Here is a 57,671-nt window from a genome sequence, read left to right as displayed (position 1 = left end):
TCAGTTAACTTCTTTGTATAATCCTTTCGGGGTATAGCCGTATCGTGGTAATTGAAATGTAACAAGTACCACAGTTCAAATGCCTCATTGGAATAGGCTACCTTAATATTGTTGTTTCTGGCAACCGTTAAGGCAGCATTAAAATTTTCTGCTGGAAATTCATCGCGATCAAAGACGCACCAGACTTGATCGTAATCATCTTTTTCTTTCAACTCTATAGCTTTTTTGACTAGGTTAATTGTATTTTCACCCACTCCATAGATATCAACCACATCTTTGGGAACGCGGAAGCTTTTAAAATAGTTTGGTTCCGTCTTTTCCCCTTCGCAAACAATCAAAAACCGTTCGATTAACTCTCGTGTCTCAACTGTTCTTTCTGAGTAGCCACGATAGGACTTCCGAGACGAGGATTTATCTTGTTTTCTAGAGGAGCCTTTTTTACTCATTAGGCTCACCGATCAAGCGGCGTAAGTCACCGATGAAAGGAATAGCGCCGTACCTACCCTGAATGTAATCAGTCTCGAAGGAGGCATCGTTTCGCACTTTGTACTCTACCAGAGAGTATAGATGAGTCGCACCCTGCCTATCCTTTTCAGTGAACCATATCTGGTCTCGTCTAAAAATTTTGTTGATCAGCAGGTTCGTATCATGTGTCATAAAGATGAGCTGTGCGTTCTGGGAACTCATTTGATCAGAATTGAATAGGCTGATAATCGCGCTGGTAATCAATGGATGAAGCCTCGCATCCAATTCATCAATGATCAAAACCTTTCCATTCCTTAATGCATCGAGTAGTGGTCCCGCAAATGTAAATAGTTTTTTTGTTCCGTCTGATTCGTGTTTGTCAATGTCAAATTCCTCTAGCTCAGTTTGATTACCTTCAGCATTGTATTTACGGTGAAAAGTCTTAATCGCTTTTTGACTAATTTCTTTGGTAAGGAATACTCCTTGTTTCCATAAAATTTCTTCTACTAAGCTTGAATTTTCGATTTGGATATCATCAATTCCTAAATCTAGTGTTTTTATGAATTGAATAATATCATATCTATAATTATCATTTTTAAAATATTCTTCTGTATAACGACGGTAAATACTATTGGGGTATAGACGAGAAATTACATTCAAGCTTTGATTGAACCACAGTAGTATTTTCTGTGATATTTCACCATTAAATTGTGCAACAACTGAAAGAAACAGAGCATTTGTTCTAGTCTTATCTGTGATATCTTTGCCCTCTTTGAACGCCTTTAAAACCTTAAAACTGTCTGATTGACGCTCAAAGAGTTTAGCTTCCCTGGTTTTCGGCACATAGAATAGCCACTCAGAAACAACCCGCTGTGTGTCTACCTCAAATCCGTACCTGTATGTTTTCCCCTCCAATAAGAACACAATTTCAAAGAAGGATGGCTTGCCTACTGTTTCTGTACTGAGTCGGAAGGGTTCAACGTCGATTCCTTCCGTAACTTGGGTTTCTTTAGAAGAATTTAGGACAAACCAGCGCATGAATTCAATCGCAGCAACAAGATTACTCTTGCCACTGGCATTTGCACCATAGACAGCCGCACTTTTGAGCAAGCTGAGTTCATCATCAATCTTAAAGACATTATTCTCGTCGAGGGTTTTGTCCTTTGCTGTTACCTTGGCAGCTACCATACTGAAGGTGACTTTTTCTTTAAAGGATCTGTAATTCCCGACGCTGAATTCTATCAGCATAAAGCGCCTCTGCAACAATGAAGTGGCATAAATTGTGAAAGTTTCACAAATATGCTCAGTATAACCCTGTGATGGCTCATCAAGAACACCCGATGGAACCCGGAAATGGCAAAAAACTCTCAGAGAGAGGATTCATCCTCAAGACTGTGCAACCACAGGCAATAAAACCTGTGAAGAACACCCCTCCCCACAACTCACCGTCACTGTAATAATTTGACCTCGTATTAAGTGTTTCTCACCTGGGTGTACGCCTGTGCCTGCATTCAGCGGATAAGCAGGAAAACAAGCGGCACTCAAACTCAAACGTAAAGCACTTCCCTTGGCAATTCTGATACAAGTGGGTTGTAATGCGATTCGTAGCGGTGTCGTTTCTTGTCCCAAATTTACCCGCACATATCCCTGCGTAAAATTGTAAACGCTACTGTCTGGTCGCACTTTGGAAAGGACGGCACACAGGTCAAAACTGGGTTGATCTGCACGGCAAAAAATGTCTATAGTGACATCCCCTACTATATGCAATGCTTCTACCAGAGGGGCAGAGGTATAAGTTAAAACATCCGTGCGACAATCAATCGCAGAACGCTCAAATGCTCCAGCAGGTATGGCGGCATGACCTCCCAAAGCCGGAACCGGACGCCAAGGGTCATGAACCAATGTATCCTGTTGTAGAGACGTTGTATCTAACACCTCTACTAATTTCCCAGAATCTTCCCGTACACTCGCTAAACCCGAACTTGTCAGATAATAAACTTTTTGAGAATGAGTAGACCAATCTTCAAAATAGCGCCACTGATTACTACCCATTTCAAACAAACAGACAGGCAGTTGGTCGAGTAATCCCGTATCCATACCCTTGAGAAACTGGTTAAACCAACGCACCTGCAACTCATCGACGGGACTAGCCGCATCAGCACCGTAATCTATCGCCCCCACCTTACGCCCCCACGGTAAATGCGCCCAAGCACCCACTAAAAGATGTTGAGGGAAAGCACTGCGGTTTGCCATCTCCTTGTAAAGGCGGAGAGTACCGCGTAGGTAAGGGTCGAACCATCCCCCAATATGCAGCATGGGTAAGTCTACATCTTGCAACTTGGGAGACAATTGCTGCCAGTAATCCCCCGGTTCTGGATGCTCTAGCCACTCATAATAGAATGAATTTGGCGTATACTTTCTAAAACTTTCAATAAAATGGTTTAACGGTTCGTAGAACGGCAGGTTCCGAGATGCGGCATAAAGCACCTGATAAGCAGCAGCATCCCCCTGTAAACGAGCCGTTTCTGCTGCTAGTTGGACTGCCCAACCTAGATTTGCTTGCAAGCAAAACGCCCCCCCTTCATACGCCCAATCTGCATACAAGTCATACCCAATCATCGAGGGGCAAATGGTTCTTAGTGCTGAGGGACGTCCCGATGCTGCATAAAGCTGCGTCATTCCCTGATAAGAAAAACCATACATTCCCATCTGTCCGTTACTGCCGGGGAGTTGTGCCGCCCAGTTAACCGCATCAATACCATCCTCAATTTCATGGGAAAATATCCGGAATTCCCCTGCTGAAGTGCCGCGTCCTCGTACATCCTGAATCACTACGATATAACCATGGGCAGCGTACCAAGTGGGATGGGCATAGACTACCGTAGAGGCGATCGCTTTACCATAGGGTTGCCGCATCAGCAGCACTGGCAACTCAGTAGTAGTATCAGGACGATAGATATCGCTATCAAGTCGCACGCCGTCCCGAGTCAGCATTGATGCGGTTTCTTTGCGAACCTTCAACATAGGGGAATTAATCATCCGTTACATCCGCTATCAAATCCGTTGCCGCCCTAATCGCCTCAACTCCTGCCGCAAATGGGCGATTTGTCGGCTATTCCCTTCTTCTTCGCCCATTTTGCTCAATTGCAACTTCTTCTGAGCTAATTCTGCTGCCACTTGAAATAAAGCCCGACGTTGGTATAGGCTCATGCCCAATGCTGCCAGCGTATCCGAACGATGCTTGCACAGAGCTTCGTAACATTCAGGAGAGATGAAATCTGGCACTTCTTCCCGTAAGTAAGTCCTCAGTCGCTGATGCTCCACATATCCGGCTACAAACCACAAGACGACCATCAACAGCCCTAGGGCGGCGTAGTTGAATAACGCCACGATTAACGTTAATCCTGAAGTTTTTTCGATCAGAGTGATGGCTCCATTGTGAATCAAATGTCCTGATATTGCCGCCATTAACCCGCAGGCGATCGCTAAAACTTTCTTGAGAGGATCACTACTGTAGCGGGCGAACCCGAAACCAATCCCCACCAGCGCCGACCAAAAGCCGTGCATTCCGCCAAACACGATTGCCCGCAAAAAAAACAAGGCTCCCCAATCCTGCCAGGTTTGGGTACTCGTTAGATAGATAATATTTTCCACGTAGGCAAATCCAAAACCAGCCGTCGCTCCGTAAACGATACCGTCTACCCAACCGTCAAATTCTCGGCGATGCCTGAGATAGACAATTGCCACTGCCATGCCTTTGAGAATTTCTTCAGTGACGGGCGCACTAACCGCCGCTTCGATCAGTTGACCCTGCAACGTCTCTTGACCGAAAATCTGATTCACAGGTACAGAGAAAACGAGTTGCAAAACGAGGGCAAAAACCACCGCTGGCACTGCGCCCCACAAAAAGGCAGCAATGAGGTAAAGGACAGGTTCTTTCTCGAACCGATCGATGGTTCTCACCAGCCAGGTGTAGAAGTATGCGGGAATTGCCAGCGCGATCGCTGTGATGATGTATCGCTCCATGCCAGTTAATCGGAAGAAGCCGTAAAATTTACGCCTAGAAGGGATGGGATATCAAGGAGCAAAAGAAAGAAATTTGATTACTTCCTTTTGGTCATTAACTTAACATCTTTGACGACTAATAAGCTATGGAACGAGTATCCCGTTGAAAAAACAGAACCCGAAGTCGCCAAAATCTATTCCCATGGCATCTACGAAGCGATCGCCCCACCCCTGTGTTCCTCCGGATTAACCGGACAAACGGCAACACTCGAACAACTCGAACACGGCTTAACGGATGTAACGGATGTTTAACTAATGACCAATGACCAACTTAGCGCTTTTGCTTCATTGGCAACTCAATAATAAATTCTGCTCCTTTACCTGGTGCGGAAACGCAGGTTAAATGACCTCTGTGTTTTTCAACGATAATTGAGTGGGAAATGGACAACCCTAAACCTGTACCAACACCAACAGGTTTGGTTGTGAAAAAGGGGTCAAAGATGCGTTTCTTGACAGCTTTTGAGATACCGGGTCCGTTGTCAGTAATCCGAATGATAACTTGTTCAGAATTCGGACGAGTGTTTTGATTCTTCACTTCGGTGTGAATGGTGATAGTGGGTGTTACTTCTGAGGGGCTGACTCGCTGAGGATCTGACTCTGATTCTAAGGCGTCAATAGCATTACTGAGGAGGTTGATAAATACCTGATTGAGTTGACTCGGATAACATTCAACTGGCGGGAGTTGCCCATACTCTTTGATCACCTGAATTTCCGGCTGAGATGGACGCTTTTTGAGTCGATGCTGCAAAATGAGTAGGCTGCTATCGATGCCTTCATGAATATTAACTGCCTTCATTTCCGCTTCATCCAAACGGGAGAAGTTCCGCAGAGACAAAACAAGGGAGTGGATGCGCTCTGCCCCTTCTGTCATGGACTTAAACAGTTTGGGGAAATCTGTTTTGATGAAATTCAGGTTAATGGCATCAATCTCGTGCGTGATTTCTGGTACGGGTTCAGGATAGTGCTGGCTATAGAGTTCTACTAAGTGCAACAAGTCAGTCGCATAGGTACAGGCATAGTTAACGTTTCCGTAAATGAAGCTAATCGGGTTGTTAATTTCATGAGCTATACCCGCAACCATCTGACCCAAACTGATCATTTTTTCATTTTGAATCAGTTGGGCTTGGGCTTGTTTGAGTTTACGCAAGGCTTGCTTGAGCTGTTGGTTTTTGGCTTTCAATCGACTCTCGGACTGCTGCAAGGCTTCCAGTGCCTGCTTGCGATCGCTTATAGTCGTACTCGTACCCACCAAGCGATAAATACGCCCTTGTTCATTCCGTAAAGGGGTCAGAGTCGTGAGCCACCAAGTATCTTTTCCGTTTAATAACAAGCATTCCTCGTAGCGAATGGGGGTTTCTGCACGCACACACTGCTCATAGCGATGATGCAAGGCGGCGGCAACAGGTGGAGGTAATACTTCTTCAGGTGTTTTGCCTTGCAATTCGGCTGTTTGGATACCGATTAAGCGCTCGTGAGCTGGGTTTAGACCTCTGTAGCGAAATTCATAGGCAGAAGTTACAATTTCTTCGGTTCTGGCTTCTGATGCCTCAGTTGTGATTTCTGAATTCTCTTTTTCTTGAACGTCTACTACAAAGATTGAGGACTCGATGCCATCGTAGATGCTGCGTAAAAACTCCTCTCTCTCTTGCAGTTGCGCCTCGGCTTGCTTGCGATCGCTAATATCGGTAATCATCCTTAAGACGCCGACAAACTGATTATCGGCATCAAAAATGGGCATGGCTGAAACAATTGCCCACAACTCGGAGCCATCCTTACGGCGAAATCTGAAATCGTGTCGTTCATGGAAACCTTGGCGGCGGCGCTCCACATAGGCATCAGCGAGGGCGCGACTTTCTTCATCCATGAAGTCAAATAGGGAGCGCCCCAGCATTTCTTCTACCTGATAGCCCAGCATTTGAGCCATGGGAGTGTTGGCAAAGGTGGTTTGGCTATCGGCATTGAAAATCCAAACCCCCTCGGATGCAGTCTCTACAATGGAACGATAGTGAGCTTCTGATTCCCGCAATGCTGCCTCAACTCGCTTGCGCTCGGTGATGTCTTCGCAAATCACCAGCAAATATTGGGGCGTATCGGTTTCGTCGAATAGGGGAATTTTCTGGGTATACAGGAACCGTTTCTCTGGATAAGGGGCGAGAGTTGTTTCGTCCAGACTCTCGATTAGTTGTCCGCCCGCTAGCACTTGTCGGTCTTTAGCACGTAAGTACCGAGCCTGTTGTTGTGGTAAAAAATCATAGTCATTCTTGCCTAAGACTGCTGCTTTGGAATAGCCAAATATCCGTTCACTGGCTTTGTTCCAGTACAGAATACGCAGTTTCTCAGCATCTTTTATATACACCCCCACAGGCAAGTTGTCAATCACAGAGTTGAGGAACCCTTGGGTACAGTGTAATTGAGCTTCTATTTGTTTGCGATCGCTAATGTCTAAGATTACCCCATCCAGCCAAAGGATTTCTCCTGTATCACTGAAGATAGCTTGACCTTTGTCATAAACCCACACTAAGGTTCCATCCGCTCGCACAATCCGGTACTCAATGACATAGGAATGTTTGAGTCTGGCATTCTGCCAGACAACTTGATCGACATTCGCCCGATCTTGAGGATGAATGATACTGCCAAAAGACCGCACTCGATTATTAATAAAGTCACTCGGCGGATAGCCAGAAATATCCTCAATCGCTTCGCTGAGAAACGCCATTTTCCGGTCTGAGTCGCAGGCACAGCGGTAAACAGCACCTGGAATATTTGCAACTAGAGTCCTATAGCGTTCTTCGCTTTGCTTAAGTGACTCCTGTACCTTTTGGTCTTTGGGATTGGGGTAAGTCACTTCCGTAAATTCGTTTCATACTTGTTCTAGAGCGCTTGGTGCGTAACCCAACAAAGCTGAGTGTAGGAGCAAGCGATAAGGATTATAATATTATCCTATTATTGACTTAGCTTATAAGATTATACAATTAGAATTTGTTATGATTATAATTATCTGCAATCGATAGAAGATTTTTTATCAAACCAGACGATGGATAGGACAGTGATGCGATAAAGAAGGCTCTCCTTATATTTTCCTTGGAGCCGTATGCCTTGTATTTTTTGAGGGAGTCATTCAATGCTTTAACAAGTCACCAGCGCATCAGTACGACTCAGTACTCGTAAATCGTCCTCATCCAATTCTACAGGTGTTCCACTACGAATGAGTTCCGCAAAATCTTCATTGGGAACCATAAAACACAGCGCATACAAACGACCCATACCTGTATTTCTAATTTCATGAATGCCCGTTGGCGGCACCAATAAACTGTCTCCTGATCGAATCGGAACCGTTTTTCCATCACAAATAGCCTCCCCCTCTCCCTTGAGGATAAAGAACATTTCTACAGCAATTTGATGGCGGTTGGGGGGCGTTTTGCCTCCTTCATCAAAAATTTCCACACAAAAGGTTAAGGACGCATCTGCTATCACTGGATCAAATACAATGGCTAAACGGTTCGTATCCTGAGGACTAATGCGATAAGCTTGATAGTCTTTGGGTGACTTGATTACGGGAATCATGCAGCGAGAGTCCATTCGCAATTTCTCCTAAGAATTCATCATTAAAATGTATTTCCTTCATTTTGCCTTACTGCTTAGGGATGTGTGGCAGATTTTGGTAACGGATGTAGCGGATGAGTTACTGGTAAGTTGCAACAACCCGCCAGTAGTTTAAACCACTACGCTCAACGAGATTTAATCGCTTTGATAATCGACCCAGAATCAGTGACAAAGCCAAAACATTGATTGACGTTGTAAATCGTAGCCTTAAAACAATAGTCGGGGGATGTTGTTGCTGCACAGTCTTTGACAAGGATGCAGTCATAACCCAGGAAGTTGGCATCTTGTAAAGTTGCCATGACACATTGGTCAATATTAACACCCGCAAAAAAGAGTGTAGTTTTGCCCAGATTGCGTAAAATGCTGTCCAAAGGCGTATCCCAAAAACCACTCATGCGATACTTATCAAGGCGGATATCTTCTGATTTTTGTTCTAATTCATCTACAACTGCGGCTGCCCAACTATCCTTGATGAGAACTTTAGCATCTCGTTTGGGTAAGCGATCGCCTAATCCTATCCCTTCACCGGTGGGGTTGTAAACGTGTAGTAGTCCGGGACTGATGTTGAGTAAGTCGGGACGGTTCCCCCAGTTTACCCAGATGATGGGTACTTTTGCAGCTCGCAATTCAGGTAGCAGGGTTTTTAAGGGATTGATCGGATCGCGGGCGGGTGTTACATCTACGCCGATGTGGGCTAACCAACCATCGGGATGACAGAAATCATTTTGCATATCGATGACGAGAATCGCCGATTTAAGAAGATCCAGGCGTAGGGTTTTGGTTTCTGTCGGTAGGGTTATGGGTTGGGGAGTGACGGGGGGACGGGTGAGATCGGCAGTTGCTTCACTGACTGTCCAAGTATTCGGTGCTACACCCAAAGTACGCAGAGGTTGATTCATAGTAGTGATGGAAAGACTTGAAAAATTTGTAATTAAAAGGGGAAAGCTACGGCAATTTTTTTGTGCTCGCCCCAATTCTGCTAGGAATGATGGATTCTAGGCTACTAGTTTTTTACAAAACTTTATCGGAAAGGCTGAATTGCGATCGCCAGGGCAACTCTAGGGGCTAACCCCTTTCGCACTAAACTAGATTTATCACGCTCTCCTTCGTGGAACTACCATGTCTTTCGCCCAAGAGCAAGAAACCTCCGAAGACCTATGGGATGATAAAGTGGGGAAAGTTAGATTTAGATTTTGAGCGATCGCACTCTCTCTCCCCTCAAAGGGTTTCATTTAAGTTGCCAAGAGCTAATGAATGTTAGGTTTCATGCTTCAACCCAACCTACGATGCGAATGCTCGCACTATCGGCGACTAGAATCGGTTATTTTCACATTTTTGAAGTATTCTTTTCGTGTTTCTTCATCTGTTGTAAATGACAACTTATTCCGAACCTTTTGGTTAAAATCTATGCTCATTTTCAAAATAGTTTTCTTTAAATTTTCCCCAGAATCAACTTGGAATTGGCTTTTCACAAATTCTATAGCTGCTTGATTTCTTTGTTCTTCACTATCAAATTTTTTCTCTCCTTTACGGATAGCTAATAATTCGCTTTTAACTGCACTTGCTAAGTTTGATAATTGACCAGACTTGGCTTCAATATCTAGATACAAATCTTGGAATTGTGGTCGCTTTTTAATTTCTAATACAGCATCAAATAATCGGTATAGATATTTCGATGAGCGGTAAAATGTTATGCCTGCTGAACCATTAGGTTTTTGTTCTTGTGGAGTGTAGTGGACAATATCTTTTAAGAAGTCACCCAGCTGTTCGTTATAAGATTGCAAAATGTGTTCAGGAGTAAGTTGAGCTAGTGCTTGGGCAGAATTTGGTCCTTGAAGACCAGCAACGACGTGTTTAACTGCACCTTCACTGTGATAAGCTTCAGAAGCAAAGAAACAAGCTTCACCTAACAGCTTTTTTACTTCTGTTTTCATGGAATTTATTTCACTATCAGAAGCATCTTCAGGCTGATTAATCAGTGTTTGCAGTACACGCACTTGCCGCATTCTTTGTACATATATTTGGTTGCTTTTCTCTAAAACTACGTCTCCCTGTTGGTGACTAATTAAATGTAATTCTTGTTCGCCTAAAAGCTGTGCTTCAATTTCATCACGAAGATTATTGTCTTTGATGTTTTTTAATACTTTTTGTTCTTCTACTCCTAGTTCTTTTCTTGCTTGTTTTTTAAGTTCAGATTGACGTTTTGAGGACAATCCTTGTTTGACTTCAGACAAGAGTTCATAAGCAGCAATTTGATAAATGCCATCGGCTTCTTCATATTGTTTTAAAATAGCCTTTGCTTGCTCTGGATCGCTAATGTTTTGAACCACAGTTTGAGTATATTTATCCCATTCAGTTTGGTTCATAAACCGTCGCTGTTTCACTAAAGCCGCTACATCTTGATCGAGATTGCTAAACTCTTTTAAGCCGTTTTCTGGTTGTAACAAATCTTTGTCTGCTGCCAACTGTTGTTGATTATCAGCTTTAATATTTCCTTCGACTTTGAGAAAATCTTTGGCATAAAGGTTAGTGTCGAACAGAGTCCCTGGTTGGACTCCAAATTCTGATTTGACTATATTGTTAAAATCATTAACTGCTTCAACATCTTCTCCCGTTTCCGGAGTTGATACTGTGATATCATAGTCAGAACTGAGGTCTGTACTGCCTACCGATTTAGCAATGAGGGTAGGATATTTCTTTCTAAGTTCGTTAATTTTGGTATCTACATACCATTTGCGATATTCGGCAAATTTCTTCATTATATCAGGCGTTGTCAGGTAACATTCTTTAACTGCATTCCAGCTTTTTAACTCCTTCAAAATTTGGGGAATTTTTAAATTATGAGCATTTTGAGATTCAACGGTGCTTGCTGTTTGGTCGGCGACGGCGGGCGGGTTTTGGTTTGCTGGTTGCGGTATTGATAGAAGCTCAAGTCCTCTTGCCTTGCGGATGCGATTTGCATGCTTAATTTGATCTGGGGACATTTTTGTTTGTTGACCATCTTTTCGCCTCTGCACCGTCTCATTCTGTCCAGACTCTGCAAGTTGTGCTGCGTTATACCGATTCCTGATCTGTTCAGCTACAGCTAGTGCTGGATTAGTCGGTGGGAGTTGTGTTCCTCCCGATGCAAATGTCGGAATATCCGCCGCATTGTACCCAAACTGTTCTGCCCGTTCCCTTTGTGTTTGGATATCTGCTGGTTCCTGCTGTTGCAGTGATGGCTGGGGCGGAGAACCAAATCCACGAGTTTGCAAAAGATTTGTTGTCGGTAACTGCGCTGAACGTGCTTGAATTCCTTTGCCAAAGCCACGAGTTTGAAACGGATTCTGTGCAGGAGTCGGTGAAAGACTAGAATCTTTTTTGCCGATGTGCTGACGGATACTCTGAGGGTCACTCATCTATTATATTTAATTATCGTTGTCAAAGAATAATCACTAATTATAATATCCGCATTTCTCAAAAAGAACGTGGACACACTCGTCAAGACCTTACCTAGACTAGGTTTCGGGCATTTTGGGTAAGCCAGGAATTGTGACAGAGTGTGGAACGCCTTCTTCTCCCGTCAATCTAGGTTTTATAAGCCCTTGAGAAATCGTGATGAGAAATCTCGAAATCTCGGTCATAGCGCTAACTGTTACTATTCTGTTGTTTGTCGGGAACATTACTGATTGTGTTAAAGTTTTACACTCAGGGGTTTCATCAGGTTCTATCTCGTGAGTTATACAATCGAGCAAGTTTTAATTCCCGTCGAGTCGGGTTATACAACAGCACAGGTGCAAATTGAGGGGGATACAATTGCTGAAATTATCCCTACAACCTCTTTAAATGCCCCCCCTAACTTGGTAAAGGAGGGTGAAGGCACTACGGTTAACGGTGAAAACAAACTACTTCTACCGGGTTTCGTCAACGCCCATACTCACTCCTCAGAGATGTGGCAGCGAGGTATTATTCCACCCTTGCCGTTGGAACTGTGGATTGCTGAACTCTACGACTTTACCCCGCTAGAACCGGAACAGGTTTATTTGAGTGCTTTGGGGACAGCAGTGGAAACGTTACTCTCTGGCGGCACGAGTGTTGTCGATCATTTAGTATTAATTCCAGGTCAAGAAATTGAAACCGTTGCGGCGGCAGTTCGCGCTTATCAAGAAATTGGCATTCGGGCGTTTGTTGGTCCTCTGATTCAAGATGAATCTCTCTCAGAAGGTATCCCCGATGGTAATGCCAAACGGGAACACGAAAACTACATCCGTTCCACCGAGGAAACCTTGGCGCTGATGCGGGAGGTAGTAGAGAAATTCCATAAACCAGAAGCAGGGGTAAATATTTTAGTCGCACCAACGGGGATTCAGTTGTGTTCGGATGCGTTATTTGAGGGATGTATTGAATTAAGCGATCGCTATAATCTTTGTCGTCACGCACACTTACTGGAAACTAAAGCGCAAAAGCTATTAGCTAAGGAAAAATATGGTTATAGTGCGGTTGAATACTTGAAGCGTATCGGGTATCTGAGCGATCGCACCTCTCTAGCTCACTGTGTCTGGTTGGATGATGCCGATATTGCTATTCTCGCAGAAACGCGAGCGACGGTGGTACACAATCCCCTGAGTAACTTGCGTTTGGGAAGTGGTATTGCCCCCATTTTGAAATACCGTCAGGCGGGGGTAAATGTTACATTCGGTTGCGACGGTGCAGCAAGTAACGATTCCCAGGATTTGTTAGAAGCGATTAAGATGGGTTCGCTGCTGCACAATATCACTGATTTAGATTATCGCCACTGGATTACCCCCCGTCAGGCAGTAAAGATGGCATCGTTAGGGGGTGCGAAGGGATTGAATGTGGCGGATGAGTTGGGTTCGCTGACGGTGGGGAAGAAAGCAGATTTAGTACTGTATGACCTGACTAGTTTATCCTTATTGCCCCGCACTGATCCGATTGGGTTGTTAGTTATGGGGCGTCCGACGAATGCGATAGATAGTGTTTGGGTGAATGGGGAACGGGTAGTTGCTGATGGTAAGGTGACGAGAATTGATGGTGATGAATTGAGAAAGGAATTATTTGAACGCAGTCAGTGGACTGTTAACCGTCAGTCGGAGATGGTGCGGAAGCTGGAAGCACATTATCGGCAGGTGATGGAGTTACCGGAGTGATGGAGTTCTTTTTAAGAGGGCATTGAAAAGAAGCGATCGCAAATGGCTTTCTAGCATAGGCGATTGGACATGAGTTAATCAAATTTCTGCTGGATTTCGGTAGCGCGATCGTACTGATGCTTATGTGCAATCAAAATCAATCTATATGATCTCGCCTGATAGCGTGCTCGCCCTTCCGTCTGGTACAGTGCATTGTTAGATCGAATAGTCTTCGTGTAGCCTTAAGATATGCCAACAGTTTTAAGAATTGGCGCTTACCGATTCTACTTTTACAGCCATGAACCAAATGAGCCACCGCACATACATATTGACCGCGATAACTTGTCTGCTAAATTTTGGCTAGAGACAGTCAGTTTGGCAAATAATATCGGTTTTAGTGCCAAAGAACTTCGTAAATTGCAGTCAATGGTGCAAGAAAATCAGGAAAAGTTATTGGAGGCTTGGTATGGGTATTTTGGCGATTCGAGCGGACGAGAGAGTTAAGGATATTCACTTTACCGAAGAGACAATCAGTGTCGATTTGATGGACGGTAGAACGATTACTGTACCTCTGGTTTGGTATCCCAGACTGCTGAACGCTACACCGGAGCAGCGAACCAAGTGGGAAGTATCTGGAGGAGGCTATGGTATTCACTGGGAAGAGATAGATGAAGATCTCAGCACAGAAGGAATGTTACGGGGTGCCCCTGCTCCGAGAACTAATGAAGCGATCGCATGAAAGGGCGAAGCACATACAAAACGGTAGGACACGATCTTATCGTGTCCCTACTCAGCTATTTTAGAACTTTAGTCAAGTTTATTCGTGAGTTGTGCCATCTGGCATGATTGCACCACTGAACTTTGTATTTTTGAGGATAGCTCCACTGAGGTTAGCGTCTTTTAAGTTAGCTTTTTCTAAGTTTGCTCCTTCCAAGTTTGCCCCACGCAAATCTGCTGAAGTAAGGTTTGCTCCGCTCAAATTTACGCTGCCTAGATAAGCTCCACAGAGGTTGGCTTTGTGCAAAGTTGCCCCACTCAAATTTCCTAACAACCTTGCCCCGACTAGATTGACTTCAATCAGATTCGCGCCGCTGAAGTTTGTTTTAGAAATTTGTGCATTTTTCAGATTTGCTTTACTCAGGTTTGCCGCCGTTAGATTAGCGTCCTTTAAGTTGACCTGATTTAGATTGGCTCCACTAAGGTTTGCCGCCGTTAAATTAGCACAAGTTAGGTTAGCCTCGCTTAAGTTAGCTTCACTCAGATTAGCTTGAAGGAGTCTTGCAATTTGCAAATTTGCCTTACTTAAGTTTGCCCTACTTAAGTTAGCTTCTCTCAAGTCTGCCTCATTGAGGTTGATGGAACTCAGATTTGCCCCTTTCAGTGACGCGCTAGGAGCAATCAAATAGACACCAGCTTTAACGGGGTCAAAATCGGCGGGGAAAATAGTTGCCGTATTGCAAAGCGCTTGCTGGAGATTAGCTCCTTCAAGGTTAGCTCCTTCAAGATTTGTCCCGAATAAAATTGCATTACTCAGATTAGCATCATTTAGATTCGCCATTCTCAGATTTGCTTCCCTCAAGCTAGCGTTCTGCAAGTTTGCTCTACTGAGGTTAGTCTTATTCAGGTTAGCTTTAAAGAGGATTGCATGACTCAAGCACGCTTCACTTAAGTTGGCTTCACTTAAGTTTGCCTGTCCCAGATTAGCACTATTAAGGTTTGTCTTTATTAGTTTGGCTTTCTCTAACTTGGCTGACTCCAGTCTTGCCTTGTAAAAGTTGGCATTGTTTAACTTGGCACCACTTAGGTTGGCGCTACAGAGGTTTGTCTCACACAGTTCAGCCCCTTTCAAATTCGCACCACTTAGGTTGAGGATGAAACCATGATTGAAACATTTTCCACTCAACTTTGCTCCGGCTAAGTTAATTCCAGCAAATTCATGTTCTTTATTTTTATACCGCTTCAAAAATTCTTCAGCATCTACAGGTATTTCAAGACTCTCTTCCTCGGCTGCATAAATTCTGTTCAACAGCCACATTATTCGTTCTGTCTTAAATTCTTCATCAGTAAAAGCTCTATCACTTTCATCTAATTCAGTAGCGTTATCAGCCTCTTGAGCTTGCGAAATTTCAGCATCATTAGTATTTACAGAACTATCAGCAGGTTGTATCGGCAATTCGCCAGACGGTTGAGTGACTACCTCTGTCAGTAATTCTTGACCCTGTTGCTGGTCAACCCGTTCAAAAAATTGCCTCACTATTTCAACATCATCAGGATTTGCCGATTCGGTGGATATTTCAAAAGTATTAATATTATCTACGTTATTACTCAACGCAGGTAACTGATTAAACCGCTGTTGCAGTGCCAAAAACTCATCTCTTAGACTTTCTATCTGCTGCAACTCAGGTCGTTGGTTAAATTGTTCGGTTAGTGTCTCTAACTGGCGCTTAATTCCTGCTGCATACTTCGCTACAGTATTGTAGCGCTGTTCGATTTCTTCAATCCTGGAAACTAAAGGCAGTTGTGATTCAGACATATTTGGTGATATTTAGGAAGCTATTTTCATTTTCATATAGATAGCATTCCCAACTCTCAGTCCAATCTCACACCTCATTTCCCAATTCGCTCAAGTTCCTCCCTTAACACTCGCCGTAGCGTTTCCTCCAACGGTTCGCGACGCTGTTGGATGTACTCGCCAAGTGCATCATTCATCAACGTTTGATAGTTTCCTCCACCTGCTAGATGGACTTGCTCACGAAACCATGCCAAAACATCATCATCCAATCGGATGGTAATACGAGTTTTTCCTGGCGATGTTGGCTCGATCGCTCCTCGTTTCCCCTGGCTAAAATCATACTCAGCTTCCATTAGTTACCCCTCCTGATATTGCTTTCGTTCACGACGTGTAGCTTTGCGGGCAGAAATCACTCGAATCTCATCGCCACGCCATGTATAAACAACCACTAAGACTCGACCAAAGGCATCTATCCCCACTGTGATAAACCGTTCTTCATCAAAACGTTCATCCGGGATAGTAATTGCCAGATCGTCTGCAAAGACTGACACTGCATCAGCAAAATCAATACCATGCTTACGAAGATTAGTGGCTGCTTTGTCGCCGTCCCACTGATACGTCATTTAACTATTATATGTACATTTGTGCATATTAGCTGAGTACGAACACCCAAGAAGACTCTATTATCCCGCCTAGATTAGAGACGATAGACACGGATCGGTGAATGCAAAAATTATCCCCTGCTCTTAATCAAGTCACGGTTGGACAAGCATACCAGGCATACGAAGTCTACCGCAAGCTGGAGCCATTCGCTCGTAAACTCTGGCAAGCTTGGAATTGGGCGCAACGGAGCTTATCTCAGCAAGCGATCGCACCCCAACTATGGCTATCAAAAATTGCAGCGTTTCACAACAAATTTAGTTGCCCATCTTCCACCAAAATGACAGGAACAGAACTCATTTCTAGAACAGCTTGTGACACAGAACCGACTCGCACCTGTTCCCAAGGTTGATGTCCCCGTTTCCCCATCACAATATCTGTCACTTGATACTCTTGCGCCACACTAATAATTTCCTCTGGAACTGAACCCTTAACGAGGATAAACTGATAACGAATATCTGAAAGCAATCGTTGAGTGCGATCGCGCAGCTTTTCGACTGCCTCTTTTTCTTCAAGATTCATGACGTGTAACACAATCACTGTACCATCCATCCGCCTTGCCATGCTTGCCGCTTTCGTTAAAACTTCTGTTGCCAGGGGAGACGTATCCACTGCCGCTAACAGCACGGTACGAGTTGCTACAGTGACTTTAGTCAAATCAACTTCTCCCCGTTCCAATAATTTTGGGGCAAAGGTGGGAATTGCCCAAGCGCCAATCGGTGCTGTAGTCAAAATTGAAAGCGCAGCAATAGCTAAGATAATTTCTCCCCCATCAATTCCCCTCGCTAAAGGAATAGCACCAATCGCCGCTTGCACCGTTGCTTTTGCCATATTTCCAGGAAGTAAAAACAGCCGTTCTGTCCACGTCCAATTACTACCTAATGTTGAGAGATACCAACCGACTGGGCGACCCACAAACAACCCAATCCCTAACACTAAAAGTCCCGGTAAAACAGTAGTTCCTAATACCTGGAGTTGAACGCTAGCTCCCAATAAGACAAATAAGACAATCTCTGCAACAACCCAGAGGCTATCAAATCCACCACGCAGGCATCGAGCAAGGGGTGCATCCAACTCAATCAAAAAGAACCCCATCGCCATCGCTGCTAAGTAGCCAGAATAAGGCAAACTTTTCTCAACCATCACCAATAACAGAGCAATTCCAGCCGCAATCAGAACATCGTGAACCGTGTTTTGTGTCCAGCTTTGTTCGGTTAAAAGCGAAACAATTAAACGAGCAGCCGCGTAGCCGATTAAAACCCCAAGTCCGATTTCTACTAGCACTTGAAGCGGTAGCAATTGCACTGAAGAAACAGTAACGCCTCCAGGTAGCGTGATGGTTTCAATTCCTCCCTGACCCAGAAAACTTAGGAGTAAACTAAATAGGAGTAATAACAGCACATCTGATAATGCACTCCCCGTCAGAATGGCATCGGGAATTCCCTTAGTTACACCCCAACCCAAACTTTTCAGTCGCAGCATTCCAGGAACAATTACCGCCGGAGATTCTGCACCAATGATGCAACCTAGGAGTAATCCAGTTGCCAAGTCAAATTGAAAGATCCAGATGGCGGCGAACGCGATCGCAATTGCCTCGAATGCGGCTGGCAGAAATCCTAACCGCAACGCCACACTTCCCTGAGAACGCAGCTTTTCCCGATCCAGTCCTAATCCCGCCTTCATCAAGATAACCATCACGGCAACCATTCGCAGGTTATCGGCTGCCTCTAGTACCTCTGGACTGATAACATTTCCCACTTGCGGACCCAGAACAATCCCCACCCCAATCATGCCAATCAACGGTGGAACACCTAAACGACGGGCAATCTGACTGACAAAAAAGCCCATCAATAAAATCCACAGCGCACTCGCTAACATTAAACCCCTCTCTCTATAAGCTGGTTGCGAACAACGGCTTGCTAGACGTGAGGGGTTCCGTGAAAAATTTCCATAGCCCTACTCTCCGGCAGCAAGCCAGGAAAGTAGGAGCCATCAGCTTTTCAGTCTTTACAATCAACGCTAGGACTGGCAGGCGGTTTTGGCGAGCTCCATCGCCATTTAGTTTTTTATAGAATCTTTTAAATCATATAATAGTGTCTTGAGTGCTAGGGCAACTACTGCTACCAGAAAGATACGTCGCAACCAGATATTACTCAATCTAAGAGCAACCTGTGAGCCAATAATTCCACCCACGAACATGGTAAGGCTCAGAATAATACCAAGTTGGTAATCTACTATCCCACGCACTGCAAATATAATAGTAGCAACCAGCGAAGAGAAAATATTAATAAGTTTCGTACTCGCCACCGCCTCGACAAATGTCATCTGAAAGAGCGTAACATAGGCTACTGTAAGCATCGTGACGTAGCCGCCGCTAAAGAAACCTCCATAGATTCCCAGTACGCAGGTGACTAAATATCCCGCTAGTTCTGCTAATCGTGACGGTTTTCCCTCGACTGGAACGACTCCAGCATTCCGTTTAGCAATTGTAAAACCAGCAACGGCAATCATCAAGATAGAAATTATCCTGGGCATCGCTTTCGACGGCACAACCAGTACCAGTAATGCACCCAAAATTGAACCCACTAGGGTTAGGACAATTAGCAGTGGTAAGCGGTGTCGATCAATTGTGCTTTTGCCAATAAAAGGTAACGTGCCGCCGATACTCATGAAGGTTAAGGCTAGCATATTGGTGGCAATAGCAGTGCGCGGTTCAATGCCAAACTGAAGCATCACAGGTACTGTAAGCAGTGAAGTACTACCCGTCACAGTGCTGATGATGCTAGTTAGAAAGAAAATGGCAATTAGAGGAAGAAGTTGAATTACACTCAAGAGAGACGTTGTTTTAGGTGGCGCTACAAATTCTATCCTTAGAAACGCGATTGGCTTTGCCACTGAACTGAAAGGGTGCGATCGCTCCTTTCTTCGGACTAAGTGAAATTAATGTATGAAAACTATCGTAATTTCAGGACTTACACTAGCGTTAGCGATCGCTTGCAGTTCTTTACCACCCTCTGCGACTGAATCTCCAACCCCTCAAGCTACGGTATCTCCAGTCAATACAGTCAACGGCAGTAGGAAAATTTTAGGGTCAGAGAGTGCTATCCAGCAAGGATCTCAGGCTCCAAGATTCGATGATTATCCAGCCACAGAAAGTTTCTCTGGTAGTCCTGCACCCGTTAATCTAGCCAGCCACCCTCAAGCCAGAAGATTCCGAACTGTTTTGCAACAAGGAGCCAAGCAAGGACCCAATTTTGCGGCTAAATACACGGTTGTGACATGGGGATGTGGTACAAGTTGTCAAGTCGTTAGCATTGTTAATGCTGAAACAGGTTCGGTTTATATGTTAGATAATGCGGCTGAGGCAGACGTAACGTTTCAGCTTGATAGTCGGCTACTTGTTGTTAATCCGCCGGAAAATTTCCCAGCAAATAAACCCGACTGGCTGGAAACTAGCTACTACGCCTGGGATGGGACACAACTAACCCAAGTTTTTACATCAACCTCTGAAACCCCAGCTTCCCCTGAAAACCCCACAGTTGCCACCGTCAAAGATATGGTTAACGGGGATTTGATGTGTTATGTCACCCTTGTTGATGAAAACAACATTGAGCATAATATTGGTGCTACTTTTGAACTCTGCGAAAATTCAAATAAGTTCTTAAATCAGAAAGTACGCCTCTTGTATGAAAGAGTTCCCGTTAATGATTGCGAAAGTATTGAACCCTGTGGTAAGACGCGAATAGAATCCCTCATTACCAGTATGGAAATTGTAGGGGAAGGAAACTCTGAAAATTCAGGTAATTCGCAAACTCTCAGTAATGACGAGTGGACAATCACGATCAGTAATATAAACTCTTGGTCGGGAGTTAATGGTACTGGAAATTTGAGTTATCGGGGATGCGATCCTCAGGGAAATTGTATTGATTTAACAGGGGGGCGCGTTACCTGTAGGGATGGAGTATGCATGATGGGGTGGATAAATGGAGATTATTCCTATGTGATTGAGCAGCCAATTGAGAATCCAGATCGTCCCGATGAAACTAAAAATTCAACAAGTCTGAGAGTTCGGAAAGGCTCTAAAGCAATCTTAGAAGCGACAGGATTTAGAGTTGTGTCTCCTTAGCATTTGCAGGACTCAACGACATGATGCGATCGCGTCGTCTTTCATCCGACTGGGCAAAAGTCTCACTAACCGCCAGTGGTTTAAACCACTGTCTCATAGCTTGCATTCGTCTTGCATACGACTGGATAAGAGTTTTAGTCCACGCTTTGTGGACTTGAGCTATTAGCCCGGAGTTTGAACTCCGGGCTGATTTTCGGGCTTATCGACAAAGGTGCAAGTTATCAGTTTCAATGGACTTAAGCTATTAGCCCAGAGTTAAAATCCGTTCACGTAATAGTTGCTGTTTTTTGCCCAGGGCATTGTGTATAGACGAAAGTGCTTTCCCTAGTCCAAACTAATGGCTATATAGAAGAATCGCTAACCGCTATGGAATATTGGGAATTTCTACTCCAGAAAGAGGGCGATCGCTCGTGGCTGCCCGTCAAGTCCGCCAAGATAGAATTGGAAGCTGGTCGGTATCGGGTTGTAGTTCACTCTAACCGCATCAACACCGATGTGGAAATTTGTCTGACTCATCAGAGTACCGACGAAGTGCCACCAAAGCGACGGTATCAAAAGCGATCGTGCCGCACCAACCCAGAAGGGTTAATGGTGGTTATTCCCTTCACTTACCTCAAGCCAGGTTTGTGGGAACTACGCTGCTGTGGCGACATTATGTCCGATTTTCTGGGGGATTCCTGGCAGGAAGCCGTTCAACTACAAATCGTACCGACTGTTAGGGCAGTTCTGCCTACCGACACACCAACATCAGCGGCAGAAATGAGTGAACCAACGGCAGAACCAGAACAAGTTCCTGCCCATTCTGACTCAGAGCCAGTTGCAGAACTGAAACCACCAGAACCGGAGGCAAGTCTTCTAAAACTTTTAGCAGCTACTGACACGGTTCAAACGAATGGCAGCGAACCCGCCTCTGTGAATTCCGATTTCAACCCCTCGGTTGAACCTCATTTAACCGAAACTGAAACCGAAACTGAAGTCGTTCCCCTAGCCCCCCTCACCACCTCAGACACCACTCAAACTGATGTGACTGAAACGGTTGAGCCCGAACCGTACCAAGAAACTACTCTGACAAATACAGAGGACACTAACGCAGATTTCCCGCCCCCTGTCACCGCCAAAAAAATAGAAATTCCCGAACCCGAAATTCCAGTAACGAACGGGACTAATGGCACGTCTACTGTTCCCAATCCCATCTTGGAACAATCGCTGCAAATGCTCGAAGAAGTCTTGCAGCAAGTCATCGATCCTGTTATCCAAGAATTTGAGCAGCCTGAGCCTCCAGATTCAGAGCCTGCTGTCACGTCCGAGTCAGAATTACCCTTGCTGTCAGAAACCCAGTGGCAAGGATTGATTTTAACCCTCGATGAAGAAGCCGTAGTCGCAAAGGGAAAAGAACCCTTGACTATTACCGGGCAAGTGGATGTACTTGATGTTAATCAGCTTCATGGCTGTGCAACGGTTGATTCGGGTACTACTCTTTTCCAAGGCACCTTACATTACGAACTACGTCATCCCCAAACCTCACAAGTCCTACTAGATATACGAAAGCCCCTGTCTGCACAGACGCTTCCCCTGACGTTCAGTCATACTCTAGATATGCCGCCAGACGGCAAGAGTTGTTTGCTTTTGGGGAAAGTCTCCCTTTACGAGTCAACATCACACGCTTTAGCCAGTCAACCCTTTACCGTGACGGTTGATTTAGATGAATTATTAGAAACAATTCAATCGAACAGTGAAGCTGTATCTGAGGAGAATGGCAATTCAGCAGATATTCTAAACCAAGACTCAGACGCCTCCGTATCCGCTAATCAGAGTTGGTTGGACTTGGTAGACTTTCCTCAAAATCGCCAAACCTTGCTCTCCCAACCCTCATCGAAACAATTCTTACCGCCGCAAATTTACCAACAACCGGAGAGTCAGGGGGTATCAAAACCTCTGGATCTACCCAGTTTTGCCAAGGTAGTTGACTCGGTTGAGGTGAAGTTGGAAACACAAGCAACTGAGCGATCGCATTTCGTTGCCCTAGTGCCAGCCGATCAATCTAAAGAACAAGCCCCCACTTCACCGGCTGATTCAACTGAGGAGCAAGAACAGCAGCATCTTGAGACAAAAAGCGAAGAGTTTACCAGTTCTGAAGGCAGGGATACTGCTGATGAAGGGGTGAAGGAAAAGGTATCCTCGTTACCATCCCCCTCTGATACACAAATTAATGATACTGTCAACAACCAAGACGAGGTACCGTCTTTAGAGAAAGCATCTTCAGTTGCCGATTCCGAGCTAGATACCTCCAAAACCACCGAAATTTCAGATGTTTGGGAATCAACAACAGAGTCTGAGCCAGAGACGTCCCAGAATGCCCTCCCTAAGGCTCTCGTTTCCCAACCCGTTGTTGAAGTGCCGACAGAAGTTGATCGCGCTTTCCAAGCGTTAAATGTCGAAGATCGTTTTTGGTTACGGTTGAATGCGTTAGTCGGAGACAATGAGTTGTCAGAGTGGTTGAAGTCGGAATTACTCTTATGTGACGCTGCGGCTGAGGCACGAGAAGAAGAGGAGATGGCATCAAAAATCGAGCTGGATAGTTTATCTACGGAGATAGAGACTGTATTTCCGGAGGTGGAAGACGCCACACTCCCCCCAGGAGCAGGCTCAGAGATGAGTGATTTTGATGAATCGATTTGGGATGAGGATACGGAAGAATTCGGGAGTGTTTCCTCTGAATCTGCCGAACTCAAAGCCTCTGTCGAACCGGAAAAGCCACGCATTACTGATCCCGCCGAGTGGAATGCTCGGGAAATTGTCGTAGATGACGAACAATTGTCAGAGGAAGAACCTTCAGGAGATGGCAGTAATGGGGCTGCAACGTCTAAGATATCGACTCAACCCAAGCCAGAAAGTTCTTCCCGCTTGGATCGATTGCCGCCCCTGCCCACACCAGAACTCTATATCCCGGCTATGGAACTTGCGGCTGGAGAACCTGTCCTGGTGCGTGTCAAATTGGCATCTCATCCAGCTCGTTTGGGTGTTAAACTGTGGGTTCAGGATCGGCAGAGTCGCTCTCTGTTAGACGGACCGCGCTGGTTAATGGATTTGATTCCCAACGAATCAGGAGAGTTAGAGGCGTTGACTCAGTTGGTAGTGCCTTTTGGTACGGTAGAAATTCGGTTTGAAGCGATCGCTGTGGAACTCGATAGCGACAGGGAGAGTCACAAGGTGTCAGTCGATTGCGGGGTGATTCCCCCTGACTTGCTCAATATTTCTCTTGATGATTTTGGGGCATGATGGGACAACGGCTTATCGATGTTGACTCTAAAAACCGTGAAAACTAAAATAGCATTTTGGTTAATGCCGTCAGCAGAAGATCGGGTATTTTTTCAGGAAACCCTCAATTTTCTTGCCAAAGAGTACGATGCTCCTCTGTTTACTCCCCACGTTACGATCTATACAGGACAGTGTAGTCTCACAGACTCTCCGGCTGCACTGATTGATCAGGCGATTGATGGAGTTCACCCCTTAACCTTAAGGGTAAATAAGCTCGACTATAGTAATGAATTTACTAAAACGTTATTTGTGCAGTTTTATGCTTCGGAAAGTCTAAGCCAGATTTCCGAAACCCTGCGCTGTCACTGTGCCAAACCCTCAGATTACCTTCTCAATCCTCATTTAAGTTTGATTTATAAGCCATTGAGCGAGAAAACTCAACGAAAATTAGTGACGGAGTTAGTTTTTCCTCAGTCAGAGGTGGTGTTTGATGAGATAAGAGCGATTTCTACGCCGCCACAAGTTCGCAGCCGAGAGGATGTAGAAGACTGGCAAGTCATTTGTCAGCTACAACTGGGTTAATCATTAAATTGTCTTAACCAAACACGCGGCTGGGAAAACTAAGCAATTCTACCCAGATAAGCTTTAGGTAAAACTTCTGCCGATATTTTGCGAAGAGTCTGAGTTTATTCCACAGCAAGATTAATCCCAGTTTCAGACGGACGAGTTGTTCCCTGATTGACATTTTACTGACTTTACTGCTTGCTTTGCCGTAAAGGTAGGTAGACATTATTTAAGAAACCACCAGCGTGAGAGAACGCTGGGGAAGCAGAAGAGAAGATACGGTTGACTCTATCAGAGTATCACAAACTGAACACCATTGATTAATAATTGAGTCGGTTGGATTAATTAGACCTAATTTTGTAAACTCTTGTAAAGAAAACGAAAAAAAGTTAAAGTAAACGTAGGATTTATTTCTCTGCTAGTCCTGCCTTTTTTTCTGGCGGTAAACCCCTTCCATTAGCTGGTAGTTGACGGTGTAAGTTCAGGATTCTTTTCCTGTGATATACATCACTAATCCAATTTATTTAAATCACAAATTATTTATCCATATATCATATTTTTCTGTGATGAGAATCACTCTTTTGAAGTTACTAAATTACAGTTTTTTTCTGGAGATAGAGCGATCATTAAAAGGGTAATTCAACTCAACATTTTTAGTTATCCGGGAATTATCTGGAGAATTAACCATGAAAGGACTAGGAAACAGATCATTAGGCAAACAAGATGTGGAAATTCTATTACAAGAGTGGGATGATTCACTCTTCTTTGAAGAATGGGATGGAGAGATTTTGTTGAATGACTTGGATGCCGATGTTTCGTTAGCGCCAAGGGAAGCAGATTTGTTATTTAGTGAGTGGAAAGATTTGGAAGAAACCCTAGACAGACTTCTGACGGTATGCCGCGAATGGGACGTTTAAGTACAGATTGTTTCGTGACAGCCAATTGAGTAATCGGACTGGCTTCGGAGGAATGGTTTTTCTGAGTTCATATCTAGAGCTATTGCCCCAGGGTTGCAAGCAGAAGTTACCCCACAAGGAATTGATGCTGCCGTTGCCCAAAAGCAGACTGTAGCGACGGCATCTGGCACCTTTGTGTCATCAGAAAAGCCCACCACAGGAAGGGTTCGGATTGTCATGAAAAACGGACAGCGCTATTTAAAAAAAGAATCTGCATTAACGAGACGTTCGTTTACCAAACTTCTGACGGAGGCGGGAGACTAGAATATCGACTTCGGGTAACTTGAGTTGTACGACGAAGACGGCAAAGATAGCGAAGGCAACTAGCATAGAAAGACTGATTTGTAAGAGTTGAAGAAGTAGATTGCCACTGCCAAACCATTGCTGCCAGCCCCAGCTAACGCCCCAACTCCCTAATCCAGCAACCAAACTGCTACCGGTTAGCGCCAAAAGTGCTAAACCCCATTCTGCTAAGGGTAAACCATTAAGTCTGCGGTTCAATATCCACAACAGCCACCCCATTGAGGTAATGTTAACTCCAATGGTTGCCAGGACTAAACCGGGTGTGGCAAAGGCATTGACTAATAGATAATCGAGCAGAGCATTCAGAAAAATGTTTGCCATGCTAATGCGAAAGGGCGTTTCACCATCCCCCAAAGCATAAAATACCCGGACTAAAACATCTCGTCCTAGATAAAAGAACATACCTAGACCATATGCCATTAAAACGGGAGCAACAACCAGAGAGGCTTCTTTTTCAAAGGCGTAGCGTTCGTAAATAACTCGCACGATGGGAACGGATAGGGATAGAAAGATGGCAGTCAGGGGTAACATGGTGAGGGCAGTGAGCAGCAATCCCTGACGAATGCGGAGTTTTAGATCTGACCAATTTTCTGGTGCCGCTAGTCGGGAGAATACAGGCAGCATTGGCACTAAGATCATATTGGAAATAATGCCCACCGGCGTTAATACAATAAAGTTGGCATACCGCATGGCTGCTGCTGCATTGGGGATAAAGGATGCAAAAAACAAATCGGTGTAAACGTTAATGTGTAGCATCCCCGACGATAGGGTAGCGGGTGCCATAACTCGCATCACATCCATGACACCCGGAATACGCCAGTTAAACCGCAGGCGCAGCTTACCCATCCCAGAACGCCACTGAGCGATGAGTTGCATCAACCACTGCCAAATTGCACCAGCTAACGTTCCGCCGGCTAAAACCATACCGCCGAGTTGGAGGTATTGAGGATTGTCAATTTGTCCTCCTAATGAGAACGCCAACCAGCCAACACCGAGTACGACTGCCAAACTGGAAAATAGAGGACTGACACTGGGCAACCAATAGTGATCAGAAGCATTGAGGGTGCCGAAACCGATACCAATGAGTCCAGCAAGGACGGCTAACGGTGCCATAATTTGTAGTTGCTGGATGGCGATCGCACGGGTTGTCTCATCCAAACCGGGTGCCAAAATATCAATGAAGGTTCCAGCAAAGAGAATTAGGACAAGGGTGACTAATAGCAGAATGCCGCTAACCAGAGTCGTCACGGTTTCCACCAAGGGGGCAGCGTCCGATTTATCCCGCTTTGCCAAAACGCTAACAAGGGCGCTGTGAAACGGTCCGTTAATCCCACCCAGTAAGATGAGTAAAAATCCGGGAATAACGTAGGCGTAGGCGTAGGCGTTGACAACCGCACCTACACCAAAGGCTGCCGCGATCGCTTGTTCGCGCACCAGTCCAAAGATTTTACTGATCAGGGTAGCAACGGCTACAATTCCGGCAATTCCGGCGAGGGAACGAGAAGGTTTTGAGGGTTCAGACACAAAGGGTTAATACTGACTCTAGAGACTCCTACTATTTAATCCTGAATCGGGTGATTCGCCTCAGGGAAAAGGGAATAGGAAATGGGGAGTAGTAGCAGTTTCAGCGCAATTCTCGCAAGTGAGCTAGCTTTTCAAACTCGCTTAGGGCTACTTGGGTGTCAATTTGTCGGTTTTCGTAGGCTTCTGCTATAGCAGAAGCCTCAATTGTTAGGACATTTCTCTGTTGCCTTTTGCTTGTTCCCTGTTCCCTTTACGGCTAAATATAATGTCCTAACCGATATGTCTGTTGCTATATCTTGTCGGCTTGACTAGGCTATAAAAGAACTGGAGAGCATGGGTTAAGCGCCTGAAAAGCTCCAGAAATTCAGAGTGTAGAGAATTAAACCAACCGATACAGGAGTAATTGCAGCGTGGCAGAAGAAAGCACCATCGGGCTGGCGGAACTGATTGAGCAGGTGAAGCGGGAACTACTTGCTCCCTCCCTGGAAGGCGAGACTGACATTCCCCTGTTGAGTGTGGATGAGGTGGAACTCGAACTCCAAGTAACGGTAAAGAAGGAAGCCAAGGGAGGAATAAAAATCTACGTCGTAGACTTAGGTGGGGGAGGTAGTCGGGATGATGTACAAAAAGTCAAGGTTAAGCTTTCTCCTATTGTTAACAAAGAAACTCTTTTGGGTCTGTACAAAAAACGCCATCCGGAACGCTTGAACGAACTGGTGGAGAAAAGTATTGATGGAATCTTGAAAGGCGATAGCGACGCGAACTTAAACGAAGGCTTCGGAACATAAGCCAGCAGACTCATGGAACTATTTGAGTTATACCTCTCACCCATTGATGCCACTCGGTTTAAAGTTATCGTCACTCAATCGCCAGCGGGTGAGGGGGAAACGGAGTCATCACTGCCGTTCTGTGACGGTTCTCAAGATAGGCGAATCACTCTGATCAAAACGCTGGAAAGTGCCAGCTTCCGTTCGGAGAGCTTTGTGGGAGAGGGTGAACAGGAATGGATGGTTGAGGCTGAGATTTTGGCGGCTGACCGGACAACGTTCCATCCCGATTATCAAGCCAGTATTGGTAAAGAACTTTATCGCGCCCTGTTTCCTCCCGGTTCTAAGGTCGAGAGAGCCTTACATTCCTCACTGCGCCAAGCCGAAGAAAAAAATACCCAACTGCTGGTGCAGTTAAAGTTAGAAGCGGATGCAGTACAGCGATCGCGTCTAGCCGATTACCCTTGGGAACTGCTGCATGATGGGCAGCGTTTTTTACTCCATCACCAGCTCGGTTTCTCTCGATACATTGCCCACGATACTGCACCACCTTCCTTACCGCCAGTCGAACAGGTGAATGTGCTGTTGGTGTCATCGGCAGCGTTTGACTCACAAATGGGACTCAAACGGCTCTCGAAACAGGAACAGCAAGCGATTCGTAAAGGACTGGAGAAGGCAAGCGATGCCGGACATATTTGTCTGAGGGAACTGGAGTATCCCACCTTCCAGGAACTGAGAACGTATCTCACCGAAAACCGAGGCAAGGAAGCGCCCCACGTTCTGCACTTTGACGGACACGGTTTGTTTGGCAAGCGGTGTCAGCAGTGCGGTGCGATGTATAAGGGAATCAAGGTCGAACGCTGTAAAAAAGAAGCTTGTCTTGCTCCACTGCCTGACCCTCAAGGATATCTGGTGTTTGAGGATGAGGAGGGTGAAGCCGATTATATCAGTGCCAAAGAATTGGGAACGCTGCTACACCAGACTCGTTTAAGCGACGGTACTCATCAAACGGGTGGGGTGGCTTTGGTGGTGCTGAGTGCCTGTCAATCGGGAATGGCAGTCGCTGGAGAATCCGTATTTAATGGCACAGCGCAAAACTTAATCGGTCATCGCGTTCCGGCAGTGGTGGCGATGCAATACTCGGTCAGTGTCGAGGCGGCTACTAAGTTTGCCGAACAGTTTTATCGGTCTTTGGGGCAGAAAGATTCTCTCACTGTAGCTGTCAATCAGGGACGAGAGGCGATGGGGGCTGACGGCAACCAGTGGTATCGTCCAGTTCTCTATCTGCGCTGGCGAGATAATCAGGGCGGTCAACTGTTTGCTACCCCTACCATTGCTGGTATTCGTCCAGAAGAGATTCCCTCGAATCTACCGCGCAGTGGTGTTATTCAATTCGTCGGGCGGGATGAAGCCCTCAAAACACTACACGAACAGTTGCAGCAGAAGGAACGAGTCGCCATTTGTGCCATTGCTGGAATGGGAGGCGTTGGCAAAACTGAACTAGCGCTGCAATATGCCCAGTCTCATCAGGAACAGGGGACTTACCCCGGAGGATTGTGCTGGTTGCAGGCAGCGGAAGCCGATGTAGGAACTCAAATTATCAGCTTTGCCAGGGTTCAGTTAGATGTGCAGATACCAGACGGGCTGGATTTGCCAGAACAGGTGGCTTACTGCTGGCGGCATTGGCGAGGGGGTGAGGTACTGCTGGTATTCGATGATGTCAGGAGCTATGAAACAATCAAGCCCTATTTGCCCCCAGCCGAACCTCGATTTAAAGTACTGATTACAACCCGACGACAAGGGTTAGGGGAATCTTTTGAGTTGCTACGCTTGGAGGTTCTCCCTGAAGATGCGGCGATAAAGCTGTTGGTGTCATTTGTTGGGGAGGAGCGCATCCATAGGGAACTCGACCAAGCTAAACAACTGTGTGCAGAGTTGGGATATTTGCCCTTGGGGTTGGAGTTGGTAGGGCGGTATTTGAAGCGCAAACCGGATTTGTCCCTCGCTCAAATGCGGCAACGATTAGGATTAGAGCATCGTTCGCTGCAACAGCGCTCTGAAGATATGACGGCACGGTTGGGAGTTGCTGCTGCCTTTGAGTTGAGTTGGCAGGAACTTGATGAGTTAGCTCAACAATTAGCTTGTCTGCTCAGTCTGTTTGCGCTTGCGCCCATTCCTTGGTCGTTGGTGGAGCAATCTTTGCCCGACCAAGAAAAGGAATCGTTAGAGGATGCTAGAGATGAAGCGCTGCTGAATCTCAGTTTACTAGAGCGTCGTGGTCAAGGGAGCTATCAACTGCATCAACTAATTCGAGAATTCTTGAGGATTAAGTTGGCACAATTAGCCGAGGCAGAGCAACTCAAACGAGGGTTCTGTCAGGCGATGGCAGCCGCCGCACGGCAAATTCCCGAAACCCCGACGCAACAAGATATCATCGCCGCCGCACCCACTATCCCCCACCTTGTCGAAGCCGCAGAACACCAGAAGGACTGGTTTAGTGATGAAGACTTAATTTCGCCGTTTTGTGGCTTAGGGCAGTTTTACATGGGTCAAGGAGCCTACAGTCGGGCAGAACCTTGGATCGAGCAATGTTTGATAACAGCGAGAGGACGCTTAGGAGAAGAGCATCCCGATGTCGCTTTAAGCCTGAACAATCTGGCTTTACTCTACTATTCTCAAGGAAGGTACGCCGAAGCCGAGCCGTTGTATCTGCAAGCTTTAGAATTGAGAAAACGCCTGCTGGGAGAGGAGCATCCCGATGTCGCCTCCAGCCTGAACAATCTGGCAGTACTCTACTAGTCTCAAGGAAGGTATGCCGAAGCCGAGCCGTTGTATCTGCAAGCTTTAGAGTTGAGAAAACACCTACTGGGAGAGGAGCATCCCGATGTCGCCTTAAGCCTGAACAATCTGGCTTTACTCTACTATTCTCAAGGGAGGTACGTCGAAGCCGAGCCGTTGTATCTGCAAGCTTTAGAGTTGAGGAAACGTCTGCTGGGAGAGGAGCATCCCGATGTCGCCAACATCCTGAACAATCTGGCTATACTCTACAAGTTTCAAGGAAGGTATGCCGAAGCCGAACCGTTATTTGTGCAAGCTTTAGAGTTGAGGAAACGCCTGCTGGGAGATGAGCATCCTGCTGTCGCCGCCAGCCTGAACAATTTGGCAGAACTCTACAATTCTCAAGGAAGGTATGCCGAAGCCGAACCGTTATTGGTGCAAGCTTTAGAACTATGGAAACGCCTGCTGGGAGAGGAGCATCCCGATGTCGCCGCCAGCCTGAACAATTTGGCAGAACTCTACAAGTCTCAAGGAAGGTATGCCGAAGCCGAGCCGTTGTATCTGCAAGCTTTAGAGTTGAGAAAACACCTGCTGGGAGAGGAGCATCCCGATGTCGCTACCAGCCTGAACAATCTGGCTATACTCTACTTGTCTCAAGGAAGGTATGCCGAAGCCGAGCCGTTGTATCTGCAAGCTTTAGAGTTGAGTAAACGCCTGCTGGGAGAGGAACATCCTGATGTCGCCGCCAACCTGAACAATCTGGCAGAACTCTACAAGTCTCAAGGAAGGTACGCCGAAGCCGAGCCGTTGTTTCTGCAAGCTTTAGAACTATGGAAACGCCTGCTGGGAGAGGAACATCCCCATGTCGCCACCAGCCTGAACAATCTGGCTATACTCTACAAGTTTCAAGGAAGGTATGCCGAAGCCGAGCCGTTGTTTCTGCAAGCTTTAGAACTATGGAAACGCCTGTTGGGAGAGGAGCATCCCCATGTCGCCGCCAGTCTGAATAATCTGGCTCTACTCTACTCGTCTCAAGGAAGGTATGCCGAAGCCGAGCCGTTGTATCTACAAGCTTTAGAACTATGGAAACGTTTGCTGGGAGAGGAACATCCCGATGTCGCCACCAGCCTGTACAATCTGGCACGACTCTACTCGTCTCAAGGAAGGTACGTCGAAGCCGAGCCGTTGCTTCTGCAAGCTTTAGAGTTGATTAAACGCCTGCTGGGAGAGAAGCATCCTTACGTCGCCACCAGCCTGCACAATCTGGCTAATCTCTACAAGTCTCAAAGAAGGTACGCTGAAGCCGAGCCATTGTATCTGCAAGCTTTAGAGTTGATTAAACGCCTGCGAGGAGAGGAGCATCGTGATGTCGCCATCAGCCTGAACAATCTGGCTCATCTCTACTATTCTCAAGGTAGGTACGCCGAAGCCGAGCCGTTGTATCTGCAAGCTTTAGAAATTGCTGAACGACAACTAGGAGTTAATCATCCCGACACGAATACTATCCGTAAGAATCTGCAATCCTTGCGCGACGATCGCACCACATCCTAAAAGCTTAGTTGAACTCTATCCGTCTTGACAATTAGTATTTATGGTTTTTCCATAGTTGCTCTGCAACTGCTGTTCTCGTTCCTCCCAATCAGGCAGATAGGCGTACATGAAGCTTTTGAATACCTTGCCGTGATTGGGAACCAGCAGATGCACCAGTTCGTGAACAATCACAAATTCTGCCAACTCCTGCGGTAGGGTAAGCACGTCCGTATTTAGGGTTAAGCGCCCAGTGGTGGACATCGATGCCCACTTGGTTTTCATCGGGCGCAGGTGAATTTGCTGCACGTTTACGCCGATTTTGGTTGCCCAGTGATGCACGAGCGATCGCAAATTATCAGTATCTTGACAAATTAATTCAGTTGTGCATCTCATATTCACTGGAGTTTCAAAAGGGTGTTGGTGACATTAATCATAGGTTGCGATCGCAGTTGTCGAAATCGATAAGTTTGATGTTGCGTTCCCGGTTTTCTTCGGGGACAAAGATGGATTGTTCGCCCCTCAGCCAGGAGAGGGCGTGGCGGTTGCCTTCGATATTTTCCTAATCGGATTGTGCGTCACCTTTTCTTCTCAAACCTCCATCAAGCTATCCATTTCCCTGCTTTAAAGACTCAGCAAACTCCCGGACTTGAACTAACGAATCCTCAGATAAATTATCTAATAGAGCCATTAACTCAGTTTTACTCCCATTCTCCTTAATCCCCTTACCTTTGCCATTGGTTACTTGAGAGTCAGTTCCTTCTAAAATCTGATGTCGTTGTAAAAACTCATCCAGTAAATCAAAAAAATAGGTAAACGCGGCTTTTTCATCTGCCGAATACAGCAAAATAACTTTTGCCCAAGAGCTAACCGTCTCAAGGTTAAACTTTTTTTGCAGCCAAGATTGAAACTCCCCGTGAAACTCTAACTCTTGCTCTGTTGATTCTATTCCTAACTCATCACGAGCAAATTCATACCCCTCTAGAAAAAAACGGAGTGCTGTCAGGGAAGGTGTCCCCAAGTACATCCCCGGTTTTTGCTTAATTTTGTGCAGCGTTTCATACAATCCACTCATATCTCTCTTATAACTCCTCTAACTCTTCAACGATAAACTGTCCACTCGGACAAGAAAAATCCTTCAGCCAATCTTCTTTTAACAAACCCTCCGGTGATAAATTATCAAAAATCCGTCCTCGTACCTCTACCCCATAATGCTGTCCATTCTCAGTAATTGACTCATTTTCACCAAAGCGATCGCTGATAATATATCGTTCTCTGAGATTCCGAGTTCTGAGTTTTAGGATTTTTCCATCAATGCCATTTGTTTCTACCCATTCCATCACGGCTTTAGCACAGCGATCGCATTGTAGAAGAGGAAATTTAACAACGATTTTACCGATTTCTGCAAAAACTTCCTCATCAGTCCAATCTTGCGGGCGTTTTGTGCTTTCCTGATTCATCGTTTAGCTGACTCGAATTTCTTCCTCAATCAACCTCCCACCTCCACCAACGCCGCCAATCGCTCATGGTTAGAAGTTGGCTTGACAGCCCACTAGGTTAGTCTTCAAAATTTAAGGCGATCAGCTTGAACTTGTATATTTTTACGGTTCAATCGAGCGCCTTCTTGTTAACTCGAACGATTTTGATGAACCTTCAGCTCAGTTCAGCTAATTATGCTCTTACACAAGTGTCAAACCGATAACTGCCAGCTATTCTACAGTCACCGACTTCGCCAAATTCCTCGGCTGATCCACATCCAACCCCCGCCGCGCCGCAATGTGATACGCCAGAAGCTGCAACGGAATCACCGCCAAAATCGGCGAAAGTAACTCTTCTACTGCTGGCACTGATAGCAAACTATCAAAGATTTGAGCCGCCTCTTGCTCATTAATCGGTGTCACCCCAATCAAACGAGCATCTCGCGCCTTGGCTTCCTGGGCATTCGAGAGCACCTTTTCATAAACACTACCCGGCATAGCGATCGCTACCACCGGCACCTTAACATCCAACAGAGCGATCGGTCCGTGTTTCATCTCCCCGGCTGGATACCCTTCGGCATGAATGTAGCTAATTTCCTTAAGTTTCAGTGCTCCTTCTAGAGCGATCGGAAAATTAATTCCCCGTCCTAAAAAGATAAAATCTTGAGTCTCAGCAAACTCGTGAGCCAACTCCTCAATATACCCCTCTTGACTCTCCAAAATTAGCTCAATTTGAGCAGGTAGCTGCCGCAAACCCGTAATAATTTCCTCAATTCGTGACACAGACACACTTTGCCGCCGATACGCCAAATCCAACGCCAAGCAGTAAAACGCCATCAACTGAGTCACAAACGTCTTCGTCGCCGCCACCCCAATTTCAATTCCCGCATGGGTTTCAATAATGTGAGGCACCAAATGAGCCAAGGAACTTTCCCGACGGTTGCTAATTCCCAGCAGTCGTGGCTGATAATCTACAGCCAAACCACTACGCCGCCGTCGTTCCATATCCAGCGCCGCCAGGGTATCGGCAGTTTCTCCCGACTGCGTGACACCAATCGTCAGCATATTTTTCATCAGGGGTGACGGTGCATAGCGATACTCAGAGGCATAATGCACCATCGTCGGAATCCCCGCCAACTGTTCTAAGAGGTATTTCCCCACTAAACTGGCATGCCAACTCGTACCGCAAGCCAGAATCTGAATCTGTTCTAAATTTTCATACAGCGACTCCGGAATACCCAGTTGAATTGGGGACAGAATATTCTCCCCTGCTCCCCTGCTCCCGTTCGACTGACGCTCACGGCAAGCCTGCTCCTCTGCTCCCCTGCTCCCATCCCAATCTTTATTGAGATACGTCTCCAAACACGTCCGCACTACTCCCGGTTGCTCGTAAATTTCCTTGAGCATGAAATGGCGGAACCCTTGCTTTTCCACTTGCACAGGATTCCAAGTGAGGGTGCGGGGGAATTTTCTGAGGCGTTCACCCCCAAAGTCATACACTTCCACTCCCAAGGGAGTCAACCGTGCTAATTCCCCATTCTCCAGATTTAACACTGCACGGGTATGGGGGACGAGTGCAGGGGTATCGGAAGCACAGAAAAATTCCCCTTGCCCCAAACCAATGGTTAAAGGAGCCTGCTGCCGTGCCACAATCAGTTCATCGGCATAGTCAGCACAGATAACCGCGATCGCAAACGCTCCTTCTAACAGATTAACCGCTTTCTGCACTGCCTCTAAGAGGGGTGTAGGGTGTGAGGTATGGGATGGGGGGGTTTCTGGCAAAAATTCCGCGATGAGGTGGGGGATGACTTCGGTATCGGTATCAGAGCGGAATTCATGTCCCCGCTGTTTCAAGTCCTCTCGCAACTCCCGGTAGTTTTCAATAATTCCATTCTGCACAACTGCCACCCGCCGAGCTGTATCCATGTGGGGATGGGCATTATATTCTTCTGGCTTGCCGTGGGTTGCCCAACGGGTATGTCCGATACCGATTTGTGCTGGATTTTCCAGACGTTCCAGCTTCTCACGCAAATTGTGGAGTTTGCCCTTTGCTCGAACGCAGTGAATCTCTCCTTCCAAGACGGTGGCAATTCCGGCAGAGTCATAGCCCCGATATTCGAGTTTCTCTAACCCTGCTATCAAAATATCTGTAGCTGCTTGGGTGCCAATGTAGCCGACAATTCCGCACATTTGACCGCTCACTCCTACTGCTTGATGCTTTCAACATCTTATTCGACGATTTGGAAGGTTAGCCAGATTTGAGTTGGAGGTGGGTTTAGATATAGATTCGACTCTCCCGGAGCTAGGTTGATACGTTTGATTTAATAGTCTTCCTCTAGAAGAAGAGTTTATCTAGTTATACCGCTTCCTAGTCTTGTGAGGTAAGTCTTTGAGCTTCGAGTCTCCCTTTATAAGGGGGATGCGAGGGTATTACATTTTACCTCATATAAGAGAGAACCGCTAGCTATATGTAAAAAAATGGGCTCTTCAGGACTTAGTATGCTAAACTAATAAATAAAATGCCAATTAAGCAAACATCTAATTCGGTAATTTTCAAAATTTCTAAAGCCGTAAGCCGAACGTTTTATGAGCTTGAGCTTGTTGTTAATTCCTTCAACAACACCACTAGTCGTTCTGTGATCAAAGTAAGCAATTATCTCATCCAGCCAACGAATAATAGTCGAATGGCTGCCGGGAAAAAATTTTGAGGCTTCTGATAACCATCTCCCCAGTTGAAATAATCCGGTTAACCAATGCTCTGTCTGAGCGAAAATTTGGCGGATTTCCTCTTTTAATTCATGCATCATTTTGAGAGTAGGAGATACATCTTTGACTTGAATAAGTTTGGCTTTTTGCTCTTCACTTAGGTCTTCTTCGTTCTTCAGCAAGACATATTTACTTTTCTTTGACGTTGAGCGAAGTTGAAGCGTCAATCCCTCTAAAACTTTCTCTGGCTCTGTTTTTTCTTCAGGCGATTTAGCTTTTTTGATTAAATCTTCTACTTGTCTTTTTTCTCGCTTCCTTTGTGCATCTAATTCTTTATTTATTTGTGCCATTACATGAAATCGGTCGGCAACTACCTGAGCATTCAAATTTTAACTCTTCACTAAAGGGTTTCTCACACTTCTTACACTTGAACTGTCGTCTGTTTATTTCTAGAAACACCTGAGTTTCTCCCCAGGATAAATCTTTTATTATATATCGGTGGTTTTGGTGTAATCTATGGCTTTTTGTTCCGCAACGAGGACAAATACTTTCTTTCTGGATTGACTCAATCTGTAACATTATTCCAATCCCTTTATGCTGTCGATGTGAGATGACTTTTATTCCTTCTATATTCAAAAGTTCGGTCAGCAGTTTTATGCTTTTTTTCGCAGGCATGGCTATCCAGGTATCAAATCGCTCTTTTCTCGATTGATAGTTAACAGCATAGGCAGCTTCTTTGTCAAGAATAGCAACGCTTAAATTGACTTCTTGATAAATTTAGTTCCTCTTTATTTACTTATCTAGCTGTTGGTTTAGCATAGTAAGTCCTGAAGAACCAAGCCCTGATTGATCTACTAGGCAGGGAGGTCAATATCAAGGGTGTCCTCAATGGTGTCGCGGCTGTGTTGCCAACGTTGTGGCATTTGCGATTGACCAACCAGAAGACACAAACGTGAACGAATTTACGATTAATCCAACCACGCAACCCTGGTAAGGATGTGCTGGCGGTTAGCCTGAGCGCGATCGCTGGCGGGATCATTTTCAGCTAGAGGAGAGCGAAATTATACCGTTGACTGCAATTGGACGGGTGACAGTGCGCTTGTTACAGATGAATCGTCCTGAACGGGTGGAGGAACGGAGGTTGCTGTTACAAGCCAATGTTTTGAATATACCTGAATCTTGAGGTTGACATCCAATACTGCTCGGCATTTGGCTGACCTAACCCCCCCAGCCCCCCTTCTCTACTAGGGCAGGGGGAGAGGTTAACCGAGTAGTATTGGGTTGACATCGAGCGATCTCATGTAATGAAGCGATCGCCATTTTCTAAGGGAGGAGGGGAAACCCTTGGACGGACTGACATCTGGCACTCTCTAGCTTTTACGTTCATTTATCACCATAGCCGATCGCGCTTTAGCGATTCATCCGCATCTAGCCGCTTACTTTAACCGCAGGATGAATCATAAATAGAGGTTTAAAAAGGTAGGAAAGGTAGGAAAAGATTTTTTCGACCTTATCTTCTTCATCAAAACTTTATACAAATATTTAAAAATAAAAATCCCTTCAACCCTTACTGTATCAGCACTATCGGTCATCTCAATTCGTAAATCGGTTGTTTGTAGAAGTTAAAGCTTCCGTAAAGTTTCAGAATAGTTCTTGACAAAAAAAGGGGGGGGATAACAATTTAATTACTGAAGCAAATTAAACCCTTATATATCTAATAACATGAAGCAATTAATGGTACGTTCTCAAGCCTTGTCTCAATCCATTGCTATCGCTGCTACTGCCGTCACTGGCACATTTGTTGCGTTTTCTGCGCCAACAATGGCAGCTACAGTTGGGGTAAACTGGGCAACTCCTACCATGGGAGAGTTAAATGGAGTCGATGTGAATTTTTCGGCTGGAGTCCAATTTTTTTCTACGGATCTATCCGGTAGTAATTATGCGGCGGCTCCCCTTTCCAGTTCCCAACAAACTACTTCTTACAGGGTAAGTAGTGACTGGACTGCTACTTTTTCGAGTCCTGTTTCTGATCTGTTGTTATATCCTGTCTTTTGGCGAGGAACTTTTTCAGGCGCTGATCCAGTTACTTATGCATTTGATCAGCCCTTTACCATTCTCTCTGGACTCGGAGCGGCAACGGTTAGCGGAAATACCCTGTCTGTACCGGGCAGTAGTTTTCATAATGGAGTTATTCAATTTAATGACCCGGTTAGCTCCTTATCAGTCACAACCAATGCTACTGGTACTTCATTTCAACCACTAACGTTTGGGGTTGAGATGAATAATACTCCTCCCCAACCTGTTCCTGAACCTATGACTATTTTCGGTTCTGCCACGGCTCTAGGCTTCGGTGCGCTATTCAATAGAAAGAATTCCAAAAAGCAGAAGAATAAAGATAACAATTAACTGAGAGAGTATTGAGCGACTCAATTAATATATCCTCGTTATCTGTCTCTCTGGAAGGGGAGACTTTTGTCTTGGTTTAATTCCCGATGATGAGTGAAATTGAAATAGTTTTTTGGATGACATACCTAATTACCCCTGCGGATTCAAACGCTGCACAAATGCCTGATGTTCCGCTGTCTGTACTCCCTGCTGCAACACTGCCAAAACCTCAGCTAAATTTCCCTCGCGCAATGCATTTACCGCTAACCATAATCCCGGAAAAATACGAGAGCGAATAATCCCCGCTTCATCGGGTTCTACGGAAACATATCGTCCTTCTTCTAAGCGAAACCAATCAATGCGATTTTCGTAACTTTGCCACACAATATACTCTTGGACACCATTGCGACGATAGGCATTCAGTTTATCGTTTAAGTCATAAGAGGCACTCGAAGCCGCTATTTCCACAATTAACTCCGGTGCGCCTTCGATATAATCATCCTCAGTAATCCGAGAATTTCCTCCTACCTCCGGTTCAATTCGCAGTAAAGCATCCGGTTGAGGTTCGTTATCGGCATCCAGACGGACTGTAGTATTATCAGCCAGATATGCACCCGGAGTTTCTGACTCGTACACTAACAACCAACCGATAATTTGAGCATGGGGTTTACCGTGACGGTTGGCGCGAACGGGTGAAGCCACGTAAACCACTCCTTCAATTAATTCGGCTTTTTTATTGTCTGGCATTTGCTGATAGCGACGCTCAAATTCTACTCGTGTGAGGCGATCGCCACTTTCTAGGGGAGGAGGAGAAATGGTGGGACTGATTGACATCTGGCACTCTCTAACTGTAATCGCTAATGATTACGTTCATTTTAGCGTTGAGTGATGACGGTTATAAATCATCTTTGGCATAAGAGTGAGGGGTGAGATGCCCAGGATTAAGGGCGGGTTTTGAACAAAGGTTAGCGGTGTTGATTCAAGGTTTAACCCTAAACCCGCCCCTACACGATGGCGATGGCGATGAAAATTTATTATTTTAGCCCTGTTCCTTCATCACAACTTTATAAAACGAGTTAAACAATTTCCCGTTAGTTTAAATGATTTGTGAACAGAAATGACCCTGAAACCCTTATTCTCTCAGGATTGCCATTTCACAATTCATTTATACGCCTGATGAATTTTTAAGTTTCAATTATTTTAAGTTTCTGTAAAGTTTCAAAATACATCTTTACACCATCGGGGGGGGGTAGGTCATGATTTATTTATTGAAGCAAATTAACTGCTCAAGCAAACGAAATCATCTAATTAAACCATGCTGAAATCATTATCTCTTGTTACCGTTGGCGCTACAGTTATGGCACTGGGAGCGATTACTCAAGCTGAAGCCACTTCAATTGTTCAACCTCAATCGGCTTCAACAGATATGGGAGAAAACTTTCCTTTAGTTCATAGTATTGACCAATCTGGATTGTCCGTTGGGTATACCACTGGTGTGACTGCCTTTGATACTTATTTGTCAGGAAATCCCACACACACTTCTGCACCAGGAACAGATTGGATTTCTTCTGATGCCACTGGATCGGTGACATTCGATTTTGGCAATGTTCTCAACCTGGAAGGGATGGCGTTATGGAATTTTTCAGGAAATCCCTCTTTTGGCGTATCAGACTTCGAGTTATTGGCTTCTTCTACTGGAAATGCTGGCAGTTTCATGAGTTTAGGTTCTTTTAATGCTAATACACAGTCTCAACCCAGCTCTGCCCAGGTATTCAATTTTAATCCCACCGCCGCCCAATTTATCCAGATGGATATTCTGAGTAATCATGGTTCTTCTAGCACAGGAATTGGCGAAGTTGCGTTTAAGACGGCTGACGTTACGCCTGAACCTGTTCCTGAACCTATGACTATTTTCGGTTCTGCCACGGCTCTAGGCTTTGGTGCGTTATTCAATAGAAAGAATTCCAAAAAGCAGAAGAATAAAGATAACAATTAACTGAGAGGGTATTGAGCGACTCAATTAATATATCCTCGTTATCTGTCTCTCTGGAAGGGGAGACTTTTGTCTTGGTTTAATTCCCGATGATGAGTGAAATTGAAATAGTTTTTTGGATGACATACCTAATTACCCCTGCGGATTCAAACGCTGCACAAATGCCTGATGTTCCGCTGTCTGTACTCCCTGCTGCAACACTGCCAAAACCTCAGCTAAATTTCCCTCGCGCAATGCATTTACCGCTAACCATAATCCCGGAAAAATACGAGAGCGAATAATCCCCGCTTCATCGGGTTCTACGGAAACATATCGTCCTTCTTCTAAGCGAAACCAATCAATGCGATTTTCGTAACTTTGCCACACAATATACTCTTGGACACCATTGCGACGATAGGCATTCAGTTTATCGTTTAAGTCATAAGAGGCACTCGAAGCCGCTATTTCCACAATTAACTCCGGTGCGCCTTCAATATAATCATCTTCAGTAATCCGAGAATTCCCTCCTACTTCCGGTTCAATTCGCAGTAAAGCATCCGGTTGAGGTTCGTTATCGGCATCCAGACAGACTGTAGTATTATCCTGCACATCAACTCCCGGTGTCGCCACCCCATACGTTCCCAACCAGGTGATTATTTTGGCATGGGGTTTACCGTGACGATTGGCACGAACGGGTGAAGCCACGTAAACCACTCCTTCTATTAACTCCGCTTTTTTGTTGTCTGGCATTAACTGATAGCGACGCTCAAATTCTACTCGTGTGAGGCGATCGCCACTTTCTAGGGGAGGAGGAGAAATGGTGGGACTAATTGACATCTGACACGCTTTAATTTTAATCGCTAACGGTTACGTTCATTTTAGCGTTGTGCGATGACGGTTATAAATAATGTTTGGCATAAGGGTGAGGGGTGAGATGCCAAGGATTAAGGGCGGGTTTTGAACATAGGTTAGCGGTGTTGATTCAAGGTTTATCTCTAAACCTTGAATCAACACGATGGTTATGGCGATGAAAATTTATGATTTTAGCCCTGTCGCTTCATCACAACTTTACAATAGGTTCTTTTCTTCAAAATTTTGAGTTGGGCACTGACACTACCCAAGTATTTAACTTCAATACAACTACTGCCCAGTTTATCCGAATGGATATTACGGATAGTTTGCTAAAAAGCAGAAGAATAAAGACAACAATTAACTGAGAGGGTATTGAGCGACTCAATTAATATATCTTGGTTATCTGTCTCCTCTCAACTGGATGCCAGAAGATATCAACGATGAAGGTTGAACCATGAGTTGCGTCTGCATTCTGTGTCCCCTGTGTTTTGAGTATTCTTGTCCTCATTTTAGTTGCGATCGCCAATCGGCTAGGCATCCAGCTTGGTTTCTTCAAGTGCGATTACTCTGCCCAATCAGAGTCTGAATGATAAATTCTGTTTTCTTGCCAGATTGCGAGGTGGCAATGTTGAAGGATAAAGCACACCACCAACTTCCTCTATCCGGTAAAGTTGTATTGGTATTTCAAAACAGAACCCATCACCAACTATGCAGTTGCTATGTCTGAGCAACGGTCACGGAGAAGATGTCATTGCCGTCCGAATTTTGCAGGAATTGCAGCGTCACCCGGCTGCACCCGAACTGGCAGCGTTGCCCCTGGTGGGTGAAGGAACCGCTTACCGCCAATTAGATGTTCCCATTGTTGGACCTGTTCAGCCAATGCCATCCGGCGGTTTTATCTACATGGAAGGGCGTCAGCTTCTGCGAGATTTGCGCGGCGGTTTGCTGCAACTGACTTGGACGCAATTCAAAGCCGTCCGTCGCTGGGCAAAAAAAGGCGGTGTGATTCTGGCAGTAGGGGATATCGTCCCTTTGCTATTAGCGTGGGCAAGTGGAGCGCCCTACGTCTTTGTCGGCACGGCTAAATCAGAATACTACCTGCGGGATGAAGCAGGCTGGTTGCCCAATCGCTCCCGCCGGGAAGGTTGGTCGGGTTCGGTATACCTGCCATGGGAACGCTGGCTGATGAGCCGGAAACGCTGTAAAGCTGTTTTTCCCAGAGATCAGCTTACCACGAAACTCTTATCGCAGTGGTCGATTCCTGCCTTTGATATGGGTAATCCGATGATGGATGGAATTGAGCCAGAGAATCCCCAACCCATCTTTTACGAACCCAACGCCGAACAAAAAGAAATGCAGCGACCCATGATTGTTACCCTGCTGCCTGGTTCTAGAGTGCCAGAAGCTTACGAAAATTGGCAGCTAATCGTGCAAGCTGTGTCTGGGTTACTTAATACCTTCAAAGAGCGATCGCTTTTATTTCTGGGTGCCATTGCTCCCTCTTTAAGTCTTGACCCGTTGCGAGAAGTTCTAGAAATTTCAGGTTGGCGTCAGCAATCTCCCGAATCTATCTCATCCAACCTTCAGTTTAATGACCCTACAACACTCACCTTTACTAAAAAAAATGCCACCCTAGTTTTGAGCCAAGATGACTACAACCTCTGCCTACTCAACGGTGACTGCTGTATTGCCATGGCAGGAACAGCAACCGAACAGTTTGTTGGCTTGGGAAAACCTGCGATCGCCATTCATGGTAAGGGACCCCAATACACTCCTGCCTTTGCCGAAGCACAGTCGCGTTTGTTAGGTCCCTCGTTAATGGCAGTAGAACAACCCAATAAAGTAGCAGAGGCAATCCAGAAATTATTGCGCGATCCCGATCGCCTACAGCTTATTGCTGAAAGTGGTCGCCGACGAATGGGTCAACCTGGAGCAGCTCGCCGCCTTGCTACCTGCTTGATGGAGCGTTTTGCAATTTAAGTTATGCTCAAATTCTTTATTAATCTTTGGGCGAAGAACCAATTTCTGGTCTAATCTGTGTTTGGTGATTCTTGCAAACATTGAGGAGAAAAACTTGGAGAGAACATTTCTCATGGTCAAGCCGGATGGCGTCCAGCGCAATCTGGTGGGTGAAATTATCCAGCGGTTTGAAACCAAAGGCTTTACCCTAGTTGGACTTAAGCTGATGAGTGTCAGCCGTGAACTGGCGGAAGAACACTACGCGGTTCACAAAGGCAAACCCTTTTTTGGCGGACTGATTGAATTCATTACCTCAGGTCCTGTTGTGGCAATGGTTTGGGAAGGAGAGGGTATCATTGCCTCAGCCAGAAAGATTATTGGTGCGACTAACCCCCTCAATGCTGAACCGGGGACGATTCGCGGTGATTATGGGGTGACAGTGGGTCGTAACTTGATCCACGGTTCCGACGCCTTAGAAACGGCGCAACAGGAGATTAAGCTCTGGTTTAAGGATGAGGAAGTAGCCAACTGGCAACCCAGCTTGACCCCTTGGATCTACGAATAAGTTATTAATCGCCGTAGAGACGTTGTGTAAAACGTCTCTACAAATAGAACGTCTCAGCTCCTTTCAACATCCTTATCGATACGCTTAGAGAAGCCCCAAGCGAAGATTAGAGCAATAGCGGTAATCATCAACCATTCGGGCGGCACCAATTCCGGGCTAAGTGCCCTGACTAAGAGCCGCAATCCTACCAAACCCACTGTAATGTAGCCAGCATCCTCAAGATTGGCATATTCTTTTAGCCAGCGGATAAACAACCCTGCCATAAACCGCAGTGTGAGCACGCCGATGGTGCCCCCGGTGAGAACGAGCCAGGTTTTATCAGAAATAGCGATCGCTGTTGTGACACTATCTAACGAGAACGCCAAATCGGTAATGGCAATTAAGGGAACAACCTGCAATAGCGATGTAAAGCGAGGTCCGTGATGGTGATGTTCTTCATCTTCCTCAGAAGTGAAGTGTTCAAAGACTAACCAAAGCAGATAGGCAGCTCCTAGGAGTTCAAACTGCCAAAACTTCACGACCCAAGTCGCTGTAAGAATTAGGGTAATGCGCAGGATATAGGCGACTGCCAAGCCGAAGTTAAGCGCACGGCGCTGAAGTCGGCTACCTTCTAACCCTTGAGCGATCGTTGCCAGAGCGATCGCATTATCCGCTGATAGCACCGCTTCCAGTGCAATCAGAACCAGGAGTACCAAAGGAGCTTCTATTCCGACGTTGAACGGGGAGTTAAAAACTTGATCTAGCATTAAATATTGATTTCAAACCGTAACGTTGCCAATTATTCTTAATTGCGCAAGCTGCTGGTGCAAACTTGAATTTGCGCCTGTCTTAACTAATCTTAACCTGTCATCAGGATTTTCTGCTCAAAAGTCAACGACAGCCAGTAGACTATAGGGGATAAAGAATTGGCGATCCCTTCATCTTTAGAAATAAGGAGTTTGCAATCATGACAATTTCGGATACTCAAGTCTTCGTGGCTCTAGTTTTAGCCTTGATTCCTGGCATCCTAGCCTTCCGGCTAGCTACGGAACTCTACAAGTAGTTCCAACAGCCCACAGGACGAAAGAGCTTATCTGCGGCAGGCAGAGAACTTAGAGCAAACAGCACGATTGCACTGCTTCTGTCTCGCTTTCAGTGGGTCGCTCAATTTTCCCGGATAATCACGGCAACGGCTGTAATTTATCTGGTAACATGGGCGTGCCACTGGCTCAGATAGGCTCTATTTCTATTGACTCCGATTTTTGTTCGGTAGAAAACAGCAGTATTATTTGGTGGTGTGCGTACCGTACACGCTCTTTATGCCAGGGGGATGGTGACTAAAGTCTTAACCCTTATTTTCCTCCAGAAGCTAAAAGGGCGTGGTTTTCAACTGCGAGGTTTTATTTAGATGAATGCCATTCAACCCACCCGATCCAATCGGCAACCCTTGCCACCCCGCCGGATGGTTCCTCGGACTCAACGCCGCCAACAGCATCATTCTTACCAAGCCATTGTCGGGGAAACGACTGCTAAATTAACGGTAAATCTGGTGTTGTGTGCTGCCGCGATCACTGGGTTGAGCCAACTGTTGCCCTATCACCTGTCCCAGCAAGGCAAGCTGCGAGAAGTGCGAGCAGAAGTGAGGCGAACTGAGACAAGGGTGAAAGACTTGCGAGCTGATTTCAGTCGTTCATTTGACCCAGGTCAAGCTAAAAATGTGATGCACGAGCAAAGTTATCGGGTTGACCCAACTCAGCGCCAAATTGTCTGGGAAGATCGGGGCATCATTGATGATAATTGATCAGTTGAGCATCCCTGAGTCCTTAGTCCACTCTACAGGCTGAGGACTAATTAACCCGACTATACAGAATTCGTTTAGGCACACAGGGGTTCTAGAAGCTGATTCATCCACGTTTCAACTTTCCGATACAAGCGACTCGAATTCCCTGATAGTGACAATTCATCTAAGGCACGTTGATAATCAGCGATCGCGCAATTCCAATCGCCCCGCAGGTGGTAAGTACGCCCCCGTTCGGCATAGATATGGTCTTGTAAACATCCTAAGATTAAGCCCAAATCCAGATTTTCCAGGGCTAGGTCATACAATCCCAATTCCCGGAACGTGATAGCTTGGTTAATCCAAGTGCGGACGTTACCCGGATTAAGATCGAGTGCCTTCTCATAATCGCCAAGGGCTTTTGCGAGTTGTCCGGTAGAGGCGTAGTAGTTAGCACGATTGTTGTAGGCACTATCTAAGTCCGGATTGAGTTGCAACGCTCGGTTGTAGTCCGCGATCGCTTTTTCCCGTTGACCCATTTGAAAGTAAATCAACCCTCGATTGTTGTAATCAATCGCACGGTTGGGATAGCATTGGATTGCCTGAGTTAGCAGCGTGAGGGCGGCGTTGTAATCCCCCTGTTTCGCTTTGCGTTGAGCTGAGGCACGCAGGCTTTTAACAGAAAGGGTTTGATTTTGCCTAGGTGCCAGTTTGACAGATGGTAAATAACCGGGAACCCTGCGGGGCATAGGAGACCACTTTCTATTGTGGTCTTGCCGATTGACAAATGTATGGCTCTTCATAATAGTCCTCCAACAATACCTGCGACCCATCTACAATCCACATTACGTCTAGTAGCACCCCGCTGGCTGGTATGAATGTGTCACTTCCTAAGGCGTCTTCACATCTTCAAAAATTACTCCCCAAATTACATCCAGAGAGTTTTGGATGGTCTTAAAGGATCTACAGTAGGGTTTGGTGACTTTCCTGAAAGCTTAACGAAAATATTGCTACTCACACATCTTCCCTAGGTTTTGAACATCCACTTCCTGGGTAACGCTTTAGAAATTGCCACACACAGCGAATAGTCCCTGTCGTAGATGGAAATATAATTTCCGCAATTCGCTGCACCTATTCAGTGGGTGGCGAGGGATACAGTTTGGTTAGTACTCTTCCACCCCTGTAGGTTTCCCCAACTCCACTCAAAGAGGAGACTGGCGGGAAGCCATTCTCATCCGAACTGGATAAAGATACTGGTAAAATGCAACCAAAGCTGTGGATTTCTCGTGGTTTGGAATCGTTAACAAAAAATTGTCTTATGGTAGCTGCAATGTCCCTGAAGAATGCTCCTGATGTTTCAACCGATGACTACCTGGTTGTTGGTTTAGCCACCTGCTTTTTAAAAGAAGAGGGTGAAGTTCATGAAGTAAACATTCTCGAACCCATCCCCTCAGCCGCTCTAGAAGCTATCCTCAAAGGAATCCCTACCTCCTATTCTATGGCTCGCGGTGTCACCGTGGGTGAGGTAATGGGTGAGGAAATCCCTCAACTCCCCGTTGAGTTTCCCCCAGCAACTCAGTTTTGTGATGACTTTGCCGAACGAGCGATCGCGGCATGCCGTACCTACAAGATTCGGACTGAAGCACAATCCCATATTCCCTTGGGAACGATGCGCACTGACTTCAACTACTCCACCGAACGCAAGCGGGTGCTAAATCAGACACGAGTAGTTCGTAAGGAAGACGATGTTAAGCAACACGAGTACACTCACAAAGTTCTTTAGATCCCTACTGCAATGCTAAAACTTTACGGTGGTGCCCGGAGTCGGGCTTCAATTGTCCAATGGTATTTGGAAGAACTGGGAGTTCCCTACGAATTTGTCTTGCTAGATATGCAAGCGGGTGAACATCGACAACCCAACTATCTGGCAATTAATCCTCTAGGGAAAGTCCCAGCCATTGTGGATGGCAATTTTCAGCTTTGGGAGTCTGGGGCGATTCTGTTCTATCTGGCTCAAAAGTATGGCAAGACACCGATATCAGTAGAGACACAAGCCACAATTAACCAGTGGATTTTATTCGCTAATGCCACACTCGGTCCAGGAATTTTTGTAGAAGCCAATCGGGAACGGGAAATGCCCCGGTTGATGACGGCATTGAATCAGATTTTCGAGAAGCAGTCATTTTTACTCGAAGATGACTTCACAGCAGCGGATGTGGCAGTTGGCTCAGTCTTGGCTTATATCCCAATTATGTTGAAGCTTGACCTGAGCGACTATCCAGAGGTTGTAGAGTATATCAAACGTCTCTCAGAGCGACCTGCGTTTCAGAAAACGATTGGCAGCGCGAATAAAGGATAATTCTTTAGAAACAAGACAGGAGTCACGAGTATAGATGAGTGTACTCCATTCAGCGTGAGAACCGTCATATCACAAAAAGAAGGACATCTAGTACTAGATGTCCTTCTTATTCGGAATGAGGAACTTGGGATTTACCTGAAACCCACAGCAGCTTGCCAAACAAAGGCTAATAGCAAGAAGAAAACCGGGATAACCGGGAGTACATCCACGATGGGATCAAAGATGGAGTAAGCCTCCGGCAGTTTTGCCAATAACAGTGCAGCGTCCATACCTAAATCTTCCTTTCCAACACACTTTTCAGAATTGAAATGGATCTTAACATGAACCCTGTTACCACTGAGCAGGTGTTAGTGTATCCAACAAGACTTTTGGGGCTGATCAGCTTTAAAGTTCCAGATGTCAGGATTTGTTATCTAATCCGCCATCTATAGTGTTTACCTTCTGCGCAATACCATAACCGATCGCTCTGTCATGGGTATGGGTTTATCCCCTTTGTAGCAAATCTCCCCGTCTACAAAAAGTGGCTGAGTGGTATCGATGATAACTTCCCACTCCCGATGTTGCAGTCCAGGTGGGAGGATAAACTCTAGCATCTCGTAGTGGGCGTTAAAGCACAGGAAAAAACTATCATCCATAATCCGTTCTCCCCGATCCCCCCGCGTGGCAATTTCTTCACCGTTTAAGAAGATGGCAATTGCCGTGGTAAATCCATCGTGCCATTGCTCCTCCGTCATCTCACCCCCATCGGCATTGAACCAACCAATATCATGGACACTAGAACCGTGGATGGCTCGACCTTGAAACCACTTGCGTCGCTGAAAGATTGGATGCTGACGGCGAAAATAGATGAGCTGCCGGGTAAAGTCAAGCAGCGCCGCGTTATCCTCCTGCAAATTCCAATCGAACCAAGAAACCTCATTATCCTGACAATAGGCATTATTATTGCCCCCTTGCCCTCGCCCCATTTCATCCCCGCCCAGCATCATGGGTACGCCTTGGGAAAGCATGAGAGTAACTAGAAAGTTACGCCGCTGTCGATTTCGCAACTTGATGATTTTTGGGTCATCGGTTTCTCCTTCAACGCCACAATTCCAGGAGCGGTTGTAACTTTCCCCATCCCGGTTATCTTCGCCATTGGGTTTGTTGTGCTTTTCGTTGTAGCTAACCAAATCGTTGAGGGTGAACCCATCATGGGCAGTAATGAAATTGATACTGGCATTTGGTCGCCGTCCATTGGATTCGTATAAGTCAGAGCTACCCGTAAAGCGATAGGCAAATTCCGCGAGACTGCTATCTTCACCCCGCCAAAAGTCTCGGATTGTATCCCGATACTTGCCATTCCACTCTGACCACAACAGGGGGAATTTCCCAACATGATAGCCTCCCTCACCCACATCCCAAGGTTCAGCAATTAGCTTTACATCAGAAATGACCGGATCTTGATGGATGATATCAAAGAAGGCTGCCAAGGTATCCACCTCATAGAGTTCTCGCGCCAGTGCTGATGCCAAGTCGAAGCGAAAACCATCGACGTGCATTTCTAAGATCCAATACCTGAGGCTATCCATGATTAACTTCAAAACTTGGGGATGGCGCACGTTCAAGGAATTGCCGCACCCGGTAAAGTCCATGTAGTAGCGAGAGTCATCTTCCAGCAACCGATAATAGGCTGAATTATCAACACCCCGCAGGGATAGGGTAGGACCGAGATGATTACCTTCTCCGGTATGGTTGTAGACCACATCTAGAATCACCTCGATACCCGCTTTGTGTAACGCCTTGACCATCTCTTTGAATTCAGTCACTTGCCGTCCCTGAGTGCCACTAGCGCTGTAGCTGGCATGGGGGGCAAAATAGGCGATGGAATCGTAACCCCAGTAATTAGTTAAGCTCTTTTCAACTAAATGACCGGGATAGGTCAAGAAGTGATGGACAGGGAGCAATTCTACGGCTGTAATACCCAAAGATTGGAGATAGGTAATCGCTGCCGGATGAGCCAATCCTGCGTAGGTGCCGCGTAGGGCTTTGGGAATATCTGGATGTTGTTTAGTAAATCCTTTGACGTGAGTTTCGTAGATGATCGTTTCGTGAGCCTGTCTTCGCAGAAGTTGGTCGCCTTCCCAGTCAAAGGATTCATCAATCACGACAGCCTTGGGAACTAAGTGGGCATTATCGAACTCGGAGAAGATCAAATCTTTTTCTGGATCATCCCAACGATAGCCAAGGTTCTCCGACCCATGGCGAATATCTCCATCCAGCGCCTTAGCATAGGGGTCAATTACAAGTTTATTGGGGTTGAATCGATACCCCTCTTGGGGAGCGTAAGGTCCATCAACTCGGAAACCGTACCGCTGCCCTGCTCCTATTCCCGGTATGTAGCCGTGCCAGACGAAGTTACTGATTTCGGTCAAGGCGACTCGTGTCTCCCGATTCTCCCTATCAAATAAGCAAAGTTCGACACCTGTTGCGTTCTCGCTAAACAGGGCAAAGTTTGTGCCTTTGCCATCCCAGGTTGCTCCTAAGGGATAAGCTTTACCGGGCCAGACTGGTACGTACATGGTATAAACCTCCCAATCCATCATAATGACATCCTCAAGGTTGCAGGGTTTCTCCTGATCCATGAGGTTAGTCATTACCTCGTTATCGCATTTGCACGTTCCCAGGATCAAGGGTTCGTTGGAGAGTGCGTTCCCTACCTTCCTAACATTGGAATGCTATCGAGAGATGTTGATGTTGTAAACTACTGGCTAGTATGGATGCGATCGCTGTGAACAAAAGCTATCTTGCATTAGTGATTGGCAATTCCCGTCTGCACTGGGGTTGGTTTGCTGATGGCACTCTGCAAGAGGCTTGGGATACTGACTATTTCCCTGAAAAACAAGTAGAACAGCTAATCCAGTGCTGGGTATCTGGTGTCATGCCAGCCGAACTTTTTCCGCCCGTACTACAGAAATCTTGCCTGTCTCCTCCGCTCTATCTCGCTTCAGTCGTACCAGAGCAGACAAAACTATGGCAAGCCTACCCAGCAACCCGTATCATCAGTCTCGACCACCTACCCCTGTCAGGACTGTATCCCACTTTGGGAATTGATCGCGCCTTGGCTTTATTGGGAGCGGGGGAGACTTATGGTTATCCCATGCTAGTCATTGATGCAGGTACGGCGCTGACGTTTACGGGTGTGGATAGGCACCGCCGTCTCATGGGGGGCGCGATTTTACCAGGATTACGGTTGCAGTTGCAGTCTTTAGGACAACGGACGGCAGCGTTACCTACTACCCAACTCCCGCCTCAACTCCCTTCCCGTTGGGCAATGCAGACTCCTGCGGCGATTGAGAGTGGCGTAATTTACACCGTACTGGCGGGGGTTCAAGACTTTATTGGTGATTGGCAGAGTCGGTTTCGGGGGAGTCAAGTTGCCATAACTGGCGGTGATTATAACCTATTATTGAGGTATTGGCAAGCTCAGTATCCTGATCTGGGATATCTGTTAATTGCCGATCCTCATTTAATTTTTTGGGGAATTCGGTCAGTGTACAGACAAGATGCCTTTACTACTGCATCAGGCAAAGGTCGAAAATCCTAAATCTGGGGGAACGTCCTGAAGGCGTCCGGCACCGACGGCTTGAATCGCTTCTTTAAGAGAAACATCGCCAGTATAGAGGGCGCGACCGACGATCGCACCCGTGACTCCCATCGGTTCGAGTGCCAGCAGACTCAACAAATCGGTAATTGAACTAACGCCACCGGAGGCAATGATGGGGACAGAGATGTTTCTGGCAAGTTCTCTGAGGACATCTCGGTTAGGTCCGGTGAGGGTGCCGTCTCGGTGAATGTCGGTATAAATGATGGCAGCAACGCCTAACTGAGCCATCTGCTGGGACAGTTCTGTGGCAGCAACTTCTGAGGTTTCTAACCAACCGCGAGTGGCTACTCGTCCGTTGCGAGCGTCAATTCCGACTATGATTTTTCCTGGAAATTCTGCACACAACTGGCTGACTAAGGGATGGTCTTCCACGGCAGCCGTTCCCAAAATCACCTGCCCAACGCCAATAGTCAGCAGTTGAGAAACACCCATGCGATCGCGCAATCCGCCCCCAACTTGCACGGGTACGCCCACAGTTTGGACGATGGCATCAATGGTTTTGGTGTTGACTGGATGACCGACTTTTGCCCCATCTAAATCTACAACGTGTAGCCGCGTCGCTCCTTGGTCAACCCACTGCTTGGCAACATCAACGGGGTTGTCGTTAAATACTTGCGATCGCTCATAATCTCCTTGATACAGCCGCACGCAGCGACCTTCTAGTAAGTCAATTGCTGGAATTACATCCATTGCTGATTTCCCAATTCACCAAAAAAAACGGCTAGATATTTATCTACTAATACGGAGTTGCATTCAGACAGGCAATAGTCTCTCCCCGTTCCTCTTCATCCCTTGAAAATTACCTCTTTGAACGCAACTCAGTATTAAGGTTAACCTTCTGGCGACAATTCCTCTAAAATTTTGAACCGGACGTGATTGATGGCTAACTCACCAATGGAAATATTTTCTTTTTTCACCAAACTCCCTTGGCTTTTGAGAGTTTCAAAGGAAATACCTTTGCCAATTTCCACATGATACCAAGCCAGACCCATAAAAAATCGAGTTGGGTAGGGACCCCCTTCAACGGTATCGTCCGGATTGGATTCCATCGGTAGCCAGCCAACACCTGGCACGTAAAATTCTAGCCAAACATGATTGAAGTCAGGTTCTAAGGGGACGCCCAGTTTGTCAGGATGGGGAGGACATTTGTAGCGCCCGACGGTGCGAGTGGCAATTCCGTTAAGGCGTGTCAGCGCTAGCAATACGCCCAGATATTCACCGCAGGAGCCAATTCCCCGTTCTAAGACAACATTGGGAGTATCAATATGCGGTTTAATTCCGTAGGAGAGTTTGTCATAGACATAGTTACGAATGCTGTACATTTTCCGCAGCAGGTTTGTTTCGGTGCCGATTGCTTCGCGGGCAGCGCGGCGAATGATGTCTGTTTCCATGGCTAACTCATCATCATCCACTAAATACTGCTCTTGAAACTCTGGCGGTAATTCTGTCAATTTTTCCACGTCTCGCGGGGTTAGACGGTATTTGATACTCCAGACTTCCAGCAGCGCTTTCCAGCCAAATAAATGGCGTTCGCCCGGTTTTAGGGTGTCGAATTTAAAGACGGCGACTCGCTGATCCCCTTGGATTTCTTCGGTAAAGGGAAGTCCGACGGATTCGATTTTTCTCACCTTTTGACGGTCTGTTTCTGAGGGTAGGGCGATGCGCCATTCCACGTCTTTAAATTCCACCTCTTCGAGGGGGGAAAGTTCTTCGACGTAGGACATTTCGATTAAATAACCGGTGGAAAGGGTGTAACGATTCTCAGGATCGGCGCGAAAATAAAGGGGGTGGATGAAGGTGCGATCGCGAAATTGCAATTCGTAGTTGGGTTGGGCATTAGGGTTATCTCGGATGTAAGGCTCCTCACTGGCATAGGCAACGTAGAGTGTATCTTGATTCGTCTGTTTGTCTCGGTAAAATGCCAAACCAGTAGGGTTCTCAAAAGGAGTCAGCAGGCTGAATTGGATGTTTCCTGTTGCTCGGTCGAGGCAGTAAATGGTTTGTTCTTCTCGATCTGAAACCCATAGTTCCTCATCGCGTACTGCAATGTTCTCAACGCCAATCCCTGGGGCGTACAATCGTGTAATCTCGCGACCTGTATCGCGGCTGTAAATCAAAATATATCCAACTTTCTGGCAGGTAATATAGATGGTTGATTCTTTGACGGCAACGCCATCGGCGGTGTAGGGCAGAGTAACAAAGGGCTGAAGGCTCAAATCACCATTGAGCTGACAAAAGTAAACGGTTTTTTGCCAGGTCAACCATAGGGTGTCTCCTGCTATTGCCAAACCACTGGCATCGACAAAATCCAACTCGCGGGAAGAGTTCAAAATTTTGGTATTCTCGTTGAGCGGATCGATTTGCAGCAGATAGCCATTCGTAGCATCAATAGCGACCAGTGTTTCCCCCCAAAATGCTATACCCTGTAAGGCAGAGGCTCCAATTGGTCTAATCGTCCCAAACGACTTGGGTTTGGGTAAAACAGAGAACGCTGAATCAGGAATCATGCTCATCGATGATGAAGATTTAAATAAGAATGGAAACGAAAGTGCCGATACTGCCCATACTTCAAGTTAGAATATCAATACTAAGGCAGATCTTTGTCGGACGAAGTTGATTATCATATAAATTGCTATCTCATGCTGGAACTTTATCTTCTGTTCTGACATCATTAAACTGTAAAGACTCGGTTCTACGAGCAGGTATTTCATCATGGCTTGGTTCACCCGCTCATCACGCTTAACAATTCTGACTGTAGCTTTGACACTAGGTCTGGCAGTGTATTTGCCTAAACAGGTGCAAGCTCAGTTCAGAACGGCTTCCCTTAGCTCTCAGATTCCTGATCAATGGCAATTTACTCCCCCCAAAAACCCTGATTCCGCTCCGGTTTCAGTGAATCGAGAGGGCGGGGCAACCAGAGGTCCAGAGTGCATTCGGACGAATGAGTCGCTGGTAGCATTGGTTCCTGAGTCAGGAATGAATAAAACGCCAGGAATAGGCAAAACTATGGCGGCATATCCCACTGTTTTTTGGTATATGCCCCAAACCAGTGCATCAACAATGGAGTTTGTGTTGCAAGATGCTGACGCCCGAGATATTTACAGGGTCGAGTATAGTTTGGATCAGTCAGGGAACGACATGGGTGGCACTCCCCGTATCATGAGTTTGACCCTTCCTTCCTTTTCTAACTTACCGCCTTTAGAGACCAATAAGGACTATTACTGGCAGCTCGCCTTGGTTTGCGATCCCCTAGATCGGTCAGCCGATGTCGTTGTCGGTGGCGGAATTCAGCGAACCTCACGGGACCTAGTTCTCGAATCACGACTTCGACAGGCAACTCCCCAAGAGCAAATGGCACTCTATGCCAAAGAGGGAATGTGGTATGACACGCTCAAGACGTTGGTGAGGCTCCGCCAAAATTCTCCTCAAGATCCAGAGCTGGCACAGGCTTGGGACAAGCTGCTTAATTCAGTGAAACTAGAGGTCATTTCCAAACAACCAGGGTTAGAAGATGTCATTGGAGAACAACCAAGAATCGATGAAACCAGCGGTTTAGTGAACAGTAACTAGGTTTCCCATGGGAATGTAAACCTCAAGGGAAAACTAGAACTGATCTCATGCTGTAACTTGCTTCTGGCAGGGTACGGCATTAATTTTTTTTAGGGTGGCTGAATTCAAATGAAGATTTAGATAAGAGTGGACGCTTACGGTAGCGATACCGCTAATGCCTCTTAAAATGTAAGTATCCAGGCAGAAGCTTGCCGCAACCTGATTGTTGCTAGACTGAATCATCCTTATTGGAACGCGGGCTTCTGTTCTGAGTTCTTAAGACAAAGACTCTATTTTACACTACAAATACAGTTGTATTATGGCTTGGTTCACACGTTCATCATACTTCACAAGGCTGACTGTAGCCTTGGTGCTAGGGATTGCTTTCCATATCCCCGCACGGGTACAAGCTCAATTGGAGCCTCCTCCTCTTAGCAGCCAGATTCCCATTCGATGGGATTTCACTCCGCCAACTAATCCAGATCCAGACAAACCCATTGCTATTAATAGAGAAGGCGGTGCCTCGCGGAACCCCTGTATCGCTCAAAATAATGGATTTCTGATTGGATTGGTTCCACCTTCTGGGATAGGAACAACGGTAGCAGAGTATCCTACTGTATTTTGGTATCTGCCCAAAACAACAGCTTGGGGGGTAAAGTTTGTGTTGCGGGATGCCAAAAAGCAGGAGATTTATTCGACCCAGTATGCCTTCACCCATTACACGGAAAAAGGGGCTGATGGTTTCGACCAGGAATTGGTTATCGGTGCTCCCGGCATGATGAGCCTAACCCTTCCTGCTTCTGGTGGTCTCCCTCCTCTAGAAATCGGTCAGGAGTATACTTGGCAGTTAACACTCATGTGCGATCGCACAGACAGAGGGGGCGATTATGATGTGTATGGCGGATTCAAACGAGTGGAACCCGAACCGATGTTGGCACGTCGTCTTGAACAGGCAGATCCTCGCCAACAAGTGGCTATTTATGCAGATGAACGACTTTGGTATGAAACCTTGAGTACTCTGATCGAGCTGCGGCGCACCAACCCCAACGATCCAAATCTGACCGAGGCTTGGAACACACTGATCAACTCGGTGGGGCTAAATGAACTATCTGAAGACTTTGTAGTTCAGGACACCAGAACCTTTAACAACTAATCAATAATACTTGTAGGGTAGATATGCGGTTCCATTTTCGCAAGTTTTCTCTAGCTCTCTCGATACAACTAGTACTCCTTGCCGGGGGTTTGGCTTTTCTACAAACTCCCCGAGTTCTCCTTGCCCAAGGAATTCCCCAAACTTGGGAAGCCAAAGAATATAAACCGCCAGCAGGCATCGGCGCCCCCACTCGTACTGAACCAGGAGGAACGCGAAGTCCTGTTGACAGTTGTCCGGTTAATGGCAAGGCACTCAAAGCTCTAGTTCCCAGCAATAACTTTGGAACAACAGTAGCCGCATATCCTACATTCTTTGTCTATATGCCTGCGTCATCATCTGGGACGACGTTGCCTGTGGAGTTTGTCTTGGAGGATATAGAAGACAATCCAATCTACAAAACTACGTTTGACAGCAGTGGCAAGTCAGGTATTATTACCCTCAGCCTACCGACTGAAGTCGGATTAGCGCCGTTGAAAGTTGGTCAGGATTATAAGTGGTCGTTTTCGGTGATGTGCCAATCTAACGAACGGTCAAAAGATCTTGTCGTAGAAGGGTGGGTAAGACGGGTAGAACTTGACCCACGCCTTGCCACCCAACTGGCACAAGCATCACCAGAACAACAAGTTGACCTGTATTCCGACGCGGAAATTTGGCACGATGCCTTGGCAAAGTTGGTGGAGCAGCGCCGCAACAATCCCGGTGATTCAAAGGTGGCGAATCAGTGGGTTAAGCTTCTGAATGCTGCTAATTTGAGTGATTTGATTCAAGAGTCACTGGTATCGGATTTAACAACTCCCGAAGAGTTATTGTCATCGTCTTACTAGCTCACCAGCGTGGCAGAAACTTGTAACCCGCCGCTCTCTTGATGAGGGAGAGGAGGAGAAAATTTATCTCTTTGAGCGTAACGAAGTAATATCGATTACCGAAATATTGGCTATACAATCGGGAGAACCCATAAAAGACTACCTCGATCTCGATATTCCAATCATTTGCGTAAAGGATATATAGCGGTTCTCATTTACATGAGGTACAGTCCCATTCCCTACTCCCCACTCCCCAC

The 57,671-nt window shown here is 46.0% G+C and carries 51 protein-coding genes, 4 pseudogenes and 1 riboswitch (1 of these 56 running past the window's edge); of the genes and pseudogenes, 24 read left to right on the top strand and 31 right to left on the bottom strand.

Features of this window, described 5'->3' with window-relative positions; translation table 11 throughout:
- The 4 genes from IQ257_RS04670 to IQ257_RS04655 all read right to left on the bottom strand — a co-directional run.
- A protein-coding gene (locus IQ257_RS04670) for an RloB family protein (RefSeq protein ID WP_193873179.1) crosses the window boundary here: on the bottom strand, positions 1–446 show its 5' portion. Its footprint begins 187 nt before the window's first position; the window shows 446 of its 633 coding nt (coding positions 1–446); its start codon is at positions 444–446; its stop codon lies off the left edge, out of view.
- Positions 439–1,713: an AAA family ATPase gene (locus IQ257_RS04665; protein WP_193873180.1), complete on the bottom strand. Its 1,275-nt coding sequence runs from the start codon at positions 1,711–1,713 to the stop codon at positions 439–441. Before IQ257_RS04665 ends, IQ257_RS04670 begins: the two co-directional genes overlap by 8 nt.
- A gap of 138 nt (positions 1,714–1,851) precedes the next feature.
- Positions 1,852–3,489: a CocE/NonD family hydrolase gene (locus IQ257_RS04660; RefSeq protein WP_193873207.1), complete on the bottom strand. Its 1,638-nt coding sequence runs from the start codon at positions 3,487–3,489 to the stop codon at positions 1,852–1,854.
- Between the two features lie 30 nt (positions 3,490–3,519).
- Positions 3,520–4,491: a PrsW family intramembrane metalloprotease gene (locus tag IQ257_RS04655; RefSeq protein WP_193873181.1), complete on the bottom strand. Its 972-nt coding sequence runs from the start codon at positions 4,489–4,491 to the stop codon at positions 3,520–3,522.
- A gap of 108 nt (positions 4,492–4,599) precedes the next feature.
- Between IQ257_RS04655 and IQ257_RS04650 the strand changes: the two genes are divergently transcribed.
- Complete coding sequence (locus IQ257_RS04650) at positions 4,600–4,782, top strand: hypothetical protein (RefSeq protein WP_193873182.1); 183 nt, start codon at positions 4,600–4,602, stop codon at positions 4,780–4,782.
- Between the two features lie 19 nt (positions 4,783–4,801).
- On the opposite strand, the gene IQ257_RS04645 is transcribed toward IQ257_RS04650, so the two are convergent.
- The 4 genes from IQ257_RS04645 to IQ257_RS04630 form a co-directional block, all read right to left on the bottom strand.
- Entirely contained in the window at positions 4,802–7,375 is a 2,574-nt protein-coding gene (locus tag IQ257_RS04645) for a PAS domain S-box protein (protein ID WP_193873183.1), read from the bottom strand.
- Between the two features lie 281 nt (positions 7,376–7,656).
- A complete protein-coding gene (locus IQ257_RS04640) occupies positions 7,657–8,109 on the bottom strand; it encodes a cupin domain-containing protein (protein WP_193873184.1) in 453 nt (150 codons plus the stop codon).
- Positions 8,110–8,258: 149 nt separating this feature from the next.
- Entirely contained in the window at positions 8,259–9,032 is a 774-nt protein-coding gene (locus IQ257_RS04635; RefSeq protein WP_193873185.1) for a cysteine hydrolase family protein, read from the bottom strand.
- Between the two features lie 402 nt (positions 9,033–9,434).
- Positions 9,435–11,531 carry a hypothetical protein gene (locus IQ257_RS04630; RefSeq protein WP_193873186.1) on the bottom strand — a complete coding sequence of 699 codons (2,097 nt, stop codon included), beginning with the start codon at positions 11,529–11,531 and terminating at the stop codon, positions 9,435–9,437.
- A gap of 315 nt (positions 11,532–11,846) precedes the next feature.
- Here IQ257_RS04630 and IQ257_RS04625 point away from each other — a divergent pair, with 315 nt between their 5' ends.
- The 3 genes from IQ257_RS04625 (at position 11,847) to IQ257_RS04615 (ending at position 13,998) form a co-directional block, all read left to right on the top strand.
- Entirely contained in the window at positions 11,847–13,280 is a 1,434-nt protein-coding gene (locus IQ257_RS04625; protein WP_193873187.1) for an amidohydrolase, read from the top strand.
- Positions 13,281–13,508: 228 nt separating this feature from the next.
- On the top strand, positions 13,509–13,763 hold the full coding sequence (locus tag IQ257_RS04620; RefSeq protein ID WP_193873188.1) for a DUF4160 domain-containing protein: 255 nt from the start codon (positions 13,509–13,511) through the stop codon (positions 13,761–13,763).
- Positions 13,726–13,998, top strand: coding sequence for a DUF2442 domain-containing protein (locus IQ257_RS04615; protein WP_193873189.1), 273 nt, complete (start codon positions 13,726–13,728; stop codon positions 13,996–13,998). The genes IQ257_RS04620 and IQ257_RS04615 overlap by 38 nt, the downstream gene beginning before the upstream one ends.
- Positions 13,999–14,076: 78 nt before the next feature.
- Here the strand turns inward: IQ257_RS04615 and IQ257_RS04610 are convergent, their stop codons facing one another.
- The 5 genes from IQ257_RS04610 to IQ257_RS04590 form a co-directional block, all read right to left on the bottom strand.
- Positions 14,077–15,792 carry a pentapeptide repeat-containing protein gene (locus IQ257_RS04610; protein ID WP_228060428.1) on the bottom strand — a complete coding sequence of 572 codons (1,716 nt, stop codon included), beginning with the start codon at positions 15,790–15,792 and terminating at the stop codon, positions 14,077–14,079.
- Positions 15,793–15,866: 74 nt separating this feature from the next.
- Positions 15,867–16,124 carry a BrnA antitoxin family protein gene (locus IQ257_RS04605; RefSeq protein ID WP_193873190.1) on the bottom strand — a complete coding sequence of 86 codons (258 nt, stop codon included), beginning with the start codon at positions 16,122–16,124 and terminating at the stop codon, positions 15,867–15,869.
- Between the two features lie 3 nt (positions 16,125–16,127).
- Entirely contained in the window at positions 16,128–16,394 is a 267-nt protein-coding gene (locus IQ257_RS04600; RefSeq protein ID WP_193873191.1) for a BrnT family toxin, read from the bottom strand.
- A gap of 283 nt (positions 16,395–16,677) precedes the next feature.
- A complete protein-coding gene (locus tag IQ257_RS04595) occupies positions 16,678–18,309 on the bottom strand; it encodes a cation:proton antiporter (RefSeq protein WP_193873192.1) in 1,632 nt (543 codons plus the stop codon).
- 98 nt (positions 18,310–18,407) lie between these two features.
- Positions 18,408–18,496: riboswitch (Fluoride riboswitch) on the bottom strand.
- On the bottom strand, positions 18,490–19,326 hold the full coding sequence (locus tag IQ257_RS04590) for a sulfite exporter TauE/SafE family protein (protein ID WP_322744186.1): 837 nt from the start codon (positions 19,324–19,326) through the stop codon (positions 18,490–18,492). It overlaps the preceding riboswitch by 7 nt.
- Before the next feature lie 52 nt (positions 19,327–19,378).
- On the opposite strand from IQ257_RS04590, the gene IQ257_RS04585 reads away from it, so the two are divergent.
- Positions 19,379–20,557: a hypothetical protein gene (locus tag IQ257_RS04585; RefSeq protein ID WP_193873193.1), complete on the top strand. Its 1,179-nt coding sequence runs from the start codon at positions 19,379–19,381 to the stop codon at positions 20,555–20,557.
- Here the strand turns inward: IQ257_RS04585 and IQ257_RS30645 are convergent.
- Positions 20,538–20,663, bottom strand: a complete 126-nt coding sequence (locus IQ257_RS30645) for a hypothetical protein (RefSeq protein WP_265584455.1) — start codon at positions 20,661–20,663, stop codon at positions 20,538–20,540. The two genes, IQ257_RS04585 and IQ257_RS30645, sit on opposite strands and share 20 nt — an antisense overlap.
- Positions 20,664–20,872: 209 nt before the next feature.
- Here IQ257_RS30645 and IQ257_RS04580 point away from each other — a divergent pair, with 209 nt between their 5' ends.
- Both IQ257_RS04580 and IQ257_RS04575 read left to right on the top strand, forming a co-directional pair.
- Positions 20,873–23,836: a hypothetical protein gene (locus IQ257_RS04580; protein ID WP_193873194.1), complete on the top strand. Its 2,964-nt coding sequence runs from the start codon at positions 20,873–20,875 to the stop codon at positions 23,834–23,836.
- Positions 23,837–23,872: 36 nt separating this feature from the next.
- Positions 23,873–24,397 (top strand): cyclic phosphodiesterase-like protein, encoded by a 525-nt coding sequence (locus tag IQ257_RS04575; RefSeq protein WP_322744185.1) that lies wholly within the window; start codon positions 23,873–23,875, stop codon positions 24,395–24,397.
- 13 nt (positions 24,398–24,410) lie between these two features.
- Here IQ257_RS04575 and IQ257_RS04570 read toward each other — a convergent pair whose 3' ends face one another.
- Complete coding sequence (locus tag IQ257_RS04570) at positions 24,411–24,605, bottom strand: hypothetical protein (protein WP_193873196.1); 195 nt, start codon at positions 24,603–24,605, stop codon at positions 24,411–24,413.
- 460 nt (positions 24,606–25,065) lie between these two features.
- On the opposite strand from IQ257_RS04570, the gene IQ257_RS04565 reads away from it, so the two are divergent.
- Positions 25,066–25,296, top strand: coding sequence for a hypothetical protein (locus IQ257_RS04565; protein ID WP_193873197.1), 231 nt, complete (start codon positions 25,066–25,068; stop codon positions 25,294–25,296).
- Here the strand turns inward: IQ257_RS04565 and IQ257_RS29780 are convergent.
- Together IQ257_RS29780 and murJ are read right to left on the bottom strand one after the other, a co-directional pair.
- Positions 25,293–25,514, bottom strand: coding sequence for a hypothetical protein (locus tag IQ257_RS29780; RefSeq protein WP_193873198.1), 222 nt, complete (start codon positions 25,512–25,514; stop codon positions 25,293–25,295). The two genes, IQ257_RS04565 and IQ257_RS29780, sit on opposite strands and share 4 nt — an antisense overlap.
- A gap of 37 nt (positions 25,515–25,551) precedes the next feature.
- Positions 25,552–27,162, bottom strand: a complete 1,611-nt coding sequence (gene murJ / locus IQ257_RS04555; protein ID WP_193873199.1) for a murein biosynthesis integral membrane protein MurJ — start codon at positions 27,160–27,162, stop codon at positions 25,552–25,554.
- A 410-nt stretch (positions 27,163–27,572) separates the two neighbouring features.
- Here murJ and IQ257_RS04550 point away from each other — a divergent pair, with 410 nt between their 5' ends.
- The 3 genes and pseudogenes from IQ257_RS04550 (at position 27,573) to IQ257_RS31365 (ending at position 32,258) form a co-directional block, all read left to right on the top strand.
- On the top strand, positions 27,573–27,950 hold the full coding sequence (locus IQ257_RS04550) for a trypco2 family protein (RefSeq protein ID WP_193873200.1): 378 nt from the start codon (positions 27,573–27,575) through the stop codon (positions 27,948–27,950).
- 12 nt (positions 27,951–27,962) lie between these two features.
- Positions 27,963–29,165 (top strand): annotated as a pseudogene (locus tag IQ257_RS31370) (CHAT domain-containing protein); the annotation flags it as partial.
- Positions 29,166–29,315: 150 nt separating this feature from the next.
- Positions 29,316–32,258, top strand: a pseudogene (locus IQ257_RS31365) (tetratricopeptide repeat protein).
- 15 nt (positions 32,259–32,273) lie between these two features.
- Here IQ257_RS31365 and IQ257_RS04535 read toward each other — a convergent pair.
- The 5 genes and pseudogenes from IQ257_RS04535 to IQ257_RS04515 all read right to left on the bottom strand — a co-directional run bounded on the left by IQ257_RS04535 (position 32,274) and on the right by IQ257_RS04515 (position 37,093).
- A complete protein-coding gene (locus IQ257_RS04535) occupies positions 32,274–32,630 on the bottom strand; it encodes a M48 family metallopeptidase (protein WP_193873201.1) in 357 nt (118 codons plus the stop codon).
- A 211-nt stretch (positions 32,631–32,841) separates the two neighbouring features.
- Entirely contained in the window at positions 32,842–33,309 is a 468-nt protein-coding gene (locus IQ257_RS04530; RefSeq protein WP_228060427.1) for a hypothetical protein, read from the bottom strand.
- Between the two features lie 7 nt (positions 33,310–33,316).
- Positions 33,317–33,694 (bottom strand): papain fold toxin domain-containing protein, encoded by a 378-nt coding sequence (locus IQ257_RS04525; protein ID WP_193873202.1) that lies wholly within the window; start codon positions 33,692–33,694, stop codon positions 33,317–33,319.
- Positions 33,695–33,943: 249 nt separating this feature from the next.
- Complete coding sequence (gene glmS / locus IQ257_RS04520) at positions 33,944–35,902, bottom strand: glutamine--fructose-6-phosphate transaminase (isomerizing) (RefSeq protein WP_193932938.1); 1,959 nt, start codon at positions 35,900–35,902, stop codon at positions 33,944–33,946.
- A gap of 317 nt (positions 35,903–36,219) precedes the next feature.
- A pseudogene (locus IQ257_RS04515) lies at positions 36,220–37,093 on the bottom strand (transposase).
- A gap of 229 nt (positions 37,094–37,322) precedes the next feature.
- Between IQ257_RS04515 and IQ257_RS31360 the strand changes: the two are divergent.
- Positions 37,323–37,412, top strand: a pseudogene (locus IQ257_RS31360) (oxidoreductase); the annotation flags it as partial.
- A gap of 728 nt (positions 37,413–38,140) precedes the next feature.
- Positions 38,141–38,824, top strand: coding sequence for a PEP-CTERM sorting domain-containing protein (locus IQ257_RS04505; protein ID WP_193877475.1), 684 nt, complete (start codon positions 38,141–38,143; stop codon positions 38,822–38,824).
- Between the two features lie 129 nt (positions 38,825–38,953).
- Here IQ257_RS04505 and IQ257_RS04500 read toward each other — a convergent pair whose 3' ends face one another.
- Positions 38,954–39,637, bottom strand: a complete 684-nt coding sequence (locus IQ257_RS04500; RefSeq protein ID WP_193877477.1) for a Uma2 family endonuclease — start codon at positions 39,635–39,637, stop codon at positions 38,954–38,956.
- A gap of 481 nt (positions 39,638–40,118) precedes the next feature.
- Between IQ257_RS04500 and IQ257_RS04495 the strand changes: the two genes are divergently transcribed.
- Complete coding sequence (locus tag IQ257_RS04495) at positions 40,119–40,799, top strand: PEP-CTERM sorting domain-containing protein (protein WP_193877513.1); 681 nt, start codon at positions 40,119–40,121, stop codon at positions 40,797–40,799.
- A gap of 129 nt (positions 40,800–40,928) precedes the next feature.
- Here IQ257_RS04495 and IQ257_RS04490 read toward each other — a convergent pair whose 3' ends face one another.
- Positions 40,929–41,612 (bottom strand): Uma2 family endonuclease, encoded by a 684-nt coding sequence (locus IQ257_RS04490; protein ID WP_193877479.1) that lies wholly within the window; start codon positions 41,610–41,612, stop codon positions 40,929–40,931.
- A gap of 723 nt (positions 41,613–42,335) precedes the next feature.
- On the opposite strand from IQ257_RS04490, the gene IQ257_RS04485 reads away from it, so the two are divergent.
- Both IQ257_RS04485 and ndk read left to right on the top strand, forming a co-directional pair.
- Complete coding sequence (locus tag IQ257_RS04485; RefSeq protein WP_193877481.1) at positions 42,336–43,607, top strand: lipid-A-disaccharide synthase-related protein; 1,272 nt, start codon at positions 42,336–42,338, stop codon at positions 43,605–43,607.
- 94 nt (positions 43,608–43,701) lie between these two features.
- Positions 43,702–44,151 (top strand): nucleoside-diphosphate kinase, encoded by a 450-nt coding sequence (gene ndk, locus IQ257_RS04480; protein WP_193877483.1) that lies wholly within the window; start codon positions 43,702–43,704, stop codon positions 44,149–44,151.
- A 53-nt stretch (positions 44,152–44,204) separates the two neighbouring features.
- Here the strand turns inward: ndk and IQ257_RS04475 are convergent, their stop codons facing one another.
- Complete coding sequence (locus tag IQ257_RS04475) at positions 44,205–44,897, bottom strand: TerC family protein (protein WP_193877485.1); 693 nt, start codon at positions 44,895–44,897, stop codon at positions 44,205–44,207.
- Between the two features lie 200 nt (positions 44,898–45,097).
- On the opposite strand from IQ257_RS04475, the gene psaM reads away from it, so the two are divergent.
- Complete coding sequence (psaM, locus tag IQ257_RS04470) at positions 45,098–45,193, top strand: photosystem I reaction center subunit XII (protein ID WP_193877487.1); 96 nt, start codon at positions 45,098–45,100, stop codon at positions 45,191–45,193.
- A gap of 345 nt (positions 45,194–45,538) precedes the next feature.
- Entirely contained in the window at positions 45,539–45,931 is a 393-nt protein-coding gene (locus tag IQ257_RS04465) for a hypothetical protein (protein ID WP_193877489.1), read from the top strand.
- A 74-nt stretch (positions 45,932–46,005) separates the two neighbouring features.
- On the opposite strand, the gene IQ257_RS04460 is transcribed toward IQ257_RS04465, so the two are convergent.
- Positions 46,006–46,710: a tetratricopeptide repeat protein gene (locus IQ257_RS04460; protein WP_193877491.1), complete on the bottom strand. Its 705-nt coding sequence runs from the start codon at positions 46,708–46,710 to the stop codon at positions 46,006–46,008.
- 515 nt (positions 46,711–47,225) lie between these two features.
- On the opposite strand from IQ257_RS04460, the gene IQ257_RS04455 reads away from it, so the two are divergent.
- Positions 47,226–47,690: a hypothetical protein gene (locus tag IQ257_RS04455; RefSeq protein ID WP_193877493.1), complete on the top strand. Its 465-nt coding sequence runs from the start codon at positions 47,226–47,228 to the stop codon at positions 47,688–47,690.
- A gap of 12 nt (positions 47,691–47,702) precedes the next feature.
- Complete coding sequence (locus IQ257_RS04450) at positions 47,703–48,266, top strand: glutathione S-transferase family protein (protein ID WP_193877495.1); 564 nt, start codon at positions 47,703–47,705, stop codon at positions 48,264–48,266.
- Positions 48,267–48,397: 131 nt separating this feature from the next.
- Here IQ257_RS04450 and IQ257_RS04445 read toward each other — a convergent pair whose 3' ends face one another.
- Together IQ257_RS04445 and glgX are read right to left on the bottom strand one after the other, a co-directional pair.
- The gene (locus IQ257_RS04445; RefSeq protein ID WP_193877497.1) at positions 48,398–48,535 is read right to left on the bottom strand and encodes a photosystem II reaction center protein K; all 138 of its coding nucleotides are present in this window, start codon (positions 48,533–48,535) and stop codon (positions 48,398–48,400) included.
- A gap of 165 nt (positions 48,536–48,700) precedes the next feature.
- Positions 48,701–50,824, bottom strand: a complete 2,124-nt coding sequence (gene glgX / locus IQ257_RS04440; RefSeq protein ID WP_193877515.1) for a glycogen debranching protein GlgX — start codon at positions 50,822–50,824, stop codon at positions 48,701–48,703.
- A gap of 194 nt (positions 50,825–51,018) precedes the next feature.
- Between glgX and IQ257_RS04435 the strand changes: the two genes are divergently transcribed.
- Positions 51,019–51,849 (top strand): pantothenate kinase, encoded by an 831-nt coding sequence (locus IQ257_RS04435; RefSeq protein WP_193877499.1) that lies wholly within the window; start codon positions 51,019–51,021, stop codon positions 51,847–51,849.
- On the opposite strand, the gene hisA is transcribed toward IQ257_RS04435, so the two are convergent.
- Both hisA and IQ257_RS04425 read right to left on the bottom strand, forming a co-directional pair.
- The gene (gene hisA, locus IQ257_RS04430; RefSeq protein WP_193877501.1) at positions 51,826–52,599 is read right to left on the bottom strand and encodes a 1-(5-phosphoribosyl)-5-[(5-phosphoribosylamino)methylideneamino]imidazole-4-carboxamide isomerase; all 774 of its coding nucleotides are present in this window, start codon (positions 52,597–52,599) and stop codon (positions 51,826–51,828) included. The genes IQ257_RS04435 and hisA overlap by 24 nt on opposite strands.
- Positions 52,600–52,739: 140 nt before the next feature.
- Complete coding sequence (locus tag IQ257_RS04425; RefSeq protein WP_193877503.1) at positions 52,740–54,416, bottom strand: transglutaminase-like domain-containing protein; 1,677 nt, start codon at positions 54,414–54,416, stop codon at positions 52,740–52,742.
- Between the two features lie 205 nt (positions 54,417–54,621).
- Here IQ257_RS04425 and IQ257_RS04420 point away from each other — a divergent pair, with 205 nt between their 5' ends.
- Positions 54,622–55,479 (top strand): DUF928 domain-containing protein, encoded by an 858-nt coding sequence (locus IQ257_RS04420; protein WP_193877505.1) that lies wholly within the window; start codon positions 54,622–54,624, stop codon positions 55,477–55,479.
- A 45-nt stretch (positions 55,480–55,524) separates the two neighbouring features.
- Here IQ257_RS04420 and IQ257_RS29770 read toward each other — a convergent pair whose 3' ends face one another.
- On the bottom strand, positions 55,525–55,701 hold the full coding sequence (locus tag IQ257_RS29770) for a hypothetical protein (RefSeq protein ID WP_193877507.1): 177 nt from the start codon (positions 55,699–55,701) through the stop codon (positions 55,525–55,527).
- Positions 55,702–55,777: 76 nt separating this feature from the next.
- On the opposite strand from IQ257_RS29770, the gene IQ257_RS04415 reads away from it, so the two are divergent.
- Both IQ257_RS04415 and IQ257_RS04410 read left to right on the top strand, forming a co-directional pair.
- Positions 55,778–56,611 carry a DUF928 domain-containing protein gene (locus IQ257_RS04415; RefSeq protein WP_193877509.1) on the top strand — a complete coding sequence of 278 codons (834 nt, stop codon included), beginning with the start codon at positions 55,778–55,780 and terminating at the stop codon, positions 56,609–56,611.
- 23 nt (positions 56,612–56,634) lie between these two features.
- Entirely contained in the window at positions 56,635–57,435 is an 801-nt protein-coding gene (locus IQ257_RS04410) for a DUF928 domain-containing protein (RefSeq protein ID WP_193877511.1), read from the top strand.
- Positions 57,436–57,671: the final 236 nt, after the last annotated feature.

It is taken from the genome of Coleofasciculus sp. LEGE 07092, assembly GCF_015207375.1.
GTDB lineage: Bacteria > Cyanobacteriota > Cyanobacteriia > Cyanobacteriales > Coleofasciculaceae > LEGE-07092.
The sequence above is the reverse complement of the archived record's forward strand: the minus strand, read 5'-3'. Positions and strand labels throughout refer to the sequence as shown.

Bases quoted from the DNA above. Each gene is read 5' to 3' on its own strand.
- IQ257_RS04595 (WP_193873192.1), bottom strand. From the start codon at position 18,309: ATGTTAGCGAGTGCGCTGTGGATTTTATTGATGGGCTTTTTTGTCAGT.
- IQ257_RS04490 (WP_193877479.1), bottom strand. From the start codon at position 41,612: ATGTCAATTAGTCCCACCATTTCTCCTCCTCCCCTAGAAAGTGGCGAT.
- IQ257_RS04605 (WP_193873190.1), bottom strand. From the start codon at position 16,124: ATGGAAGCTGAGTATGATTTTAGCCAGGGGAAACGAGGAGCGATCGAG.
- IQ257_RS04530 (WP_228060427.1), bottom strand. From the start codon at position 33,309: ATGAGTGGATTGTATGAAACGCTGCACAAAATTAAGCAAAAACCGGGG.
- IQ257_RS04610 (WP_228060428.1), bottom strand. From the start codon at position 15,792: ATGTCTGAATCACAACTGCCTTTAGTTTCCAGGATTGAAGAAATCGAA.
- IQ257_RS04585 (WP_193873193.1), top strand. From the start codon at position 19,379: ATGAAAACTATCGTAATTTCAGGACTTACACTAGCGTTAGCGATCGCT.
- IQ257_RS04420 (WP_193877505.1), top strand. From the start codon at position 54,622: ATGGCTTGGTTCACCCGCTCATCACGCTTAACAATTCTGACTGTAGCT.
- IQ257_RS04500 (WP_193877477.1), bottom strand. From the start codon at position 39,637: ATGTCAATCAGTCCCACCATTTCTCCTCCTCCCCTAGAAAGTGGCGAT.
- IQ257_RS04410 (WP_193877511.1), top strand. From the start codon at position 56,635: ATGCGGTTCCATTTTCGCAAGTTTTCTCTAGCTCTCTCGATACAACTA.
- IQ257_RS04620 (WP_193873188.1), top strand. From the start codon at position 13,509: ATGCCAACAGTTTTAAGAATTGGCGCTTACCGATTCTACTTTTACAGC.
- IQ257_RS04475 (WP_193877485.1), bottom strand. From the start codon at position 44,897: ATGCTAGATCAAGTTTTTAACTCCCCGTTCAACGTCGGAATAGAAGCT.
- IQ257_RS04495 (WP_193877513.1), top strand. From the start codon at position 40,119: ATGCTGAAATCATTATCTCTTGTTACCGTTGGCGCTACAGTTATGGCA.
- IQ257_RS04505 (WP_193877475.1), top strand. From the start codon at position 38,141: ATGAAGCAATTAATGGTACGTTCTCAAGCCTTGTCTCAATCCATTGCT.
- IQ257_RS04665 (WP_193873180.1), bottom strand. From the start codon at position 1,713: ATGCTGATAGAATTCAGCGTCGGGAATTACAGATCCTTTAAAGAAAAA.
- IQ257_RS04445 (WP_193877497.1), bottom strand. From the start codon at position 48,535: ATGGACGCTGCACTGTTATTGGCAAAACTGCCGGAGGCTTACTCCATC.
- psaM (WP_193877487.1), top strand. From the start codon at position 45,098: ATGACAATTTCGGATACTCAAGTCTTCGTGGCTCTAGTTTTAGCCTTG.
- IQ257_RS30645 (WP_265584455.1), bottom strand. From the start codon at position 20,663: ATGCAAGCTATGAGACAGTGGTTTAAACCACTGGCGGTTAGTGAGACT.
- IQ257_RS04465 (WP_193877489.1), top strand. From the start codon at position 45,539: ATGAATGCCATTCAACCCACCCGATCCAATCGGCAACCCTTGCCACCC.
- IQ257_RS04435 (WP_193877499.1), top strand. From the start codon at position 51,019: ATGGATGCGATCGCTGTGAACAAAAGCTATCTTGCATTAGTGATTGGC.
- hisA (WP_193877501.1), bottom strand. From the start codon at position 52,599: ATGGATGTAATTCCAGCAATTGACTTACTAGAAGGTCGCTGCGTGCGG.
- IQ257_RS04570 (WP_193873196.1), bottom strand. From the start codon at position 24,605: ATGTCTACCTACCTTTACGGCAAAGCAAGCAGTAAAGTCAGTAAAATG.
- IQ257_RS04600 (WP_193873191.1), bottom strand. From the start codon at position 16,394: ATGACGTATCAGTGGGACGGCGACAAAGCAGCCACTAATCTTCGTAAG.
- glmS (WP_193932938.1), bottom strand. From the start codon at position 35,902: ATGTGCGGAATTGTCGGCTACATTGGCACCCAAGCAGCTACAGATATT.
- IQ257_RS04615 (WP_193873189.1), top strand. From the start codon at position 13,726: ATGGGTATTTTGGCGATTCGAGCGGACGAGAGAGTTAAGGATATTCAC.
- IQ257_RS04460 (WP_193877491.1), bottom strand. From the start codon at position 46,710: ATGAAGAGCCATACATTTGTCAATCGGCAAGACCACAATAGAAAGTGG.
- IQ257_RS04450 (WP_193877495.1), top strand. From the start codon at position 47,703: ATGCTAAAACTTTACGGTGGTGCCCGGAGTCGGGCTTCAATTGTCCAA.
- IQ257_RS04655 (WP_193873181.1), bottom strand. From the start codon at position 4,491: ATGGAGCGATACATCATCACAGCGATCGCGCTGGCAATTCCCGCATAC.
- IQ257_RS04525 (WP_193873202.1), bottom strand. From the start codon at position 33,694: ATGAATCAGGAAAGCACAAAACGCCCGCAAGATTGGACTGATGAGGAA.
- IQ257_RS04635 (WP_193873185.1), bottom strand. From the start codon at position 9,032: ATGAATCAACCTCTGCGTACTTTGGGTGTAGCACCGAATACTTGGACA.
- IQ257_RS04660 (WP_193873207.1), bottom strand. From the start codon at position 3,489: ATGTTGAAGGTTCGCAAAGAAACCGCATCAATGCTGACTCGGGACGGC.
- IQ257_RS04485 (WP_193877481.1), top strand. From the start codon at position 42,336: ATGCAGTTGCTATGTCTGAGCAACGGTCACGGAGAAGATGTCATTGCC.
- IQ257_RS04630 (WP_193873186.1), bottom strand. From the start codon at position 11,531: ATGAGTGACCCTCAGAGTATCCGTCAGCACATCGGCAAAAAAGATTCT.
- IQ257_RS04535 (WP_193873201.1), bottom strand. From the start codon at position 32,630: ATGAGATGCACAACTGAATTAATTTGTCAAGATACTGATAATTTGCGA.
- IQ257_RS04455 (WP_193877493.1), top strand. From the start codon at position 47,226: ATGGTAGCTGCAATGTCCCTGAAGAATGCTCCTGATGTTTCAACCGAT.
- IQ257_RS29780 (WP_193873198.1), bottom strand. From the start codon at position 25,514: ATGACAATCCGAACCCTTCCTGTGGTGGGCTTTTCTGATGACACAAAG.
- IQ257_RS29770 (WP_193877507.1), bottom strand. From the start codon at position 55,701: ATGATTCAGTCTAGCAACAATCAGGTTGCGGCAAGCTTCTGCCTGGAT.
- IQ257_RS04640 (WP_193873184.1), bottom strand. From the start codon at position 8,109: ATGGACTCTCGCTGCATGATTCCCGTAATCAAGTCACCCAAAGACTAT.
- glgX (WP_193877515.1), bottom strand. From the start codon at position 50,824: ATGTACGTACCAGTCTGGCCCGGTAAAGCTTATCCCTTAGGAGCAACC.
- IQ257_RS04415 (WP_193877509.1), top strand. From the start codon at position 55,778: ATGGCTTGGTTCACACGTTCATCATACTTCACAAGGCTGACTGTAGCC.
- IQ257_RS04565 (WP_193873197.1), top strand. From the start codon at position 25,066: ATGAAAGGACTAGGAAACAGATCATTAGGCAAACAAGATGTGGAAATT.
- IQ257_RS04425 (WP_193877503.1), bottom strand. From the start codon at position 54,416: ATGATTCCTGATTCAGCGTTCTCTGTTTTACCCAAACCCAAGTCGTTT.